General features: G+C 44.3%; 58 protein-coding genes (1 of these 58 cut by a window edge). 45 read left to right on the top strand and 13 right to left on the bottom strand.

The window, feature by feature from the left end:
• Together ACRN9H_RS15670 and ACRN9H_RS15665 are read left to right on the top strand one after the other, a co-directional pair.
• Nucleotides 1–172, top strand: partial view of a hypothetical protein gene (locus ACRN9H_RS15670; protein ID WP_432314969.1) — the 3' portion only. It extends 5 nt beyond the left edge of the window; only the last 172 of its 177 coding nucleotides appear in the window; the start codon falls outside the window, past its left edge; its stop codon occupies nucleotides 170–172.
• 28 nt (nucleotides 173–200) lie between these two features.
• The gene (locus tag ACRN9H_RS15665; protein WP_259216134.1) at nucleotides 201–476 is read left to right on the top strand and encodes a hypothetical protein; all 276 of its coding nucleotides are present in this window, start codon (nucleotides 201–203) and stop codon (nucleotides 474–476) included.
• A gap of 3 nt (nucleotides 477–479) precedes the next feature.
• Here the strand turns inward: ACRN9H_RS15665 and tnpA (ACRN9H_RS15660) are convergent, their stop codons facing one another.
• Nucleotides 480–896, bottom strand: a complete 417-nt coding sequence (gene tnpA / locus ACRN9H_RS15660; RefSeq protein ID WP_037426855.1) for an IS200/IS605 family transposase — start codon at nucleotides 894–896, stop codon at nucleotides 480–482.
• 45 nt (nucleotides 897–941) lie between these two features.
• Between tnpA (ACRN9H_RS15660) and ACRN9H_RS15655 the strand changes: the two genes are divergently transcribed.
• The 4 genes from ACRN9H_RS15655 (at nucleotide 942) to ACRN9H_RS15640 (ending at nucleotide 3702) form a co-directional block, all read left to right on the top strand.
• On the top strand, nucleotides 942–2147 hold the full coding sequence (locus tag ACRN9H_RS15655) for an RNA-guided endonuclease InsQ/TnpB family protein (RefSeq protein ID WP_086904945.1): 1206 nt from the start codon (nucleotides 942–944) through the stop codon (nucleotides 2145–2147).
• Nucleotides 2148–2350: 203 nt separating this feature from the next.
• Nucleotides 2351–2662: a helix-turn-helix domain-containing protein gene (locus ACRN9H_RS15650; RefSeq protein ID WP_140906700.1), complete on the top strand. Its 312-nt coding sequence runs from the start codon at nucleotides 2351–2353 to the stop codon at nucleotides 2660–2662.
• A 224-nt stretch (nucleotides 2663–2886) separates the two neighbouring features.
• On the top strand, nucleotides 2887–3144 hold the full coding sequence (locus tag ACRN9H_RS15645) for a hypothetical protein (protein ID WP_259216132.1): 258 nt from the start codon (nucleotides 2887–2889) through the stop codon (nucleotides 3142–3144).
• Nucleotides 3145–3507: 363 nt separating this feature from the next.
• Nucleotides 3508–3702: a hypothetical protein gene (locus ACRN9H_RS15640; RefSeq protein ID WP_432314967.1), complete on the top strand. Its 195-nt coding sequence runs from the start codon at nucleotides 3508–3510 to the stop codon at nucleotides 3700–3702.
• A gap of 121 nt (nucleotides 3703–3823) precedes the next feature.
• Here ACRN9H_RS15640 and ACRN9H_RS15635 read toward each other — a convergent pair whose 3' ends face one another.
• The 5 genes from ACRN9H_RS15635 to ACRN9H_RS15615 form a co-directional block, all read right to left on the bottom strand.
• A complete protein-coding gene (locus ACRN9H_RS15635) occupies nucleotides 3824–4075 on the bottom strand; it encodes a hypothetical protein (RefSeq protein WP_259216131.1) in 252 nt (83 codons plus the stop codon).
• A gap of 78 nt (nucleotides 4076–4153) precedes the next feature.
• The gene (locus tag ACRN9H_RS15630; protein WP_259216130.1) at nucleotides 4154–4555 is read right to left on the bottom strand and encodes a hypothetical protein; all 402 of its coding nucleotides are present in this window, start codon (nucleotides 4553–4555) and stop codon (nucleotides 4154–4156) included.
• A 150-nt stretch (nucleotides 4556–4705) separates the two neighbouring features.
• Nucleotides 4706–4993, bottom strand: coding sequence for a hypothetical protein (locus tag ACRN9H_RS15625; RefSeq protein WP_259216129.1), 288 nt, complete (start codon nucleotides 4991–4993; stop codon nucleotides 4706–4708).
• Between the two features lie 502 nt (nucleotides 4994–5495).
• Nucleotides 5496–6008 (bottom strand): single-stranded DNA-binding protein, encoded by a 513-nt coding sequence (locus ACRN9H_RS15620; RefSeq protein WP_432314965.1) that lies wholly within the window; start codon nucleotides 6006–6008, stop codon nucleotides 5496–5498.
• A 72-nt stretch (nucleotides 6009–6080) separates the two neighbouring features.
• The gene (locus ACRN9H_RS15615) at nucleotides 6081–6656 is read right to left on the bottom strand and encodes a hypothetical protein (RefSeq protein WP_259216127.1); all 576 of its coding nucleotides are present in this window, start codon (nucleotides 6654–6656) and stop codon (nucleotides 6081–6083) included.
• Nucleotides 6657–7308: 652 nt separating this feature from the next.
• On the opposite strand from ACRN9H_RS15615, the gene ACRN9H_RS15610 reads away from it, so the two are divergent.
• From ACRN9H_RS15610 to ACRN9H_RS15600, 3 genes are all read left to right on the top strand, one after another.
• Complete coding sequence (locus ACRN9H_RS15610; protein ID WP_259560892.1) at nucleotides 7309–8475, top strand: replication initiation protein; 1167 nt, start codon at nucleotides 7309–7311, stop codon at nucleotides 8473–8475.
• Nucleotides 8476–9369: 894 nt separating this feature from the next.
• Nucleotides 9370–10587: an AAA family ATPase gene (locus ACRN9H_RS15605; protein WP_259216125.1), complete on the top strand. Its 1218-nt coding sequence runs from the start codon at nucleotides 9370–9372 to the stop codon at nucleotides 10585–10587.
• Nucleotides 10577–11662, top strand: a complete 1086-nt coding sequence (locus ACRN9H_RS15600) for a hypothetical protein (protein WP_259216124.1) — start codon at nucleotides 10577–10579, stop codon at nucleotides 11660–11662. Before ACRN9H_RS15605 ends, ACRN9H_RS15600 begins: the two co-directional genes overlap by 11 nt.
• Nucleotides 11663–12076: 414 nt before the next feature.
• Here ACRN9H_RS15600 and ACRN9H_RS15595 read toward each other — a convergent pair whose 3' ends face one another.
• On the bottom strand, nucleotides 12077–12424 hold the full coding sequence (locus ACRN9H_RS15595) for a hypothetical protein (protein WP_259216123.1): 348 nt from the start codon (nucleotides 12422–12424) through the stop codon (nucleotides 12077–12079).
• Between the two features lie 14 nt (nucleotides 12425–12438).
• A complete protein-coding gene (locus tag ACRN9H_RS15590; RefSeq protein ID WP_259216122.1) occupies nucleotides 12439–13701 on the bottom strand; it encodes a PD-(D/E)XK nuclease-like domain-containing protein in 1263 nt (420 codons plus the stop codon).
• A gap of 278 nt (nucleotides 13702–13979) precedes the next feature.
• Between ACRN9H_RS15590 and ACRN9H_RS15585 the strand changes: the two genes are divergently transcribed.
• Genes ACRN9H_RS15585 through ACRN9H_RS15575 form a run of 3 tightly spaced genes read left to right on the top strand, consistent with a single transcriptional unit; the run spans nucleotide 13980 to nucleotide 18241 of the window.
• Entirely contained in the window at nucleotides 13980–14807 is an 828-nt protein-coding gene (locus ACRN9H_RS15585) for a hypothetical protein (protein ID WP_259216120.1), read from the top strand.
• Nucleotides 14807–15544 (top strand): TraV family lipoprotein, encoded by a 738-nt coding sequence (locus ACRN9H_RS15580; protein WP_259216118.1) that lies wholly within the window; start codon nucleotides 14807–14809, stop codon nucleotides 15542–15544. The genes ACRN9H_RS15585 and ACRN9H_RS15580 overlap by 1 nt, the downstream gene beginning before the upstream one ends.
• 12 nt (nucleotides 15545–15556) lie before the next feature.
• Nucleotides 15557–18241: a TraC family protein gene (locus ACRN9H_RS15575; RefSeq protein WP_259216117.1), complete on the top strand. Its 2685-nt coding sequence runs from the start codon at nucleotides 15557–15559 to the stop codon at nucleotides 18239–18241.
• A gap of 30 nt (nucleotides 18242–18271) precedes the next feature.
• On the opposite strand, the gene ACRN9H_RS15570 is transcribed toward ACRN9H_RS15575, so the two are convergent.
• Nucleotides 18272–18994 (bottom strand): HDOD domain-containing protein, encoded by a 723-nt coding sequence (locus ACRN9H_RS15570; protein WP_259216116.1) that lies wholly within the window; start codon nucleotides 18992–18994, stop codon nucleotides 18272–18274.
• Nucleotides 18995–19139: 145 nt separating this feature from the next.
• Between ACRN9H_RS15570 and ACRN9H_RS15565 the strand changes: the two genes are divergently transcribed.
• The 6 genes from ACRN9H_RS15565 (at nucleotide 19140) to ACRN9H_RS15540 (ending at nucleotide 28129) form a co-directional block, all read left to right on the top strand.
• On the top strand, nucleotides 19140–19631 hold the full coding sequence (locus ACRN9H_RS15565) for a hypothetical protein (protein WP_259216115.1): 492 nt from the start codon (nucleotides 19140–19142) through the stop codon (nucleotides 19629–19631).
• A gap of 68 nt (nucleotides 19632–19699) precedes the next feature.
• Nucleotides 19700–21694: a helicase-related protein gene (locus ACRN9H_RS15560; protein WP_259563911.1), complete on the top strand. Its 1995-nt coding sequence runs from the start codon at nucleotides 19700–19702 to the stop codon at nucleotides 21692–21694.
• 55 nt (nucleotides 21695–21749) lie between these two features.
• Entirely contained in the window at nucleotides 21750–22655 is a 906-nt protein-coding gene (locus ACRN9H_RS15555; protein ID WP_259563910.1) for a thioredoxin fold domain-containing protein, read from the top strand.
• A 185-nt stretch (nucleotides 22656–22840) separates the two neighbouring features.
• Entirely contained in the window at nucleotides 22841–27085 is a 4245-nt protein-coding gene (locus ACRN9H_RS15550) for an Ig-like domain-containing protein (RefSeq protein ID WP_263201692.1), read from the top strand.
• Between the two features lie 133 nt (nucleotides 27086–27218).
• Complete coding sequence (gene parS, locus ACRN9H_RS15545; protein ID WP_050991311.1) at nucleotides 27219–27680, top strand: type II RES/Xre toxin-antitoxin system antitoxin; 462 nt, start codon at nucleotides 27219–27221, stop codon at nucleotides 27678–27680.
• Nucleotides 27677–28129: an RES family NAD+ phosphorylase gene (locus ACRN9H_RS15540; protein WP_037426858.1), complete on the top strand. Its 453-nt coding sequence runs from the start codon at nucleotides 27677–27679 to the stop codon at nucleotides 28127–28129. Before parS ends, ACRN9H_RS15540 begins: the two co-directional genes overlap by 4 nt.
• 140 nt (nucleotides 28130–28269) lie before the next feature.
• On the opposite strand, the gene ACRN9H_RS15535 is transcribed toward ACRN9H_RS15540, so the two are convergent.
• Complete coding sequence (locus ACRN9H_RS15535; RefSeq protein WP_083848303.1) at nucleotides 28270–28695, bottom strand: hypothetical protein; 426 nt, start codon at nucleotides 28693–28695, stop codon at nucleotides 28270–28272.
• A gap of 74 nt (nucleotides 28696–28769) precedes the next feature.
• Between ACRN9H_RS15535 and ACRN9H_RS15530 the strand changes: the two genes are divergently transcribed.
• Genes ACRN9H_RS15530 through traN form a run of 4 tightly spaced genes read left to right on the top strand, consistent with a single transcriptional unit; the run spans nucleotide 28770 to nucleotide 35998 of the window.
• Nucleotides 28770–29276, top strand: coding sequence for a S26 family signal peptidase (locus tag ACRN9H_RS15530; protein ID WP_037426844.1), 507 nt, complete (start codon nucleotides 28770–28772; stop codon nucleotides 29274–29276).
• 37 nt (nucleotides 29277–29313) lie between these two features.
• Entirely contained in the window at nucleotides 29314–30552 is a 1239-nt protein-coding gene (locus tag ACRN9H_RS15525) for a TrbC family F-type conjugative pilus assembly protein (protein ID WP_239642740.1), read from the top strand.
• Nucleotides 30549–31700 (top strand): TraU family protein, encoded by a 1152-nt coding sequence (locus ACRN9H_RS15520; protein WP_050991310.1) that lies wholly within the window; start codon nucleotides 30549–30551, stop codon nucleotides 31698–31700. Before ACRN9H_RS15525 ends, ACRN9H_RS15520 begins: the two co-directional genes overlap by 4 nt.
• 2 nt (nucleotides 31701–31702) lie before the next feature.
• A complete protein-coding gene (gene traN / locus ACRN9H_RS15515; RefSeq protein ID WP_432314963.1) occupies nucleotides 31703–35998 on the top strand; it encodes a conjugal transfer protein TraN in 4296 nt (1431 codons plus the stop codon).
• Nucleotides 35999–36046: 48 nt separating this feature from the next.
• On the opposite strand, the gene ACRN9H_RS15510 is transcribed toward traN, so the two are convergent.
• Nucleotides 36047–36886 (bottom strand): hypothetical protein, encoded by an 840-nt coding sequence (locus ACRN9H_RS15510; protein WP_263201690.1) that lies wholly within the window; start codon nucleotides 36884–36886, stop codon nucleotides 36047–36049.
• Nucleotides 36887–37036: 150 nt separating this feature from the next.
• On the opposite strand from ACRN9H_RS15510, the gene ACRN9H_RS15505 reads away from it, so the two are divergent.
• The 3 genes from ACRN9H_RS15505 (at nucleotide 37037) to ACRN9H_RS15495 (ending at nucleotide 40160) form a co-directional block, all read left to right on the top strand.
• Nucleotides 37037–38836, top strand: a complete 1800-nt coding sequence (locus tag ACRN9H_RS15505) for an ATP-dependent helicase (protein WP_263148820.1) — start codon at nucleotides 37037–37039, stop codon at nucleotides 38834–38836.
• Between the two features lie 516 nt (nucleotides 38837–39352).
• Entirely contained in the window at nucleotides 39353–39724 is a 372-nt protein-coding gene (locus tag ACRN9H_RS15500) for a hypothetical protein (RefSeq protein WP_037426830.1), read from the top strand.
• A 313-nt stretch (nucleotides 39725–40037) separates the two neighbouring features.
• The gene (locus tag ACRN9H_RS15495; protein WP_432314961.1) at nucleotides 40038–40160 is read left to right on the top strand and encodes a hypothetical protein; all 123 of its coding nucleotides are present in this window, start codon (nucleotides 40038–40040) and stop codon (nucleotides 40158–40160) included.
• Here the strand turns inward: ACRN9H_RS15495 and tnpA (ACRN9H_RS15490) are convergent.
• Entirely contained in the window at nucleotides 40157–40570 is a 414-nt protein-coding gene (gene tnpA, locus ACRN9H_RS15490; RefSeq protein ID WP_036932744.1) for an IS200/IS605 family transposase, read from the bottom strand. The two genes, ACRN9H_RS15495 and tnpA (ACRN9H_RS15490), sit on opposite strands and share 4 nt — an antisense overlap.
• A 24-nt stretch (nucleotides 40571–40594) precedes the next feature.
• On the opposite strand from tnpA (ACRN9H_RS15490), the gene ACRN9H_RS15485 reads away from it, so the two are divergent.
• The 17 genes from ACRN9H_RS15485 to ACRN9H_RS15405 all read left to right on the top strand — a co-directional run bounded on the left by ACRN9H_RS15485 (nucleotide 40595) and on the right by ACRN9H_RS15405 (nucleotide 55024).
• Nucleotides 40595–41809: an RNA-guided endonuclease InsQ/TnpB family protein gene (locus tag ACRN9H_RS15485; RefSeq protein ID WP_014610911.1), complete on the top strand. Its 1215-nt coding sequence runs from the start codon at nucleotides 40595–40597 to the stop codon at nucleotides 41807–41809.
• A 9-nt stretch (nucleotides 41810–41818) separates the two neighbouring features.
• A complete protein-coding gene (locus ACRN9H_RS15480) occupies nucleotides 41819–42034 on the top strand; it encodes a hypothetical protein (RefSeq protein WP_259216101.1) in 216 nt (71 codons plus the stop codon).
• Between the two features lie 344 nt (nucleotides 42035–42378).
• Nucleotides 42379–42774, top strand: coding sequence for a hypothetical protein (locus tag ACRN9H_RS15475; protein ID WP_259216100.1), 396 nt, complete (start codon nucleotides 42379–42381; stop codon nucleotides 42772–42774).
• A 178-nt stretch (nucleotides 42775–42952) separates the two neighbouring features.
• Nucleotides 42953–44020 (top strand): DUF3150 domain-containing protein, encoded by a 1068-nt coding sequence (locus tag ACRN9H_RS15470; protein WP_259216099.1) that lies wholly within the window; start codon nucleotides 42953–42955, stop codon nucleotides 44018–44020.
• A 96-nt stretch (nucleotides 44021–44116) separates the two neighbouring features.
• Entirely contained in the window at nucleotides 44117–45091 is a 975-nt protein-coding gene (locus tag ACRN9H_RS15465) for an AAA family ATPase (protein WP_011711538.1), read from the top strand.
• Nucleotides 45092–45173: 82 nt separating this feature from the next.
• Nucleotides 45174–46913 carry a hypothetical protein gene (locus tag ACRN9H_RS15460; RefSeq protein WP_432314959.1) on the top strand — a complete coding sequence of 580 codons (1740 nt, stop codon included), beginning with the start codon at nucleotides 45174–45176 and terminating at the stop codon, nucleotides 46911–46913.
• A gap of 189 nt (nucleotides 46914–47102) precedes the next feature.
• Nucleotides 47103–48122 carry a toprim domain-containing protein gene (locus tag ACRN9H_RS15455; RefSeq protein WP_224022287.1) on the top strand — a complete coding sequence of 340 codons (1020 nt, stop codon included), beginning with the start codon at nucleotides 47103–47105 and terminating at the stop codon, nucleotides 48120–48122.
• Nucleotides 48123–48267: 145 nt separating this feature from the next.
• Nucleotides 48268–48570, top strand: a complete 303-nt coding sequence (locus ACRN9H_RS15450) for a hypothetical protein (RefSeq protein ID WP_140907539.1) — start codon at nucleotides 48268–48270, stop codon at nucleotides 48568–48570.
• Nucleotides 48571–48897: 327 nt separating this feature from the next.
• On the top strand, nucleotides 48898–49329 hold the full coding sequence (locus ACRN9H_RS15445; RefSeq protein WP_088212894.1) for a hypothetical protein: 432 nt from the start codon (nucleotides 48898–48900) through the stop codon (nucleotides 49327–49329).
• Nucleotides 49330–49835: 506 nt separating this feature from the next.
• Nucleotides 49836–50201 carry a hypothetical protein gene (locus ACRN9H_RS15440; protein ID WP_011711534.1) on the top strand — a complete coding sequence of 122 codons (366 nt, stop codon included), beginning with the start codon at nucleotides 49836–49838 and terminating at the stop codon, nucleotides 50199–50201.
• 111 nt (nucleotides 50202–50312) lie between these two features.
• Nucleotides 50313–50747, top strand: coding sequence for a hypothetical protein (locus ACRN9H_RS15435; RefSeq protein WP_011711533.1), 435 nt, complete (start codon nucleotides 50313–50315; stop codon nucleotides 50745–50747).
• A gap of 121 nt (nucleotides 50748–50868) precedes the next feature.
• Nucleotides 50869–51156, top strand: coding sequence for a hypothetical protein (locus ACRN9H_RS15430; RefSeq protein ID WP_140907540.1), 288 nt, complete (start codon nucleotides 50869–50871; stop codon nucleotides 51154–51156).
• Between the two features lie 128 nt (nucleotides 51157–51284).
• Entirely contained in the window at nucleotides 51285–52658 is a 1374-nt protein-coding gene (locus ACRN9H_RS15425; RefSeq protein ID WP_432314956.1) for a DNA cytosine methyltransferase, read from the top strand.
• Between the two features lie 101 nt (nucleotides 52659–52759).
• Nucleotides 52760–53188, top strand: a complete 429-nt coding sequence (locus ACRN9H_RS15420; RefSeq protein ID WP_432314954.1) for a hypothetical protein — start codon at nucleotides 52760–52762, stop codon at nucleotides 53186–53188.
• Nucleotides 53189–53700: 512 nt separating this feature from the next.
• Nucleotides 53701–53925 (top strand): 2Fe-2S iron-sulfur cluster-binding protein, encoded by a 225-nt coding sequence (locus ACRN9H_RS15415; RefSeq protein WP_037429954.1) that lies wholly within the window; start codon nucleotides 53701–53703, stop codon nucleotides 53923–53925.
• Between the two features lie 69 nt (nucleotides 53926–53994).
• Nucleotides 53995–54432 carry a hypothetical protein gene (locus ACRN9H_RS15410; protein ID WP_037429953.1) on the top strand — a complete coding sequence of 146 codons (438 nt, stop codon included), beginning with the start codon at nucleotides 53995–53997 and terminating at the stop codon, nucleotides 54430–54432.
• A gap of 91 nt (nucleotides 54433–54523) precedes the next feature.
• On the top strand, nucleotides 54524–55024 hold the full coding sequence (locus tag ACRN9H_RS15405; protein WP_226060185.1) for a hypothetical protein: 501 nt from the start codon (nucleotides 54524–54526) through the stop codon (nucleotides 55022–55024).
• 65 nt (nucleotides 55025–55089) lie between these two features.
• Here the strand turns inward: ACRN9H_RS15405 and ACRN9H_RS15400 are convergent, their stop codons facing one another.
• Complete coding sequence (locus ACRN9H_RS15400; protein WP_432314953.1) at nucleotides 55090–55743, bottom strand: hypothetical protein; 654 nt, start codon at nucleotides 55741–55743, stop codon at nucleotides 55090–55092.
• Nucleotides 55744–56031: 288 nt separating this feature from the next.
• Between ACRN9H_RS15400 and ACRN9H_RS15395 the strand changes: the two genes are divergently transcribed.
• Genes ACRN9H_RS15395 through ACRN9H_RS15385 form a run of 3 tightly spaced genes read left to right on the top strand, consistent with a single transcriptional unit; the run spans nucleotide 56032 to nucleotide 57238 of the window.
• Nucleotides 56032–56646 (top strand): hypothetical protein, encoded by a 615-nt coding sequence (locus tag ACRN9H_RS15395; protein ID WP_259216092.1) that lies wholly within the window; start codon nucleotides 56032–56034, stop codon nucleotides 56644–56646.
• Nucleotides 56643–57107, top strand: coding sequence for a metal-dependent hydrolase (locus ACRN9H_RS15390; protein ID WP_037429945.1), 465 nt, complete (start codon nucleotides 56643–56645; stop codon nucleotides 57105–57107). The genes ACRN9H_RS15395 and ACRN9H_RS15390 overlap by 4 nt, the downstream gene beginning before the upstream one ends.
• A gap of 2 nt (nucleotides 57108–57109) precedes the next feature.
• Nucleotides 57110–57238, top strand: a complete 129-nt coding sequence (locus tag ACRN9H_RS15385; protein ID WP_432314951.1) for a hypothetical protein — start codon at nucleotides 57110–57112, stop codon at nucleotides 57236–57238.
• The last annotated feature ends 114 nt before the right edge of the window (nucleotides 57239–57352 follow it).

Genomic DNA, 57352 nt, shown 5'->3' with positions numbered 1-57352 from the left:
GACTGTATTGTCAGTGCGTGACGACGCTGAAAGCCGTGGTGATCTGCCATCTCTTCTCCATAAGGATATGGTACATAGCTGGTATCATAGGGATAGCGGCCATGACGATGATTTACCAGAGCTGGCGTGTGATTGGCGTACCGCGTTAGTCACCAAACCAGCTCGGTTCTAAGTTAAACGATGACAGAGATAGGCCAGAGATGAAAATCAGTAAGTTAGTTGAACATCAGTACCGTGCTAAGCCAAAACAGCTGGCGTTAAAACCGATCCTTCACCTCGTCTGCGTCTTAGAAGAAATCCTAGGAAATGCCAGTGCTGAGCAACTGCTGGCTATTATCAAAGACCATCAACAGCTAGTTGCGTTGCGTAAGCAATGCGCCACTCCGCACCACAACACGCTTGACGTTTATCGGATAGTGCGGAAAACCTCGCCGTTCAGGGCGAGGATGAATAGCGCAACGGCGAAGCCGTTCTGAGGGCTACGCCGGAGTTTGTTGCTGCTCAATATACTGCCGGATGATCTCAATTGGCGCACCACCACAGCTCCCCGCAAAATAACTGGGCGACCAGAGCGCACCTCCCCAGAGTTTCTTTTTGATCGAAGGGTAATTCTTTTTTCGGATCATCCGGCTGGATACACCTTTGAGACTGTTAACCAGATTCGACACGGCCACCTTCGGCGGGTAATTCACCAACAAATGCACATGGTCGTCTTCACCGTCGAACTCAACCAGCTCTGATTCAAAATCAAGACAGACCTTTTCAAAAAAGATTTTTAGATCATCCAGCACTTCTTTGGTAAAGACATTTCGTCGGTATTTTGTTACAAAGACCAAATGAACGTGCATTTTAAAAACACAATGCCTGCCATGCCTTAAATCGCTTTCAATTTCCATAGACCAATCTATAATTGAGTTGTATTGACACAGTATGAGCAAGCCATGCAACGACTGCAAGCCTACAAATTCGAACTGATTGTCACTGGAGAGCAGCAGCGCCAGATGCGCCGCTTCTCCGGTGCTTGTCGGTTTGTCTATAACAAGGCGCTGGCGTTGCAAAAAGAACGACATGAGCAGGGTGAAAAGAAACTATCGGCCTTTGAACTGAATAATCTGTTACCACAATGGAAAGCAGAGCCAGAAACAAAATGGCTGTCTGATTCACCTTCTCAAACGCTGCAACAGTCGCTGAAAGATTTAGATCGGGCGTACAAAAATTTCTTTGCCAAACGAGCAGACTTCCCGCGCTTCAAAAAGAAGGGTCAGTCAGATAGCTTTCGCTATCCACAAGGGGTGAAACTGGAGCAAGGCAATAATCGACTCTTCCTGCCCAAGCTCGGCTGGCTGCGTTACCGCAACAGTCGGACGGTGGAAGGTGAGATTAAAAACGTCACGGTCAGTCAGGTTTGTGGTAAGTGGTATGTATCGATCCAGACCGAGCGGGAAGTTGAAATTGCCGTGCATCAGGGCGATGCCATCGGCATTGACATGGGCATTGCCCGCTTTGCCACCCTGTCCGATGGCCGTTTCTACGCCCCGCTCAACAGTTTCAAACGGCACGAAACCGCTTTGCGCAAGGCGCAGCAGGCCATGAGCCGCAAGGTAAAATTCAGCAATAACTGGAAAAAGGCCAAAGCCAAAGTTCAGCGCATTCATTCCAATATCGGCAACAGCCGCCGTGACTACCTGCATAAAATATCAAACGACATTAGCAAAAACCACGCGATAGTCTGTATTGAAGATTTGCAGGTCAAAAACATGTCAAAATCAGCGGCAGGAACCGCCGAGCAACAGGGTAGGAATGTTAGGGCGAAGTCAGGCCTGAATAAAGCCATTCTTGATCAAGGCTGGTTTGAGTTCCGTCGCCAGCTCGATTACAAGCTGGCATGGAATGGCGGCCACCTGATCGCCGTTCCACCGAAAAACACCAGCCGGACGTGTCCGTGCTGTGGTCACATATCGAAGGATAACCGCGCCACGCAAGCTCGGTTTGCCTGTGTGGAATGTGGCTTTGAAGAAAACGCCGATGTCGTCGGCGCGATCAATGTATTAAGGGCGGGACACGCCCGATTAGCCTGTGAAGTGAGTGGTGCAACAATGCCGCCAGCAGCAGGAACCCACCGAAGCGAGTCCGGCGTTCGCGCCTAACCGCAGTAGGAATCCTCGTCGTTTACGGCGAGGAGGATGTCAATTCATAGACGGATGGCGAAAAAGCGATATCCCCAAAAGTGGAAAGGAAATACCTGACAAGCTATTAGAGATGTACAAGCTAATCGGGAACACGTTCCGTAGTTTCTCTGAGGATGATATTGCGAATAACATCTTAAGTGGTGAGTTAAGAGAGGTTCGAAATGACTGATGAACGCTTAGATAGAATGCACAAACTGGCTCAGCGTTTAGCTAAAAATGGCACGATGGATCAGCTAACCATGCGAAAAATCGATGCACTCGCGCTCAGCGCAAAGCTAGATGAAATGACAGCAGAGCGAATAAAGCATATTAGGGAGCGTGAGCACATTAGCCAAGGTGTCCTCGCTACGATTCTGAATATGAGCAATGAGAGCATTCAAAAATGGGAACAGGGAAAGTCTAAGCCACAGGGTGCCGCGTTAAGATTGCTTAACATGATTGATAAGAATGGCATTGAGTGTGTGCTTTCTTAAGAGACACAAGCCGCAGACGGAGCCGATGGTTCCGTTTTTTGCTTCTACCGTTCAAATTCCTGCAAATCTGCACCAAGCTAAATCACACCTAACAGCATGAATGTAAAGTGTTAACTTAAATATTTTCAGCTTAATTCCACCGAATCAAAGTTTGAATTTAGCCCTCCCTTACTTAAAATAATGTGACATAATTTACTATTAAATACCCCTACGAGAATTTGCGCATGGTTCAATCAAATCAACAGATAGAAACGATTTTAGCCGCATGGCTTAGCGTGGGGAATGAGTTCAATCCTCATAATAAATTGTATCGGCATCCTGAGTTTATCTTTAGAAAAGCCGGAGAGTGGAATGGATGGAATGATTTTTTTGGTCTGAGCCCCGATGCAGACACTTATGAGGAAAATGATCGAATAAATGAGTTAGAGAATCAGGCTTGGGAGTTATACAAAGAACGCTTTCATCAAGTGCGCCTTCCTTAATATATGTCCCCTGGGAGCGTTGCCGGGAACAACACATCTCCCATGTAAAGGCCTAACAGAGTTACGGACCTGGGGGAATCATGTCCCGGAGCTGAAGAAGTCCCGGACTAAAACACTCACATCTATGTCAGTGCTTAACACACATCTCAACGTCGCTTCATATCTATCCGGGCATTGGCCAAAATCAACAATTCCCATGTAATCGCCTAACAGAGTTGTCAGCCTGGGGGGAAAGCGTGTCCCGGAGCTGTCGTACTTGAGCCATCAGAAAAACATCAATCCCCGTTTGAGAGATTCCCTAGAAATTTGTGTCGTTTTGAATCTGTGAGAAGCTGCTAGAAACTCAAAGCAGGAGCGTACAAGATGACGATGAATATCCTAGGGACAGTAACAACGAGCGAAGGTGGCAGCACTCAATGCCTTAATCAATCCGGCAAGTGGGACTGTAGTTCTCTCTTTAATTGCTGTGATTGCGGCGTAAGCGACGGCGGCGCGGGTTGCGGTTGTCAATACTGTTTTAGCTGCAATGCTTGTGATCATTGCCTACAAGAAGAATGAATCGCTATGAGACCACTGTGTTATTCGGCAATAAGGGCGCGATTAAGCGCCTTTTTCCATGCTTAATGGCAATAAAAACCCGCACTAAGCGGGTATTAATTAGAAGGGACGCTCTTAGCCATTAGAGGTTTTCACGCGCCCAGTCGTAGGCTTGGCGATGATTGTCTAACGAGACTAGGCTGACTGCCAGCTCAACAAAGCCAGCCGCTCGAAGTGCTTCACATTGTTCAAGGTATTTGTCCATTTCGCTTGCGGCAGCAAGAAACGCATCCTCAATTTTTTCGTAGTCTGAAGAAGTGCAGTTGCTAACATCTGACTCGTCAGTGATTTCTTTAACAAACGCTTCTCTTGGGTCTACTGATTGAGTTTCCATCTATTTTTCCTCATTGGGTTATCTACTGTGAATAGGCTACCAATGATTGAATTTCTGGCAAATTTCAGATCTGGTGGATTAGACCTTCGGGAAAATATAGGTGCGTTCTATCTCGAAGCAGTGCAACGGTACTTTGTTAGCGCCGTACTCAGAATTAAAGTTGACCGTGGCTTCAAAATACCTGACGCGGGATACCCCAGCCTGCTTGTAAAAGTAATCAGCGGTTTGAGAGCGGTCATCGTTGTAGCCGCTCAACAAACTAAACTCTCGATGGATCCCCCCAAAAGCCTTCACGAAGGGATAGTACAATCTTGAGCGACTGCCATCATCAAAATCAGACTGATAACCGAGCTGTTTACCTACAGGCGAAGTCTCAGAGCAATCCAATTGGGTAAAGGATTTTTTCTGTTCTATTCCACCGTCTGCGTAAACACAGAGTGAACACGCTAGAGCTACTGAACACAAAAATCTGACTTTCATTTTAACCTTCCTTTTATCCACAATTTTTGTGAATAACGCTTGGATATGCTTAATACAAAATTAGGTTTCATCTGTTTCATCAGCAATTTAACACAAAATCCCCAGATAGAATCAAATCTATAGGGGCTAAATTACATCTTAGGCAGCTTCTTAGGTGCCTTGATGAAACAGAATATAGGCTGCGCCATTATCAATGGCCTCTAGGACCGCACCCCTGATTTCCTGCGGCACATCATCTATTGATACATCACCATCTTCATCGGAAATGCAGCAGGTGTTCACAACGAACTCCCAAATGCCGCAGTTATCCGCGTCATGGTTCTTGCGATGCGTATACGTCGCGATTTCTTCAATCCATGCCCAGACAGGCGTTTGCTCTGGCGTATCGTATTCAACGTATTCAGCCACATTGATGTCAGCAATATTCAGTATTTCCACTACCCTTTCCTCTCAGAATTATCGAGCCATTTGACTCATGCTCATTAACTCATATTGGGAAATTCACGCAAAAATTCGGGGTTCCCAGGCACGAATCAACTTACTCTGTTAACCTATTACTTTAATATTTTTTCGGTCACCATATATGGTTGTAAATTACGCACAAAAAACCGCTCATTGGGAGCGGAAACTCACTTGCGTGGATTGCGCCTGCAAGAGAGACTGTGATGGCCAGTGATAACATCTTGTATTTCACAGAAACATCCTTATATAGCACTATTGAAAAATTTAAGATTAATGTTTGCGGATAACATCGATTTCTTTCGAGCAAGCATAAATTCGCTTTGCCTTTCTCCCGAATCCATTAAACCCATATTTGAAAATATTTTGGCTCCGACTTATTGGGATCGGCCAGTTAAAGGCATGGCGCCGCAGGCTTTATGAGCCCCAGTGGACAGAACAAAAGCCGCTAAAAAGCGGCCATTTGAATAATCCCTACGAGTTATCGACGATAGTTATAATTCTGTTTCTGTGTATTTTGTGGGTAACCGCCCTGTGGTTGAGGCTGGTAACCGCCCTGTTGCTGTTGCTGTTGCTGTGGAGCATTTTGCTGGTAACCTTGCTGCTGCGGGGCATTTTGCTGGTAACCAGAGCTTTGGCCAGCACTGTCCTTTTGTGAGCTACCTAAAAGCTGTACCTGACCATCAAAGTCCACGACTACCTCTGTTGTGTAACGGTCTTGGCCGTTAGCATCTTTATATTTACGAGTCTTTTGCTTGCCTTCAATATAGACCTGACGGCCTTTACCACCGTATTGATTAATAATCTCTGCCAGCTTGCCCCAGACAACAATCTTGTGCCAATCGGTCACCTCTTGCTGAATACCCGCTTGGTCTTTCCAAGTGTCACTCGTGGCCACACTGAAATTTGCTACGCTTGAACCACTAGGAAGTGTTTTAAAATCAATATCCTGACCGATATTACCAACGATGATAACTTTATTAACTGAACCCATTTAGCTCTCTCCAAAGAAGTAATTAACGAGCATATTAAAACACAGACTCATAATCGCACAAATTTTGTATATTTAAATATTACTTGCCACCAGTTCCACACAAAACGGTGATACCGCCCTACCTACTCGCTTAGAAATCGCTTTCATTAGCAGAGTAATCTGCACGTATGCGGCAATTAGCTTGCTACGGCTCGGATCTTCTAGTCGTATCCAAAGAGAATGAAATGGATCGTTTACGTTGTTGCTTAGACAACCGTTGGCCAGCTGTAACAGATAACCCTGCACGTCCAGCCCAGTACCGGACTTCAATGACGAATACGATTTCACAGTTAATGGCTGACGATCACCAGCATGGATACACAAGCGGAAATCCTGCTTGTCGTGAGTAAGCACTGCATCGGCACCATAGAAACTAAATGCTTTACCAATTGGGTCGAGATTGCCGCTCGAAATCTCTGAATAGACAGCGTGAACAAACAACGCCTTTTGAGCGGGAGTAATATCCGGCGTTGGCTGCTCGCAAACTCTGGCACCGTGGTTAATTAACGTGTCAAACAATGAAAGCAGACTGTGTAAGGCGTTAACTTCGTTATCGGGCCACAACGAAGACAGTAAATCGGTTAACTGACTAGAGCTGGATAGTTTCATGAATGCCTCGCAATCAGGGAAAGATGGCCCGATATTCGCACCTGAATCAATTCACGCAAATTTGCTATCCCCTCCCCTGCCACGATTCACCGCAGAATTTCAATATAAATACCGTGTGACCACCAGAGTTTACTCGTCTACTCATAGATTTTTCTCGTCTGCTCTGGAGTGGCTTTCACAGTTTGATGCTAGAAATCAATACTGATACACAAATATATAGATCAAAATCTATCTGTTCCAGAAAATTACATTTAAAATCAGCAACTAACGCAAATTACAAATCATTTTTCCTCCTTGAAAAAATCTGAATCAAAAACTTAACAAAATTGCGCAAAAAAAATACAGATTTTTAATTGAAAGATCCTGTTGTTCAGCATGGAAAATAAATATATATAGAACAGCAGCTTACACTTGAATGACGAATTTTAATCACATTTTAAGACGAGTAAACTATATGGATTACACGAATAAAATATTGGTGTATTACGAGTAAAATATTGTGCAAACACGAAAACAATATTGAGAAACACGAATAAAATATAGGAGTCAACTTGTAAAAATTGGTAGGACACGAAAAAAATATGGAGTAAACACGAAAAAAATATGGAATAGCTATTTGGTGACCGTTATATTGATGCTACGGGAGGATGCCATGACAGATAAAACAAACAACACGCAGATTCAAAATGGTTCAGATGGGGTAACAACAACATCGAAAAAGGTCAAAACTGACAAATTTGATGTTCATCCTGAAGCGCAGCTGCCTCAGACTTATAGAAAGAACCACAATTTAATCTACAGTCGCATTTCAATGACGACTCATGAGCAAAATCTACTAGCTCTATTTCTGATCCAGATGCAAAAGACAGAATGGAAAGAAGATACCCAGCTCGAAATTTCTATCCCAGCTTCAAGATTGGCTGATTGGCTGGAAGTCGAATCCAAGAGCCTAGCTGCAACAATTAAACCTGTGGCACTTCGGCTTCAGAAACGAACTGTTCTAGCAGAGCACCCAACAACTCATGAATTTGAATCATCCGTGCTTTTTCCTACAGTGAAATACGCTCGAGGAAAGTTAACAATGGTTCCAAACTATGATTTGAGAGATTTCTTCCACGATGCTTCTAAGGGTTATGCTTCGGTCAACGTAGCAAGATTCCTACGACTGCGAGGTAAATACTCTAAACCGATGTATGACCTATTATCTCGGTTCAAAACACCTGACAAGCAGTTGTATAAAACAGACGTTATAACGCTCAAAGGTGTTTTCGGGTTAGTTGACGACAAAGATAACTATCTTCCAGGCAAGAAAACGATGAAGGACACATCGGTGTTCGTTAATCAGGCACTTGTAAAGTCGATTGAAGAAATAGAAGAAGCCTGTGGTGACGAATTGATGTTTTTCAACACAGATGCGTCGGGCAAAAAACGTCATGGCATTATCGAAAATAAAACTGGCAACAAAATCACGAGCATCGAGTTCGAGTACCTTTGGATAGATCAATTCATTAAATTGCATCCAATGGATCTCGAGGCGGCAGCGGAAGTCGCAATGAATGCAGAAAATCGCCTCCGTTTGAAGAAAGAAAAGATTACACAGGAAGAGACCGAGCAGCTGGCCGTCGCATACTACGTACTTTCAACACACTATGAAAAATACAGACCCCGCTGTAGAGAGTTATTTTACGATATCTACAAACACTACCGAAAAATTTCAATTGAAAAAGCGGAAAACTATACAGAATCGGAACGGCCCAAACTAAAGAGTTCAGCCCTCGATAAATTAGACTTCTTGTTAAACGTCGAAACCGACAAATAACTCCTCCCCTATCACTCCCTAGATCTATTCCAGTAGTTTACTCAATTGCGAGTAAACTACTGGGTTGCACACGAATAAAATACACAGAAAGTCACGAGTAAACTGCTGGTATATACACTAGCAAACTACATGAGTATTTAGTCAAAAATCTTAAAACCTATGTATCAAGGACTTACATTGAAAATATTACGAGTAAACTACATGTCTCGACACGTATAAACTCTATGAGTCACACGAATAAACTAATTGTTTAAGTACAAAGTTTATTCAATTTAGGGAGTCAACCCTATTTTTAGTACAATAAATAAGCTAATTTTTAGGTTGTGGATAAGTACACTAATAAACTCTATGGGTAACACGAGTAAAATCAGGGTATTACACGAGTAGACTCAAGTTTGATCACGAATTAGATCTGGGTGTAAAGCGAGTTAGATCTGGGTAATCGACGAGTTAGATCTAGGAGTAAAGCGAAAAAACTATTTAAAAAACTATCTTAAGTTGCTGAAAAATTAAGGTAATACTTTCCTTATAGATCTTTATATCTTTCATAGTTCTTAATAAAAAGATCATATTTTTTTATAATCCCAAGCAAATAGATCGTTTATTTGATCTTCTTAAGATCAAAAGCATCAACCCCCTCATTAAGACCTGAACCAATGCACTAATGGGCATTACGATCATTTTAGACAATATCACTAAAAAACCCCCTACTAATCATAATGAAAATCTCTCTGGGATTATTCAGTGGATTTATCTCATGCAGTCAAAAACTAGCTACAAGGTGCGGAAAATAACTCACTCAATATGAGGTGTGTATTTTTACGCACTTACTATTGAAATCCACACCTTTTAGCAGTAGTCTTATACGCAATTGATAAATGGAGTTAAATTTCGATGAATGATCACTTCAGAGACAAAATGCAAATCACTGCTGACAGAGCACGTAAAATGCTCAATACAATGTCAGACTCTATTTCTAAGCACAAAATCGAATTTGGTTTAGACACCTTTCACCAGCGTTACTCAAAAGGCGCATTAGCCAACTTGAGAGGCCTTACACGTAAAATCGTGGAAAAGTCGATTAATGAGATGGAAGCTGCCGGTTACAAATTCGATAAAAAACTAAACGGTAGTGTTGAGGTTTATGATCTCACTGTTGAACAGGTAATCGATATTTACAAGCATCGTGGACACAAAGCGTTAAGAGAAAAATTTGAACGCGGCTATGTAGTATTCCTTTGTAACCTCAAAGGCGGTGTAAGTAAGACAGTTTCTACAGTGAACATTGCCCAAGCGTTACGTTGCCACTCTGAAATGATCCAGCATGACTTAAAAGTGTTAGTGCTGGACATTGATCCTCAAAGCTCAGCCAGTATGTTCATGAGCCATAAAAACTCTATTGGCACTATTGATAACACAGTTGTACAAGCGGTGTTTCAAGACCTGACCCGTGAAGAGCTATTAGATGAGTTTGTCATACCTACTCAAGTTCCAGGTGTAGACATCATACCTTCAAGCATCGCAGATGCGTTTATTGCTTCACAATGGGAAGCTCTATGCGTTCAGCGTTTTGGTTCGGATATTAATCCGTTTGAGGCTTTATCTCGCAACGTGTGTGAAAAGCTGATCAACGATTACGATTTTATCTTTATCGACTGCGGCCCACACTTAGACTCACTTTTAAAAAGCGCATTGTGTGCAGCTGACGTCTTAGTTACTCCGTTACCACCATCAACTGTCGATTTGCATTCAACATTGCAATATGTGACTCGTATTCCTGAAATGCTAGATCATTTAGAAGCAGAAGGCGCAGCAACAAATCTAAAAGGCCATTTGGCATTTATGTCTAAGTATTCGCAGAGCGAACAGGATATTAACAGCTCAATGATTGCTAACGCTGTTTTTGCTGAAGACATGATGATGGCTAGCATTCCTGAATTATCTGCTTTCAAGCGTTGTGCAGAAACATTTGATACCGTTGTGTCAGTACATCCTGGTAGCTACACAGGGGACTCAAAAGCCCTTAAAAAAGCTAGAGAGTCACTAGACCAATTTACCTTGGCGCTATTCCAACACATTTCAAGAATTAGAGGATCAGAATATGGTTTCTAATCCTAAAGAAGCACGTAAACGCGTACCCTTCGGAAGATCCTTAATTGACTCTGCTGGTTTAAATAGCCAATTACATCCAGAATCTGCTGAGTCTGCACTCGTTGCTAATACTGATGTACGGAACGAATCAGCCGCTGCAATTAAAATTAAATTGTCCAGTGGTCGTACTCTTACATTCACTCGTAAGCACTTAACGGCAGAAGAACTCAAAACAAAGTCTTTTGTACACCCATTTAACCCGCGTCCCGCTGCCGATGTAACTCCAAATTCATTGCTGCTCATCCGTGAAACAATAGCAAAAGTGCAATTTTCAGATGCATTGGCAACACGAGATTCTACTGGCTATCACTTGTTTGATGGTCAGCGCCGCCGCATGGCAGCAATCTTAGAGGGTTCCGGTCTAAATGTGCTGTTTACTGATTTTGAGCTCACGGAAGAAGAAGTTCACGAAATCGTTAAATACGTCCAAACCTCAGAAAAGTACAGTTACCGAGATGCTGGTTTTCAGATGAAAAAAGCACTCGCTAAAAACGAGATTGAGATTGCTAACAATGACGAAAAAGAAAAGCCTCAAAAACTCTCCCTAAGAGATCTAGCTGTTCAATTCGACGTTTCTTATTCGTATGTAACGAGAGCGCTGAAGGCCACAGAAATTCCAGATGAAATTATTGAGTTGTTCCCCTGCCCTTCTGCTTTAAGTTCGACACAGATTATGGCTCTTTATGACATTACTCAAAAGCATCAACTTTCCGTTTTATTGAACGAGCATTTACTATCGGCAATAGAAAACATTCGCATAGATGCAAATGAAAGCGGAACATCGGTAGCGGGATTATTCGATGTTGATGGCCTGAAAAACAGTCAGATACTGAAGGTGTTTGAAGATTTCGATAAGCAATTAAAACCCAAGAAGTTGGCAAATGATAAAATTGCAGAGGGTAATGACCGCAATCGTTGGGCTAGATTATCTACTCAAAACCGAAAGACAAAGGTGGAAGTGACAAGGTTGTCGGAGCAAGAGATTGAGAAGCTAAAACAATTCTTAATTGATTTAGTAGAAGCTAAAAACCAGTAGTAAAAAGAAACTGACAGGCCGACCGCCAAGCCTGACCTGTCATGCACCAACAAACATACTTATTCGGAGTATTTATGTCAGCAGAAGTGATGTTAACACTAGCCACGGCCTTAAACAACGCGATTACCAATAAACAACCATTCAGACTTCCTGCAATGAAGTTCTATGAACTGGCGGAACTTAATCGTTGTTGCGCGAAATTGAGACAGAGGGCCCATTAAGAAAATGAAGCCAGCAGTGATGCTGGTTTTTTTGAGTGATTCGGTGGAATCAAGCGTTAAAATATTGGATATATATTTTAAATACAACAACTTAAGAGATTTTTAGTTTGGTGCGTTTTTTAGATAGAACCTAAATATCTGCACCAAGCAGCCTAGCGCGTAAGGTGTTGATAGTAATATGTATTTTAATTTTTTATATCAGTGATTCCACCGAATCAAGCCCGAGTTTTCTGCCCAGCCCTGGTATAGTGTTAAGCTCTAACTGATTTCGTTCCGCCCAGTCCCGCAATATTTCAATCAATGCTGGATTGTTTAGCTTAAACGCTGCTGCATAAGCCTCCCCTTTTAGCACAAACCCGTTTGCTCCGGCATCTAGTATCGCCTTAGCAATCTCAGGCTGATTTGAAGTAATTGCCGCACGCAGCAAAACACCATTCCTAAAGTTCAATAGATTACCCGTGAGCCCTGCTGAGATGTACTTGGCCACCAAGTGAGGTTTTTTATCGTAAATGGCCTTAAGTGCTTTGAGTTGCAGATTCATGTTCCTTCTCCTCCCTATCGAGTTGCAGCCAGAGAAGATTTACGTCTTGCCAATTTGATAACAGACTTGCCTTGTTCGGTGTAGCCTCGGTACTCGTTTTTCTTAATGCTATTTTTCATATTCTCAAGAATTATTGGCAGATCTTGCTCAGCGATAGTCCAATCATCATCGTGAAGCTCAAACACTTCACAAATTGCACAATCTCCCGTTTCTACGGTAATGAGTGGGAATAGACGCTCTGCATACTCGGTTTCTTTCAAATGTGGCTTAATCACTTTTAAGTAAAACACAGCTTGCAAATCGTAGCGTAAGTCTGCGAACTGGTAGGCAGCTAATGCTGGGTTAGCACTGCGCGTGGTTTTCAAATCGCAAGGAACAATGAATTTTTTTACGGCAGTTAACCAATCCACTTTACACTTAAGCATCAATCCGGTCTCAGGATCTCTTGTAAAGAATGCGACCTCCGCCATACCGTTTTTACGATTTAAAAATTTGTTCGCGTGAGCGTTGCGTTCAATGGCTTGATTGAGTCCGATAACACTATCAAACATCTCCTTTGACACTGGCAGCTTAAGCGCCTTAAGCGCGATGTGTTGATTATCCTGAAGTAATTTAATGATTGCAGCACAGGTCACCGTAGACTGAAGTTCGGTATCGCATAACGCAAAACACTCGTCACCAATATTCGCTTTTATCCACTCCAATTGACGAGACTCGAACGGTTTTTGCGGAGCGTTGGCTTGCTCAAGACGTTTGATTAATTCGGCAATGGTGCCGCTGGTTGTTAGTTTGTTGGCTGTGCAGGCATCTTTAAGCTCGGTTAATGATTTTGGATCATCTGGGAATTGCTCTGAGTCGAGCAGAGCAAATCTGCGAGCATTAAATACATCGGCTCCCTCTAGTGTTAATTCATGGCTTAGAACACCGGACTCGCGGGATTTAGCGCTGAAATTTTTACCTTTACCGTTGATATACGCTTGTTCGTATTTCATTGGGCTATCTGCATAGCACTTAACCTGACTTGAGCTAATGGCATCTAATGAGTGATACACATCGTTTGGAATATCTGAGTAAACACCTTCGATAAGTTCACCGGTGTCAGATAAGAATTGTGCTTTGCCGTCCACATAACCAGGCTTGACTAAATGCGTCAGGCTTGCGGGGATGATGCTTGAGGTTTGCTGGCTGGTGATGGTAACCGTGCTCACGCTGGCAGGATCAAAAAATGCGTTCATAGCAGAATTTAACGCATCTAAATCAAAATCAAATGAACTCATGATACTCACTCCAAAAATCTAAATCTTCAATTGCAACCATCATTACACGGCTTCCAAATGAGGCAAATTTTTAGAAATGGAGCAAAAAAATGCCCGCAAGAGCGGGCTATTGGAGTGAGCTTTTAGCTAATAGCTATAAGTTCTAGTTGTTTTAATAATGACTGCATCATACCAATCAAATTTTATTGCGCAAGAAATTCACGAAAAATGACTTGAAAATTGACTTGTGGATGCAAAACTGCTGAAATGCACAACACACTTTTTGGATTGTAAGCGCTATGAGTATCAAGAAAAGGATAACCAAAATTGCGTTAGCAGTATCGCTTGGTTTGTGTCATCCGCTGGCTATGGCCAACAGTGGCTTAGATGCTTTGTTAGAGGCTAACAAATCAGCTAAGCAGTCACAAACACAACCAGAGAAAATGCCGGAAGGAGAGGGTAAGGAGCTTATCAAGAATGCTTTCTCGATGTTAAACGACATCGTATGGTCTCAAGCGCTTCCCGTGAAAGGTATGGTGATGATGGTCTCTCGAGATGGTACTCAAGTGCTCGCCTCCACGGATGGAAGGATTCTCGTTAAAGGCGGCGAGGTATTCGATGGCTGGAACCGTTCACCTATAGCAACTGAAGCCAACGCAAAGGCGGCATGGCTTGCCAAGATTGATAAGGTCTTAGGGGTTTCTGTGAAGGATATGGCTGCATATTACATTGGTGATTTAGCAAAAACAGAGCCCGATCTAGTTGTATTTGTAGATCCTTTATCGAAGTTAAACGCTGACCTATTTAACAAGCTCCTTTCGATTAAAGGTAAGCAAATCGCGTTACTGCTTACCCCAATAGTGAATGGTAAAGAGGCTGCGATCAGAGCTAGGGAGCTGTGGTGCGCCAAAGACCAAAGTGAATCCCTACGATTGCTAGTTAACAGTGATTTCACCACAGCCCCAGAAACCCTCGAAAACTGCGACATTAAAAAGCTATCCACCACGATTGGGGTTACTCAATTTCTACAGATCCGTCGTTTACCCTATTTCGTTAACGGACACGGACTGCACAACGTCGGATTACCCGATTCATTAACTGATTTCATTTCCCAAACGGAGAAATAATGATTACTCGAGCATTAAAATTAGGCATGGTCGCAGTTAGTTTGGCAACTCTTTTTGGATGTCAGTCGATGTTCGAAACGGGTGAAGAACCTACGGTTTGTGTGAACACTCAAAACAGCGGATTACCCTGTACCACCACTAGAGAAATTCTGAAACTGGCTGATACACCAGGCGGCATTGAGGCAGAAAAAGCGCGGCGAGCAGCTGCAAGCGATGAAGATTGCCCTGACTGTAACGTACCTAAGAAGTCAGTGGCTACCTCCGGCGCAATGGCCAATCAATCCGGCTATGGCTTGGACGCTAACGGCCAACCAATTACCCTGAATGACGTCAGTAATGCTTACATGTTTAGGGCTGATAACAACCGTGCATTACCCGCACCAGAGCCTATCGCTGTTCGACAGGCGCCCAAAATGCTTCGTGTTGCATTTGCTCCATGGCAAGACGACAAAGGCCGTTTACAGAACGTCGGTTATGTCTATACCGAAATTGAAACCCGTAAATACACCTATGGCCGTGAAGCATTCAACATGCCTGCTCAAATCACTCCGCTTTATATTCGTCAGCAATCCATTGAAGAAGAGCGAAGGGGTAACCCAAGCGAAATTAACGGAGTTGGCATTAAGACAGGTAAACCTGGGCGTAATAATTTCAATGCTGATCTAGAAGCGGCAAAGGCCACTTTGGACCAAGCGCCAAAAGCAGTTCAAGAAGCGTTACGCGCTAACGGCAATTAACACGGGTGCGAAATGACAACTGTAAATAACTGGAAAAATAGTCAAGGCATTGAGAAATATTCCTCAATCATCCCAATCTTAGATGAATTTGTGAGTGAGGAAGGGGAGCATCTTGGTTACATCTTAGAAGGGGGTTACCTTGGCGTAACGTGGCTATGTCCACCGTCAGGTGGTTATGGTGCAAATACGATTTCCACGCTGGATTCGATTTTCAAAAAAGTCTATCCAGAAGGGACTGTGCTGCAATTCTCGCTAGTGGCTTCAGACGACTTAGTAACAGTGTTAGACAATTACCGACATTGCCGTGGCAAGCGTAATCGGTTCGATACGGTCATTGATAATGACAATATGACCGAATACATGGTTGATTATTATAAAGCGCTTGCTGATACCTCAATCCCTTCGCGAGATATGGAAGGTGTACCGCTTCGCAACTTCGAGGTATGGGCCTCAATCAAGGTGCCTATCAAGAAAGCCATGCCGACTACAGAGGAAGTCGAAGATTTTGTAGATATGGCTAACAACCATGAAGCGTCATTACAACAAATCTTTGGTGTAGCGACCAAAATGCAACCTGAGATCCTAATTAACCGATTGCAGATGATCCACAACCCATCCCCGAATGCAGTTTGGCGCCGTGGAATTAAAGTAGATGGTAGACAAGGCTGTTACCGTTCTACTCAGCCCATCCGTGCGCAGTTGCTTGAACCTGGCACTGAGGTCAAAGTCGATGGTTCTGATTATATGGCGATTAAAGCGGAAGATGGTTCTACACGATTTATTCAAAGTGTGAGCATTAAAGAGTTCCCAGATTCCATTTACCAAGGCACGTTACATTTAATGACTGGCGATTGGTTGAAAGGGGATGATGGCGCTATTCCCGGCAATTTCATGATCAACCTTGTTGTTGAAATGAGCCCTAAGAAAGTCGCTAAGGATTACTCCAAGCGCCGCCTAATGGCCAAACAGATAGGTGAAGGTCCGTGGGCTCGTTGGATTTCGTCTTTGAAATACGGCCTGCAAGATTTTGAATACTACGAGCATTATCTAGAGCGAGAAAAGGCTCAGCATTGCCGCTTTCATTTAAACTTTCAAATGTGGGGACCGACTTTAAAGTCAGTTAAGAACTGCACTAAAAAACTAATCACGCGCATGGAAGGCTTTAGTTGGTCAGCTGGCGTGGATAGCTTGATTGGCCGTTTCACTTGGCTAAATGGTCTGCCAATGTGTACCTCAAGTGAAGTCAGTAGTTTCATTGAACGCTTTGACTTTCTCCCTAGTAACTTGGTCAAGTTCTTCGTTCCTATGGTGGCATCGTGGCCAGGAAACGCAGTGCGACACCCTGTGCTGACATACATTGCCCGTGATGGTCAGTTAATCACCTTTGACCCATTAAAGTCAGACTCCAATTACAACATCTTTATAACCGCAACCTCTGGCGCTGGGAAGTCGGTCTCTGCTAACTATTTGATTGAAGGTCTACTTTCAACCGGAGAAAACCGTTATCCAGATGCACTTGGTAATATCCACGGTGATCCTGATGGTGGCCGCGTATTCATCATCGACTCAGGTCGCTCATACGTTAAAACAACAGAGTTGTACGCAGGACAGTTCGTAGAGGTTATTCCGGACAACCGCTTTGCGTTTAACCTATGTCCTTTTAAGAGTATCGACGAATCTCAAAAAGATACTGATGAAGGCGTTGTAGATAGTGACGCTAACAACTATTTAGGCGCTCAAGGTGAAATGCTGTTGAACATCCTGAAGTTGATGGCTTTCCCACTTGGAGACTGTAACAGCTATCAATACTCTGCAATGTCAGTATTGCTCATGCAACTGTGGAACGAGAAGGGTAGGGAAACCAGTATTGACGATTTCGCTGATGCTTGTGCTAAACATCCCCGAGAAGAAGTTCAACAAATCAGCGACCAATTGACTCCTTGGTGTTACTTACGCGGTGGCCAAAACAGTTGGATGTTCAACCCTAGCAAGCCGCCCATTCAGTTTGAGAAGGATTTAGTGGTGTTAGAGCTAGACGGACTTAACGGTTCAGACCAGCTCAAAGCGGTGTGTATCATGCTGTGTATTCAACGTATTCAGCAGGAAATGTTTAGGCATGATCAACTGCATATTGTGAAAGCCTTTATTCTCGATGAAGCGTGGGAGTTCTTAAAGGAAAACAAGGGTGTAGATGAGCAGACCCGTCAGGTTCTTCAAACTCTGGCAAAATTCCTCGAATCTGGTTGGCGTCGTTTCCGTAAGTACAACAGCCTGGGTGTGTGTATTTCGCAATCGATGAAGGATGCCAACGAGTCGCCTGCGGGTATCGCGATGGCCAGTAACTCGGCTCACTTATTCTACCTCATGCAAAACGGTGAGGAACTGGCCCGACTCAATAAAGAGGGTAAGTTCATTGAGCAGGATTACCTTTTACTGAGGAATATCAAGACGGTTAGGCCGTTTTTCAGTGAAGTTCTGTTATGCAGTGGCGGCACAAAATCTGTAGGCAGGCTATATCTGCCAAGGGCTAAAGCACTGACTTACTCTACCGCTCCAGACGAGAAAAAACAGATTGAAATCATGATGAAAGACAAGGGGGTCGATATGTTTACCGCTTGCCAGATGATTGCTGAAAGGGAAGGAAAAGATCTAGTCGGGACATGGCGACGTCGATTCGACGCCAAAAATGAATCTTAGGCCTGCTGCTCGCAGGCCTCGCGTTCTTACTTAAAAGAATTGATTAGCGTTGATACTGGAAACAACTTCTTCAAGCTGTCTCTCAGGGAGGCTCGAATCTACCCCAGGGAAGGGGGATAACAGATGTTTATGGGCAACAGCGGAAATCGCTAATGTGATACTCGAATGTTCATTGGCAAGATACAGCTCTATTGCTTGCAGTGTTTCTTCGGGGAATGACCAGTGTCGAATGAACACAGGAAGTAGTTCTTGGTTGAGTGCTGTGCATTCACCAATTGTGACATTAATACCCATGTGATCAGCGTAACCAGCTACCAGCATAGCTCCACCGAATAACGCAATGCCTGTGATATACGAACTGGGTTTGCGCTGAATGTAGTCGAGTGCGATGGCGGTGTCGATTGAATAGTTTATGAGTTGAGTACTGACGTCATAAGCGGAGCTAGGCAACAGTTGTCTTAGCATGTAGGTAATGATCAGATTGACACTTCTGAGCGTTCCTAGTTTGGTGATTGCACGTTTTAAATCATCAAAGTTTTTAATGACGGGTAATGCAGCTGAATTGGCTACACGAAGGAACAACGCAGCGAGAGCAGCATCATTACCAACAAGTCGGTAAAGTTCATTAATGGGATCGTCGTGCTTCAAAATTTCCCTGATCTCCGGTACGGGGACATTTTTGATAAGTAAATCAAACTGAGCGCTTTGGGTTGCGTCAGTTATTGATTTAGCCGATATGGTGTAGTTAGCCATAAATCATCCATTAATTAACCGCTTAGACGCTTAGACGCTTAGACTGAAGAGTATCATGAAACACCTGTTGAGTGTAATCGTACATCAGTATCTATGCCGTACAAAAAAATTAATTAGTATAAACTACTTTAACTATGGGGGTCGCATGTTGAGAAATATAAATTGTATGGTGTTAGGTTTGATGTTGGCTGTTTTTTATTCGTTCACGGCGCCAGCATTCGCATCACCCGCGCCTAATGAGGCTGAAAGCTGTGCTGTTGCTATGGCCCAGTTTCGCTATTACGCACATGGTTATGAGACTGGGGCTAAATGGATCCCAGGCAGTTTAGAGGCACCTAAGTACGCTGAAAGCGAAGTCAATCCAGAAGGGGTGATTATTGATTATTATATTGCTAAAGAGTACACCGAGGGTAGCAATCAGATCCCTGTTGAAATTACTCGTCGATTAATTCACACGGCATATAACAACTATCAATCGGGTCATAGCGCATCGTTTGGGAGCTACTGGACGTTGGCCTCGTGTATGGGGGTTATTAATAAGCCAATCGAGTTCCTAGGACGCTGTGACGAAAGAGAAGCGCAGCCGACGAAAAGGGGATTCCAAGAATTCGTGCAGTGTGCTAGTCCCAACAGCTAATTCTCAAAATTTGCCTCAATCAAGAAGCGTGATCTAATGGAGACATAGAACACGAATCGGATTGGGGCATGACAGACACGTCTTTAGAGCAATTATCCAAGTTTGGCATAACTGAGTTATGGCAAGTTGGACTTGTAATGCCTCTGCAATACAAAGATTTACGCCTTGTTCAATATGACTTGAATCCCTATCAAGGCTTCTCTGGGATGACGCTTTTCGGCGGTCATATTCACTCCGTATCTGACATCAAGTTAGGACGCACTAAAAAACGCAGTCCCTTCATCATTGTTGAGCTGACAGACCAACAGGGGTTCCGACTGAAAACCTTCGTTTACGACACAGCTGAAAACCTAAAATCGTTGAGCAACGGGCTCGCGATGGCTAATCAGCATCACCCTATCTATGTCTATGGCTTACCGGAATATCAAAACCAACAACTGATTTTAAAAAATCAGGAGTTTATTGCCCCCGATGATTTAGGGCGGTTGCATGTGTGCTATGAACTGGCCAAGGGAAGGAGCAAAGCGGAACCCAAGGTAATCGATTTCCTCAGCCGCTTACTGTCAGAACGTGATGTTATCAAGGAGTGTGCTGACAAGATTAGAGAGCTGCTTTCAGCTACCGCTGTAAGTAACAAACGACTAAAGCAATTTCTGGGTGCAGCCCCGAGTGACAACATCGAGCAGATGTTACAGGAGATCCATTTCCCCGATTGTGTTCAACGAGGTTACGCACGGATTCGGCAAGTTAGTAAGTTAGCAGCAGTCCTCATTGGTGCAGAGGCAAAGAAATTGGCGTCACAGTGGGGAGTAAAGCGTGTCCCGTTGCAGTTTGAGTCAGAGGCGATAGATAACCGCATTAAATCGTTACCATTCCAAATGACCGAGGAACAAAAATCCGCGGCATTAAGTATGGTCGCGCAAATGACCACGGCAGTATCTCAACACATGATGTTAATTGGTGACGTTGGCACCGGAAAAAGCTGTGTGATTGGCACCTGTGCCGCCTCAGTTGTGGATGCTGGTGGGCGAGTGGCCATTATGCTGCCTACTTCGAATTTAGCGCGTCAGTTACATCGAGAGTTCTCTGAGTATTACCCTGACATCAGCCCGACGTTAGTCATTGAAGGGGAGATCATTGAAGAGATTTCCCAATGTCGAATGTTGATTGGTACAACGGCGATTATACACAAACAGTGGCCATTCACATTTGATCTGGCCGTCGTGGATGAGCAGCACAAGTTTTCAGTAGAACAGCGTGAGCTTTTTTGCGCTGACGGGGCGCATTTACTGGAATCGACAGCAACCCCAGTACCGCGAACAGCGGCTTTGCTGAAACATGGAGTGCTGAAGGTATACGAGCTAAAGCATTGCTTCGTAGATAAGCGTATTGAGAGTCGTTTGTTAGAGCATTACGCAGGTCGAGACTTGGCAATAAGAGCGTTAAAAACGCTTCAAAGCGGCCAAAAGTTATTGATCGTTTGCGCCCTTAAAGATGAAAGCAAGTGTGAGGCATTTGCGGATATTCAGAATGCGACAGAGGCATACGAGAAATGGTGCCGATTCATCCATAGTAATCGTCACGTCCTGCCGGATGGTAGCGGGGTAGTTCTGGCGCATGGAGGGCTAACAAACGAAGAAAATGCTGCGGCAATCGATGCGCTCAATACGGGTGATGCAAACGTGCTGGTAGCGACGACATTAGTTGAAACTGGGCTGACGATTAAAGGGTTAACCCACTGCATTGTGATGAATCCAGACAGGCTAGGTCTCGTCCAACTCCATCAGCTTAGAGGGCGCTTAGCAAGGCACGGAGGGGTAGGGTACTTTGATTTACTGTTACCCCTTGAAATAAGCCCAAAATCAAAGGATAGGCTTGAATTAATTTCTCAAATTTCACATGGCGTGACGCTAGCGATTGAGGACATGAAACTGAGAGGATTTGGCGATTTAACCAAATCAGGTCGCTCGCAAACGGGAGTTAATCAGCGATATTTGTTCGGTTACAAAATCAATCTTGATGATTTAAACGATGCAATTGAGTTGATTGATACCTCAAGTTAGGTCAGAATCAACACAATTTTATTAACTCAAGAGCTTTATGGTTTATGGGTAAGGTATGAAACTACAATCGTTAAGTAAAAAATCGTTCATCGCATTTATTGTTATCTTGGCTCTTGCCCTTCTCGTTTGGGTAGTGAGCCAGTTCAACAGCTATAAAACATCACTACCAACGGGTGTCGCCAAAGATGGCCCTCCGGCCCTAGCAACTTTGTTAAGCAGTAACGCCAATAACAAAGTGATCCAGAAATGGAGTGTCACCGACGGTTCGCAAAATATCACGGGTTGGCTGGTGGATCTGAGTGGTCAAAAACAAATTTATTGGAGCACGGGCGACTTTGTTATTGCTGGTGGTCTGGTGGATGCGAATGGCGTCAACTTAACGGAGCAGTGGGCGACGACGCTGGGCATCTCCGAAGCCGATAGGAATCAGCCACAACAAGCAGGTCGAGCACAACGCGCACCTGTTGCTCAGCAAACTTACACTGAGCAGGATTGGCAAAGTCTCACTGCGGCGAAATACATTCAACTGGGCTATGAACAAGCGTCAGCTGAGAAAGCGATTTATGTATTCTTTGAACCCTTCTGTAGTGCTTGCAGTAGCTTACTCGCACGTTTGAAACCCGAGATTGAAAGCAAACAGTTGGATGTGCGCTTGGTGCCGTTAGCGTGGATCAGCGCCAACTCTGTCCCAGCAATCCAAGCCATGATTGATGGCGGTAAGGAGGCGGTGTGGAAGCACGAAGAGGCGAAGCAAACTAAAGCTGCTTATGCCACTGCAACACCAACCCCAGAAACTAAGATGGCCATCATCCAAAACTCTGAGCTCATGGGTACACTGGGCATCCAAGGTACGCCAACGCTGTTTTATCGCAATGGTGGTGAAATGGTCAAAGTTGTGAATAACTTTGCCGCAATCTCCCAAGCCATAAACTCGCTACAACTCTCCGCATCAGTCAATTAATTTCCCATCTCCATAAGGAGATCCCAATATGGGATCTCCTTGGTATCATAAACTCATTTGATTAATTTAATGTGCATTTATTCATCGCAAAATTCCCGTTAATTGCTTAAAAAATGGGTAAATAAATATATCCATTTATATAATTCTGATAACCTATGTAATCATAAAAAAATGTTGGATTCAGAATGAGCGACTTAATTTTCAGTAAATCCGCCATAGCGCTACTTATACTAGCGCAATCGGCGTGGTCATTTAACGCTTTAGCTGTATCCGGTGTAACCATCACTGGTGAACTGTCTGCAAAAATGCCCGAAATCGTCTTGACCCCACCTTCAGGAGTGGTGGCTAACGTCCAGCAGGTGCAAATCAAACCAACTCAAGGAACCGGTGCGGGTTGTAGCTTAACGACGGATGTAGCGGCGGCAAAAGCCTTTACGCAGTCCCAAGGTAACATGCTCTGTTTACTGGAGTGGAGCTTGCCATCAGGGTTAAGCACTTACAGCGATGGTATTCAGGGTTACTTTAATAACTCTGGCAATAACATCATCGGGTATACCGTAAGTATTTATTCTGGCAGTGGCAGTGAAAAAGTGCTGGTTGAAACAGGCTCGATGACTGTGGAAGCGGCGCAAGCTATTTCCCCAAACATCGTTGAAATCGTAAGTGACTTAACCACTGGTATCCAGTTAGGCTCGGACGTAACCAGCAACAGCAAGGGAAACATCCTCAAAACCGTCCAAGTTAAGACCGATTCAAGGCCATATACCCAAGTAGTTAATGCGCCGAGTCTCGGGGCGTGTACCATCCCGATTGGCAGCACATCATGTACCATGTCCACAGCTGGCACGACTATTGTCACCGACACAAGCAGTTCGACGGGCTCAACCAACTACAGCATGAGCGTGGATTCGGATAATGGTTATTTCAAAACCATCAATGGCCAATATCAGTCGCAATACAATCTCGCGTGGGACTTCAGGACCGCGACACTCGACGATTATATGATGCAAGCGGTGGCCTCGGGTAACGAGGTGCCAATCACTAAAACATTTACAGACGGCACGACACTAACTATCGAGAACGAAAAAGCGCTATTAACAGTAGCTACCCCTCACGCGGGTAAATCCGGTACGTGGTGGCATCCACAGGCGACTATTACGTTAAAACCAGATCCACAGTATTCAATCAAACAACCAAGCTATAACCTGGCAGGAAATGACATTCTCTCTACCGATGTTATTACCTTACCTACGGGAGAACTTAAGCTGAGCCCTAAGCTCGTTGAGCAGCATTCCGATGTATGGGCATTCGAGTTTAACCTGTCTTCGCTTCCAGATGGCGTTTACATCCCATACGCGACGTTGACGGACGCTTACAGCAACACCTGGGAAGGTGTCGTAGGTGAGTCCAGTAACATCGATAGAAATCCTCCAACTATCAGGATTTACAACACTAACGGCGGCATTGTTAACGCTGCCGACCCTATTTATTTCTTTGATGATATTCTCGTTGCGGCTGTTGATTCCATGTCTGGTGGGGGGAAGGTGATTGCTGCGTCAGTGGATGGCCAATCAGTTCTTGGAGATGGTATTGATGAAGGGATTGAGTATTTAAAAATGCTCAAAACTCCAGATACTCCATTAGAGCCCAATACTGATAAATTACTATCTGTGGTAGTCCAGGATAATGCTGGTAACACATCAGTACAGGAAGTCTCAATTCGATATATGCCAGTAAAATGGCAGATAGATGACAGAAGCCAGACCTATCGAAGAGGTGTTCAAGCGGTCTCTATGCCACTCAAAAACACCGAGGGGGTTGGTTGTCGCATGTATGCGTCAGCTGAGCAGGCACGTAAAGCTGGTGGTCAGTTAAATTATCGCTGTTTTATTGAATGGCTACAATTCCCTGATGGCACAGGCTCTCAATGGTCTAACTCTCAGCAAGTGCTCGCGGGTACGTTCCAAAAAGCGACCAGTACATCCTCACTTAACGAGGCTAAGTACAAGGTTTGGATGATCAACCGAAAAAACTCAGAAGCGCTCAGCTTTGTGGGTTCGCAAGCATTTAAAGTGACTGAGCCGGAGCCGCCAGTAGTAACTGTTGCTAAATACCGTGAATTTAAACCTGACATTTTTACGACGACAGTTGATGGTGGGGTGATTACCACCACGTCAGCTGAGTTTATTAACGGTGATTTAACTTTTTCAATCACTAGCAGTGATGGCACTCAGGTGTTATACCCTTACACACAATCAGGCTCAGCTCAGTCTAAAAAGCGAATTGGTAAAGTTTTAAGTGTGGGGGCATCTGCCTTGTGGACCACAAGAGATATTGAGCTAAAAGCTCAGTACACTGGGGACAAAACCGCGTTAGGCACTAAGAAGGTTAAAGTTCTGACTGTGCCAGCTAATACTATTGTAGCGAAGCTAGAAACCCCCGAGGTACTTCAAAACACTCAGTCTACGATCACTGCTAAAGTGAGTATTGGCTCTCTGGACTTCTTAACTCGAAAAATGACTTACGATAAAGAGACTATGGGTGATTGGTCTGCGGTCATTGCATTGGAGTCGCGAAACAAAGAAGGTACTAGCTATCAAAACCTAACAGAGCCATTAAAGCTTAACAGTGAAGGTGTGGCATCTGCGGAAATCCCATTCAAGGACTTTTCTATCGGCAGTTCTCGCTTAGTGGCTCTGGTGACTGTGGACAGTAAACTGGCTGATTACCAAAAAACGATTAAGAGTAATTCTGCATTTTTCCAGATTTATAAAGGTGAGGCTATTGACGGAGATATCCAGATAAAGCGCATGGCGGGTAAAGCGCCATTCGCGGCTCAACTGCTATACGTACCTAATACACTAAATGACCGTCGTGCTAAAGGCGACGTGACTTGGGAAATGTCGAAAGATAGTGGCGGTACGTGGGAAGAAATTGCCACTAACAAAGACTTTGTTCAACTCCTATTATCAACAAAAGGGATCTACCAATTTAGAGCGCAGATTGCGAACAAATACAGTGGAATTAGAACAACCACTGATTTTCAAGAGGTGTTGGTGTACGAGCAACCTGATCTGAAGATTGAAGGGGTTAGTGCATTGCATAGTGGGGAAACTGGTGAGTACAAACTTCTGGATAATGACGAATCTATCGACTTGACTTCAACGGAGGTCCAATGGTCTTTAGATGGTGTGAACTGGGTTAATGGTGATGATAGTTTTACATTAACAATGGACAACGATACTCGCTACAACGTTTATGCACGCGCTGCTTACGTGAATACTGAGCTGGCTGGTGATGCTAGATTCTCGAAGGCTACTAAGATTGTACGTGCTGCACGATTACAACCTGTGAGAATGTCGTTGCCAGTAATCAAAGCGATGGAAGAAGGTGTACCCTACACACTAGATGTGACAACTACCTTAGCTGATACTGCCGCAGGTACTCCAATCATTACTGAATGGACTTTGCCGGACGGTACTAAAACTCTATCACCATCTATTACTTACACCCCAACAGCGGCAGATGTCACTAATAAGCTGGTTACACTACAAGTCAGAGCATGGGCAGAGGGGTATCAGGCTGAGACTGAAAACCTGAAACGGTTAACGCCTGCTGCATGGAGATATACTTTCCCATCTTTTGAGATCATCAGCAAAACGAACAGTAGTTATGCCCCAACTTCTGGTTCAATGTTGATTAACACACCGACAGATCTCCCTCCTTACTATTCAGGAGTGACTTTCTCAGTAGAATGGAAAATCCCTGAGACATTTGAAGTGGTTCGTAAGTCAGATAAGCAAGTGGTTTTCAATGTGACGGAAGCGGGAACCGAGAATGTTCAAGCTACGGTCACCGATAACAGAGGAAACGCTAAGGTGGTTTCAAGCTATATTGGCACCAACCAAGCGCCGGAGCCCCAGTTGAGCATTGAGCCACGTTATAGCAACACTATGATGCGCGAGCCATTAACCGTGATAGCAAACTTGTCAGGCAAAATGGGACATCCATTAGACAGAATCAACACGGTTAGTTGGTATCTAGATGGCAAGCTGGTGGAGCCTACCAATCTGAGGGTGATGGTAAGTGGTGTTGAAGCGGGTGTTCACAAACTAAAAGCGGTTATGACATCCGTATTCAACATCCAACGGGAGTACGAAATGGAAATCCCCGTTGCCAAAAACGTAGAACCCAAATGTAACGTGAAGGAAAGCAATTATTCCAACATTCTCCGACTCGATCTGATATGTACTGACGAAGATGGTAAGATGGCGAAATACGAGTGGAACATTAACGGTGAAGTATCACCCTACATTGGATCTTATATTTACGTAAGTAAGTCAACTGGTTATAGTGCTGTGATTATCGCTAGAGGCGTGGATGACTCTGGCGCTTACTCAAATTCTATTGAGAAACATTACACATATTAAACCGTTCAAATAAAGAATCCCGCAAGTGCGGGATTTTTTATAAATGCTAATTTCATGTGAGACATTAAAATTTGTCAAATGAGACGTATAGTGCGATAATTAATCATAATTTTGGAATGCAGGAGTCATTGATATGGCTGTTCAACAATTACGTGAGTTCAGATTAAAACCTAAAGCACATCAATCTATCTGGGCTAAAGTGGGGTTGCCTGCTGGCGAAGGCCCTGTGCTAAGTGACGCAATAAATCATGGGTTTAGTATTGATGTTGTGAATCGCTTTGCCGAAGCCGTTTCCATGCCCGTTACGAACCTTGTTCAGTATGCCGGTTTAAGCCGGGCAACCTTCGCCCGTCGGGTAAAGGATAAAGAACATCGACTGAAACCTAGTGAAAGCGAAGCGTTTGCAAGGATGATACGAATGTATGAAGCAGCAACTTTGATGCTTGGTGGAAACAAGGCTGATGCTATTCAATGGCTCAATGAACCCGCAATTGGATTGAACGGTAAAAGACCAATTGAGTTAATGGGCTCTGAGTCGGGCACATTAGATGTCATTCGTCTAATTAATAGATTAATGCACGGAGTTTACATGTGAAGCTCTATCGCATTGTATCAAAGCAGTACGTGGATTCTGCATGGAATGGACAAGGGGCTGCAATGTATGGGGGGCGCTGGAACTCATTGGGAGTACCGATGGTGTATACCTCTCCTACACTATCTCTAGCAATCCTAGAAGTCTTAGTGCATCTCAATTCACCCCGAAGATTCGATAACTTCGTCACGCTTGAACTGGAATTGCCCGAAAGTGAATTGATGATGTTGCCACAAAGCGAATTGGCCGAGGGGTGGCGATACAACGACATAATGTCCAGAGGGCTTGGAGATTCGTTTATAGAGTCTGAATCGGCGGCTGGACTGATGGTGCCCTCGTTTATTGTGCCCTTGGAGCACAATGTGTTGGTCAACCCTTCCAATCCAGTTGTAATTGAGTCGGTTAAGAATGCCGTTGATTTAAAATATCAAATCGATCCAAGACTAATTTAAGTTGTTGATTAGCTAGCATAGACAACTCGGTTAAGCGGGTTCTCATTTTATTTATGACAAGTAAAATCTAACCCAAACCAAAAAAAACCGAGGTGGTTGAGGCCTCGGTTAAATGGGTCTAAACGGAAGATGGTTGTTCACTATTGAGCTAGTTTGCTTAATGAATCGATCGAAATATCGGATATTGAATCATTAGCAGCATTTGCGGTTGCAACTTCAATTTGCATAAAGTAGCTAAGAACATAGGTATCATTAGGGCTGCTGGTGCTGTTGAATAAACTAAATGTGGGGTCTAAATAGTAGTCGCCACGCTTTAACCATCGATGATCTAGCGCGATTAAATTATCACCTATCGCGACAATCACGATCCCTTGCACTATAAGTTCAGCATTCAATATGCTCTGAGTTCTACAGCAATTCACAAAACTCTTCCCACATTCTACGTGTGCGGAAATGCGGTCCAACTCTTCAATTGTAAGACCTGTAATATTCACTGGGATCAGTGTTGTCGGGTCAATTCCTAGTTGATTCAAAATTAGCTCTAAGTCATTCACAGTAGATTTCATCGCCGCTCTCGTTGTTGCTGAACTGCATTCCGTCTAGTAATATACATGAACTGTATACTAATGGAAATGTGTAGATGATCAAATTCGACAAGGCTCACTGGCGTCACACGTATTTACTTCCATTTTGTATTGCTGCCGTCATTACAGCTGCTACTACGTGGTTTAGTCATAGCTATAAACTGATATTGGTACTCAACAGCGATAAATGCATTCCAGGTTCAGTATTCGTGGTAGACACACGACAAAAACACGTTAATAGCGGCGAGCTGGTGATGTTCATGTCTCCTCAAACCGACATTCTTCCGTCAGGGATCAACATCATAAAGTTAGTGGCAGGTGTCGAAGGAGACCTCGTAGAAATAGGGAGGTTTAGTGTGACCAACAAAAAACACAGGTTCCCAGCACCTATCGACAATGCGGCGAATGCGCTGAATATCGATGTACAAAAGCTCATTGGTACTCGGACTGTAGAGAATGGCGGGATCTTTGTGTTAGGCACAGAACCTGGCAGTTATGACAGTCGTTTCTTTGGTTCAATCAAAACTCAGCAGGTGATTGGTCGTGCTTACCTCATTATCTAATAGACAGTTTCTTGTTAGCTTGTTTGTGGCGGTAACGATGTCTGCCATTTATTTCGATGCAATGGCTACAGACGATAACCAGCAGTTTATTCTGGATGCAAAACGACAGATGGATGAAGTCCGTAGCCAAATCGAGGCTATGAGGCAGAACAATACCCAGCAGCCCCAAGGTGGCCTCCCCGCTGCTTGGGGGCAGCAATCTTACATTTCACAAGCACAAATGCTCACCCAGCAGGCCGATGCGATCAGGCATCAAGTGCTGCCAAAGCCAGAACCTGTCACGCCTGTTGTGCAGCAAGAGATAGCCGCAAACGGAGAGGTATTCATTTTCGCTTCATTCGGTATGCCAGCATACACGCTGAAATCAGCGCTGAGAGCAGCATCTCAAAGCCAAGTTAAAACAACAGTCGTATTTAGAGGCCTGAAAGATGAATCTGAAAGTCTGCGTGATGCCTCCAACGCCATTCATAGAGTGATAGATGAAGCAGATTTAGATGTGACTCCAAGAGTTATCATAGACCCTCGTTTGTTTAATACCTATGCAGTCGAAGTAGCGCCAACAATGGTGTATCGCAACGGTGGCAAAGTGGTTACCGCGACAGGGCTACAGTCATTAGAAGATTTCGTTAAGCAGTCCGAAGGCTTGTTGCAAAGCGGCTCGCTCGGGAAGTTGTCAGACACTTACGACATTACTGAGATGGACATGCTCGAACTTATCCAACAGAAGCTCAAAAAAGTAGATTGGGAAGAGAAAAAGCACGAGGCCGTTAGCCGATTCGTTAACCGTAAAGAGGTTCAGTTGACAGAGAGCCTTAAAGACGAGGATGTGCGTTACAAAATTGACCCGCGTGTTCGCTTTACCCAAGACCAAACAACGCCGGATGGCCAGTATTTTGCCAAGGCCGGTGATGTTGTAGATCCTACAGCATTACTCCAAATGGAAACCCGCTTATTCATGATTGACCCAACCAGTGAACGTCAGCTGGCGTGGATGAATGATGTACTTTCCGTGACTGAGCACAAGCAAGTTTACGTGCTGCTATCTGCGCTGCCGGCCGGTAGCGATTTAACCGAATTTAACCGGTTGCAGACAAAACTAGGCCGTCGCTTGTACTTGATGCAACCGACGATGGTGTCTCGTTTTCAGCTTGAGCATTTACCCGCATTGGTTGATTTGTTTAAGGGAGAAATCCGCGTCACTGAGATTGGTCAACGAACTCTGAGTAATGCGGGATTACCGACACTATTAGTAGCTCCAAATGGCGGTGCCAAATGATGAAGAAGTTCGCAAAAGTAGCTGTTTTTCTGGCTTCCATGATGTCCGTAAATGTGAGTGCGAACAGTAAGCCGGACTCGGTTTGCCCCGATGCTGGCTATTTCTCAAACCTGATTAACTCTTTTTGCTGGTCATGTACGCTACCTTTTAACCTCGCCGGATTCTCGGACAATGTGCCTAAAGGGGCTAATTCGAGTCGTTTATGCTCATGCTCGGATGCTCTGGGTGTGCCGGAGCTTGGGGTATCTCTGGGTTACTGGTCACCTGATCATTTAGTTGAAGTCTCTGCAACGCCATGGTGCAGTCCAACGCTGGGTGGAACCTTGCTACAAAATGACATGACGATGCGGGGGAGGGCATCCAACCCAGAAACTCAATCTGCCGAAACGGTATCGTTCTTACATTACAACTACATCATCAATCCGGTTTTCAAGATGTTAGGTCTTTTCTTGTTGCCTGAGTGCGACACATCCCCTGGTTACTTTGACCTCGATATTGCGTACATGTCAATCCTCGATGTCACCTACGAAAACTCGGCGCTATCATTTCTGTTCACTCCTGACGCAATTCCGATTGCGAATCCAGTTGGCCGCGCCATTTGTGTTGCCGATGGGATGATCACTGCTAGTAGCGGCAGTGCTAACGAGGCACTGTGGTTCTGCGCTGGTTTAGATGGTCCCTTGTATCCATTAACCGGCTTTATTGGGGCCGACAATGATTTTATCCGCAATACTCAGTTAATCACGACTCGTTCACTTGCTGCGCTACATCGCAGGGGGTTAGCGCGAAAAACTTACGGTAAAGAGGCGATGTGTAACGCCGAGTACAGTCCAATGATCCCTAAGGCGCAGTACAAAATTTCTATGATGTATCCGTCTCCTGAAGCTAATCCTGCAGCAGCATCAGCTGTGAAACCCACGAAGGCTTTTAATATTGAGGATCTACAAAATCCTGAAACTGGCAATTACGACAACAGCGAAGATAAAAATAAATCAACCCTAGATGGTTCATGGGATGAATGTTGTCACCCTCTCGGTTGGCCTACGATTTGGTGGGGTTCAGGTAGAAAGTCTCCTGGTAATGGAAAAGACCAACACGCGGTTTATTCAATTTTCAGATACACCGATTGCTGTGTGAGGGTTCAATAACAATGGAAGATAAACTGGTTACGTGGTGGGAAAAGGCAATCTCTTACGGAATAGGAAGCATTTACTTATTCAATATTTTAACTATGAGTTTTCTGGCGCTATTTCTCACAAGTAGCCCTGCATTTGCAGATCTCCCATTGCCAGTATCTCTTCAGTATTCCTGCCCAACAGGGTGGAGCTATTCAAATGGCACTTGTGTTAAGTACACCTATGCAGCGCCAGTAGTGACATGCCCTACAGCTGGTTATTCCGTCACCACTGTTGATGGCTTACAAACATGCGCCAAAAATGAGTCCCGGACAACGATTAACAGTTGCCCCACTGGGACTAACTGGCTCGATATCCAGCAATCGTGGAATTATCAAGACCCACTGTATCCCAATTATTGCTCTGCAAGGCAAAGCGCATCCTCATTAGCGAATTGCCCCAGTGGGTACACGACATATAGCAATGGGATCTGTTTTAAGCTACAAACTCCATTGGGAAAAACGTGTCCAAATGAGGGCGGAGCCTCTGAAAAGGTTGAGCAAATCTGTCCCCAGACCTATGTAGACCTCGGACTCTGTAAAAAAGACGAGACAGTCACTGTGTCACTGCCTGACCAAAGCTGGCAAAAGCAGAATGAATCTACTTGTAAGCGCACTCTTTACGAAGGTACGGTCTCCACCTGTCCAACGGGTTACACCCCTGCCGGTGATGACAACTGTGTGAAAGTGCAAACAACCCCGTCTACGGTAAGTTGTCCGTCCGGCTATTACCAAGATGGCGGTCAGTGTTCACCTGGGACGGCCCCGAGCTGCCCAGCAGGAACGTCGTATAAGAATGGCTCATGCGTGAGCACGTCAGGTACAGTAACCAGCTGCCCAGCAGGAAAAGAGTTAGATCCCTACAGCAATACCTGTATTACGGCGAAGGGAAACTTATCAGATCCTGATTACTTTATGCAGATGGGCCGCGATTTTGGCAAATCCGCGGTAGGCGCCATTGAGCTGCCAGGAGGTACAACTAACAATATTAAGCTTAATTACCGGAATGTTGGTCAAACAGATATGACCACATCTAATATGACCAATGCTGATATGCTCGGGCTTGACTCCAATAACGGTTACAACGTATCTGCAACAGGTACTTATCAGGACGAAAAGGCGCAACAAAAATCGATTAAAGAGGCCGTTGAGCGAAACACGGCTTATGGAAAGTCAGAGCCCGTTGTTGGGGCAAATCAAGATGAAACGAATGATGCGCAAGATCATAGTGCCAATGCTTATCTAACCTTGCTTGATGCTCAAAACAAGAACCCGCCACACACTATTGGAAAGGATGCTTCATTCCTTAAATCTGGATCACAGGAACAGCAAAACATTCTTAATGGTAGTGGAGGACAATTTTTCGGAGATTGTTCGACTGATACTGTCACCAAAACTACTATCGATGACTCACTGGTTAAAAATACGATTCAAGAATGCTTCAAGCCAAACAGAAACAATCTTTCAAGCTGTAATAGAGAACGAATCTTAACGCCACCTAACGAGAATAAAATTTTTGGAAGTGGGTTTGGCTATTGCGGTAAGCGCTGTATTTCAATAATTTTGGGTGATGAAACTAATAATGCTCTGCCGGACAATGAAGACGGTACGTGTAAAGTTTATCGCAATGCAACATCGTTCAGATTGCTTGACGGAATAAACATTGTTTCCGCGACTATCGGAAAATCGAGGTACGACGATTATTTTAAATTGTCAGTTAACGACACAATTCTGAATCAATCTTCGACGTTCCCACTCGATGGGCAGTCTTGTTCCGATGTGGGTAATACCATCGCCGCGACCCCCATTGATGTGACTGTGCCGTTTCAAAAAGCATTGGCAAAGAATCGCACACTGACTGTCGAGCAGATGCTATCCGTAAAACATCTGGGGGAAGGATATACCAGTATCACTCTCAATTTTGATCAGGATTTGCTTGCTAACTGGGTTGAGGACATTGTTGAGTCGCCTGAAGGATGCGAGGCTTCGTTGTCAACGCCTGACAGTTTTTGTACGGCTTCTGATTGGAAATGCGATGCTCGGTTAGATTCAGAGTTAATCAACAACGGTGGTGTTCTGAATCTATCGGATATTGAAGGAGCTCCGGGTGTTCAGGCAGTTTCCGGGGCAAATGACGTAGTATTAATGGTTATGCGTAGGGATTTTGAACCAAGTTTGGCAAATGGGACTAATTCAAACTGCGGTAACATAGTTGGCACCACTGACTCCGAGGGCGATAATAAAAACGATGACGGTCTATGGGTGTGTAAAGAAGGCATCGGATTCCAAACCCACAGTATCTATAGTGGCCCAGGAATGTACGGGACAGAGTTTGTAAACGTCTTACCCAAGAGGAACAAATGGTCTGTCTTCGCTGTAAAAATTAACAATGGTCTGACATCTCGGTTTTACAATGAAAATGGTCAGATATTTAACGCTAAGCAGATGTATGGTGGAAGCTTTGACTCATTAAAGCAGCGTCGAATTATCATTGGTCGAGGGAATACCTCACAGGATTGGACCAAACGTGCGAATGCGCCACTCTATCTGGCTCATTGGGAAGTGCTTCGTGATATTACCTCGGATCAACAAGTGCTCGACGCACTAGAAAAAACCAAGGATATGTTTGCACTGGTCAACTTAGACCCCTTATATGAGGGTGATGATGGTCTTACCCCTTGCATGTACGCACATATGGAAGATTATGTGTGTGATCCTCTCAAGGGAAATCGATTACCGCTTAATGGTGGTTCAGTTGGTTATTCTGACATTCGCACAATGGGTGACCAATGTACCCAGTACACTTCAGATGAAAAGTGCAGTATTGAATCCTCTACGTGTGCGGAAGGTTGGCTAGATTCAGCAACGAATACCTGTTTTGGTTGGGATGTCACGTATCGCTGCGAAAGCGGTTCGGTCATAACTAAAACCGAAACCGTGGAGAATAATACTTGTTTCACTGATGCATCTTGCGTTGATGGAAATTGCGAGACAAAAGCTAAAGAGACCAATACAGACTTTGTTCAAACCGCGGCGATGTATGCGGCGATTAACGAGTTAGATAACGGATCATCATGTACTGACCCAACTAATCCTGATACCTGCCAAGTGTTCGTCGGCAGTGTTGAGCAATGTAGTTGGGATCAACTCAAGGTAAATGACTGCTGCTCCACCAAAGGCACCGATACCACATCCAACTTATTTAAACTGTCATTAATGACCTTTAAAGCTGGGCAAAACGCAGTGTCCAGTGAGAACGCGTGGGTGAATGAGTATTTAGGCGGGGAATATGCCAAAAAAGGCTGGAGCATGGTAAAAAGTGGTTGGAATGATGCCGTCGATTGGGTATCTGACTCAACTAAACCAGCGACGGAGGCTGCAAAAGGTGCATGGGATTATCTAGGTAAATCCTTTTCGTCTGAAGCTACTGCTACAGCAGGTAATGCGACAACTACCGTATCAGGAGAAGCTGGATCCGTTGTTACTGACTTTTTTACGGATTTGGCTACCTCAATCGATACGGTAAAAACTCAAATCTACCAGTGGGTTTATGATGTCATGCCGCAGGCGATGCAGGAAGCTATAGTTTCTGGGGCTGAAGCGCTAGGGGTTGAAGTAGCCAAAGAGCAATCAGGTGCTTTAGCAGAAGGTGCTGGCGCACAGGCTATGGAAGGTGTTGTAAGTAACCTCATAGCAGCGCTTTCTTTCGTGATGATGCTTTACACCATTTATAACATGCTCAAATTGCTTTATACGATTCTAACGGCATGTGACGAGGAAGAGCTGAAAATGGGGACCGAGCTGAAAGAGCGCAAGTGCTTCTTTGTCCGCAAGGTCCCTTGTAAAAAGACATTAGGGATATGTACTGATAAGGCGCACAACGAGTATTGCTGTTTCAAGAGTACCTTAGCTCGAATTATCATGGAGCAGGTGATAGTTCAACTTGGCCATAATCCAGTGTCATGGCATGACAACGAAATGTGTCGTGGATTAACCCTAGACGAATTATCGAATATCGACCTAGGAAAAGTAGACTTCAGCGAGTGGGTGGGGTTAATGACTGAATCTGGTATGTTCCCTGAGCCTGACATGGAAAAAACGGGTGAAGATGCCATAGTTAACCACGATGCGCGAGACAGCGCCGATGACAGGATTAAAAATCAGTTAGGGGTGGATACTGGTGTAAAAGTTAGAGAAGCGTTTGAAAACGCTTCCCCTGCTACTAACCTAGATTGTTCTGGTTTCCCAAGACCACCATCTTGCCCAATCTAAAGTGACAAAACCCCGCAAGTATTTTGTTAAATGGTTGCGGGGATAAGATTACATTTTGACGAAGAAGCGCTGAGTTTTGGTATTAACGTCAATGATATATGGATAATCAGTCAATGATTTATCAACAGACTCACAGGTTTTGCGTGAATTAGGTGCCTTTGGTGGCATATAAAAGTAGGATGGATATTCAAAGGTCTGAGCTAATAACTTGCTGCTCTCAACTTGGTAACAAGAACCAATGCCTAACTTTAAAATCGCATAACTACCGCTTCCATCACCAATATTCAGCAATGATTTCAATTCAGCCCCACTAAGCAAGGTAGTTGTAGAAATGCTCAATGCCGCAAATTTACCTTTGAATTGGGGTAATGGTAAATCTGAATAATTCGAATCAACCAGCACTACAGTTCTGCCATCAACTCCAGCTGTGAGTTCAAATTTCTGACCATCTGGCAAGTAGGCTTTGATTAAGTCACCTTTTGCTTGTTCCATCTGTTCTGCTGGCACAATTTGATAAAACATAAATGTTGGTAAAGGTGGGATCTCCCCTGAACCTAAGAAAAATAGACCCGCATTTAATAGGCCACCAGATAGGCCGGAACCAGAAATCACACCTAAGCCAGCTGCGCCAGCTGCCGCGTTCATTGCGACAACCGAGCCGCTAGAACCGTTAATTTTCTCCCATTCAGCATCAGAAACAATTTTGTCTTTGATGTTTCCATGCCCCCCATGACCCAACTTGAAAACTTTAAATGCAAAAGAATCATCAGATTTAATATCGAGTTGAGAGACTGTTTTAGGTGCTGATTTGTCAGTTGGTGTTGACGCGCAACCAGAGAACAATGCGGTGCAAGCAAGAACAGCGGCAAGTGAGTAGGTCTTTTTCATGGTGAACTCCTGATAGAATTACCAACAATGTTAACACAGGCTTAATACTTGGCAAATTTCTTGAAATATAATATGAGTGGTTAAAGGTTGATTGTTTTGCCTGTGAAAATTATCATTCGGACAACACATAAATTTAATGGTGAAGTTTAAATGGGCTCAACAAAAGATCAGGGGTTAGTCATCGAGCGTGACGACAATACCCTTGTTTGTGCATTACCTGGAAGCGGCAAAACCTATGTTTTGGTAGAGCTGACTAAGCGTTTACTGTCCAGAGATGGCGCCTATTCTGTCCATTTACTCACCTTCACGGATGCGGCTCGTGTTGAGCTCACTGAGCGAATGCTTCACGCCCTTACCCCACGAGCTATGGAACGGGTAACTATCAGTACCTTTCATTCAACTGCGTTAGCGATGACTCGCGGCAAACTTAATCGCCGGTTATTAATGGCCAATGAGTTAATGCTGTTCGTTAAGTCGGTGCTCAATGAAGCTGACCATTTAGACCTCATTGATAAGTTCAGATTTAAGGTGCCGGACGTTGTTAGGCTGTTTGATGAAATGGGCCGAAGCCAAGATCTGTCAAAAGAGTATAGTGACACAGAAGTTGCTTTGTACGAGCTTTACAAAGATATGCTTATTAAGCAGGGCAAGACGGATTTTAACGTCGTATGCCAACTGTCCGTGAGCTGGCTGGCGCAAAGGGAAATCCCCCCTGTGTCGGCTACGCATATTCTGGTAGACGAATTTCAAGATACCGATGCACTGCAATACATGTGGCTACGAGAACACGCGCTGCTTGGTAAAAAGCTGGTGGTCGTTGGTGATGACGATCAAGCTATCTACTCGTTCAGGGGTGGTCAAGGATACGACAATATGGTGGCCTTTCAGTCAGAGTTTAACGCAGATGCTTACGTGCTGAGAGACTGCTTTAGATGCTCAAAGGAAATCCTGAATCGAGCGGGGATGCTGATTAAGTTCAATAACCCCGATAGGATTGATAAGCCGATGAATGCGGTTAGGGAAGAGCAAGGGACTGTCAAAATCATTAAGTCTGGCACGATGGATAACCAGCTTAACAGGATTTTAGATGCGGTGAGCAAAGAGCCTCATACGTGGGCAGTAATTGCGAGGAACAATGCCATCCTTGACCGCGTTGAAACGGTTATTCAGGGTCATGGCATTGAGTACAATCGACGCGGCGGTAAGTCGTTTTTTGATGGCGTTGCACCCTACAGCTTGATTCAAATTGCCTCTGTGATTTCAGGCAAACATGATGACCATACCCTACATCGGGCTTTGGCGGCTTTGTCAGTGCCAGAGGCGGAAACGGCAAGAATTATAGGTTTATGCCGGACGGCGAAAACGACCTTTGGCGGCCTTAAACATGCGGAGATTGGTCATCATGCTGACCTGCAAAAGTTCCACTCATTAGCTGAAGGCTGGCATGACATACCAGCAGGGCGTGAGGATGCGAAGCGAACCTACATGCAATCTATCGTTAAATTGTTAGTCATACACCTCGATAAGCGCGACCAAAAACATGCTCAAGTCGTCGGTGATGTCATTGCTGGACGTCACTGGGAGAGCCTGGGCGAAAGTATTGCGCAACTGAAGTCTTCGTTAGACAGCAAAAAGCGCAAAGACCAATCAGAAGAGGCCGCACCTAAGCTGTCATTGATCACTATGCACTCTTCAAAAGGTTTGCAGTTCGACAACGTGTGGATAGTGGGGAGCGACACAGGAACCATCCCGAGCAAAGAGGCGTTAGCAGGGGGTAAGATAGCGGAAGAACGTCGATTAATGTATGTGGCCATGACTCGCGCTATCTCGTCGCTCACTATGAGTTACACCAGTGAGCCCAGTGAGTTTCTGTACGAGGTTAACAATGAAAGGGTTGTAGAGCTGGAGTCTGGATATGAAGACGATGACGACGATTTTGACGCCGCATAAGGTGGAAAAGTCTAATTGTTGTAACACCGATAAACACAGATTGACAAGCTTACGAAATTAAAATAATGTGTAAGCAGGCGGATGACCTTCGCCTTTCTAAGTGTTCTACTTTTCAGTAGGCATTCTTTTCAGGGCCATGATGTACACACCTGTTCATGGCTTTCGTATCGGTGGCTTTAGCTATTTCTGATTTACCTCCAGTTTCACTAGGAAATAACGATTTCCTAGTGCAATTGCGCAACCGAACCTCCCACCTAAACGTCTGGCTCGCTGAATATCAGCTTTCCATTTCTTTACGAAAAATCTATCACTGAAAAATTCAGTTAGATAGATTCGGCGTTTAGTTCAAAAGGTGTTGCTACGCAGCAACCAAAAGTCTCCGTTAGCCTCGGACTCAGACTCAATTCAGATTAGCGACCTGAAACCAGATGTTTAGATTTTCTAAATATCTTCCCTTGTGGGTGAATATTCCCCCACAGGGATTGTTCACCCAATTTTTAATTATTGGAGTGAACTATGAATAGTATTTTTTCGGCCGAGAGTGTTCTGCATCAGATCACCCTTAATCAAAAAATCACACTTTGTGACGCTGAAGGCGAGATTCAAACTGCTTCAGCTCAGATTGCCTTGCTTAACGATTCTCCGTTTCGTGATGTCAATTCAAAAATTCAAAAAAACGCCAAATTCCATGCTGATTTAGCTGGTGAGTTGTGTGGGACCCTTTATTTATCTGCGGCTGAATCTTTGAAATCAGAGATGGTTGCGACATTTAAAGAACTAATGAATCGACTCCCTTTAGAGCTTCAAGACAGTTTTACGTATGCCTTGCTTGACTCTGGCGCACGTACACGCTTGGCCAAACGGAATCTATTCAACTTGTTACATTGATTAACAAACCTACCTTTTTGGGGTGATGAATTGCCCTAAAAGGCGTTCTCACCCCTTTTCTTTTTTATTTTATTAAAACTGGAGTGAGACTATGGACGCTATCGTATTTGCGGCAATCTTTATGGGTTTTATGACTATCTATCTGTTTTTAGTTAGACCTGTATTAGAGAGATTGGGCCTAGTTTGGTAATGCCAAATTAACCACTGTAAATCGACATCACTTAAGCGTCCTCTAGGACTGTTTATGGGGTGTCACTAATGCTCTTTCGCAATAGACAGCACTAGCGACACTCTATAAACAGGAATTTTACTTATGTCTACACTATCTGCGATTTTCTACCCAATAGCGCCAAGTGCTCCATCTAAATCTAATGAGCCAAAGCGAGTTAATTTAGGTGGTGGTGAAAGGCGCACCACCACGAAGTGGTGGCTTTAATCAAATCCTTCCTGCTGAGCTAAATATTGCTTCACGATTTCAAGTGGCGCACCTCCGCAACTAACCAGACAATAACTTCTGCTGTAAAAAACTGGCTTCCAGTAAAACTCACCCAAGTGTTCGGAAAACTCCTTTCGCACAAGTCTTGATGTAGCAGTTTTTAAACTGTTCACCATTTTACTTGGTTGCATCTTGGGATTAGCAGAAATTAAAAGGTGAAGGTGATCTGGCTCACCATTGCACTCCAAAAGCTCACAATCCCAAGATTTTAACAACCTTTTGTACTGAGATTCTAAGTACGCGGCAACCTCTGGCGTGATACAGCGATGACGATATTTAGTTACAAGAACTAAATGATAGTGAATATTATAAACGCTGTGATACAGCGTGTTTAGGGCTTGTTTTTTCATAACAACTAAATATAATTAGTTGTTATGAAAAAAGCAATCCGTAAAGTTACATATAAAATGAAACCATCAGTTTCTCAAGAAGAATCGCTGATGGATTTGTTTGTCCACCATCACCAGTTGTACAACTGGGCTTTACGTGATCGCATCGAAACATATCGTGATTCTAATTACAGTCTTAACTTTCACGAACAGTGCAAAATCAACACTCTGTGGCGTAATAATCGTAAAGCGCATGGCATTTTCAATGCTAATGCTCAGAGTGAGCAAGTCACATTAAAACGTGTTGCACTGGCTTTTGACGGTTTTTTTAGACGGCTCAAAAAAGGTGATAAGAAAGCTGGATTCCCACGTTTTAAACCATTTCAACGCTTTAAAGGTTGGGGCTACAAGGCTCATGGTGATGGTTGGAAGCTCAACCTGAAAGAAAAAAAGCATGGTGCTGTTTATTTGGCTGATGTTGGTATCGTTAAGATCCGAGGTAAAGCTAGAAACACAGGAGGCAAGCCGAAAACTGCCGAAATCATCCGAAAGAATGGTGAGTGGTTCATTTCAGTTTCAATGGAGTATGACACCATTGAGAGAAACTGTGGCACTAAAGCTGTTGGCTTGGATTGGGGTGTTTCTCATTACTTTTCGACTATCGATCAGGATGGTAATTTTGAGCAAGTCGAAAACCCCCGTTACCTCAGAAACAGCAAAGAGCGATTAACCTCTTTACAACGTGACCTCGCGTTAGCGAAAAAAGGCACTCGCACCCAGCGAAAATTAAAGCATCAAATTGCCAAACTCCACCAGAAAATCGCCCGTCAAAGACTCGATTTTACTCATAAAGAAACTGCAAAATTAGTTGAAGTGGCGGCATTGATCGCCACCGAAAAACTCACCGTTAAGAACATGACTCGCAGTGCCAAAGGTACTGTCGAGAAAAACGGAAAAATGGTGAAACAAAAGGCTGGTCTGAATCGGGAAATTCTGAACACCGCGCCAGCCATGACTCTTAATTTGCTGCGATACAAAGCGGAAGAAGCTAGTAGCGAATTTGTTGAGGTACCAACAAAGCAAGTTAAGCCAAGTCAAACCTGTCCAGACTGCGGAGCTAAGAAGAAGAAATCCTTAGCAGACCGCTGGCACTCATGCGAATGTGGTTGTGAGAAGCCCCGTGATGTAGCCAGTGCGCAAGTTAACTTAAACTGGGCGTTAGGTATTCAGGCTGGGAACCAGCCTAAAAAGGTAGCTTAGGCTTTCTTTTTGAAACTCCTTCAAAACGCGCAGCGTTTAGTGGGAGTTGTTCATTCTGATCTGAATGTGCTCGTTACCGCGTCTGAAAAATGTGTTGCTATTACATCAAGCAAGGTTGGTTTTGATGTGAGCAGCAGTGATCATGGCGAACTGGCTGAGCGTTTATCCGTTTGGGCAAAATCTCAAAACATTCTGTCACCAGAGGAAACTCTAGGTGTTATCTAACCGGCTAGTAAGACCGTCTTACGGACGTGTCAGCCAATCAGTGCCGGTGCTGATTGGCACAACTAACCAAAGTGGGTTTTTTCAAGCCTATTTTGCTTAGTACCACTCCATGCTTCCTCACAACAACTCCCAATTAAGCGCTGAACATCAGTATTCCAATCGCCTACGCGAAACTGGAATTTAATTGCCGAGTTGTTGTTTGGTTGTGGTGCGTCTACTAGAGCATCTAGTTTGACCATCACAATCTCCCGAAAGGGCGCTTTGATGCTGCGTTAAGCATTTTTTCCCTTGTGGGTTCTGCCCACTAAAGGGCCGTACCCGCAACTTATTTATTTGGAGTGGGTATGGCTAAAAAATATCAAACCCGCGAGAAATCGTTGGGTGAATTAGGCATTCATGAATCTGTTGATTGGAGCGCTGAACAATGTCGCGCTTTTTGGGACGGAATCATTTCTGCAAATCTGGAGTTACTGAGAGATTCGGTGACTGAAGCGGAAGACATTCTTGACTGGGTGTTTTCAGAGCAGTTTCTAGTTGCTTGTCGTTATGCTGGTTTAGATTGTGATTTAATGAGGGATGGTGTCTTAGACGTCGTTGACCCAGTTGAAATCGTCAATGCCAGAATAAAGCTCAACAACGAAACTTGGTCTAAAAAACGCACTAAGCAGCAATCGCAATTGCGAAATGGCGAAGGCGTTTGGCAGACTATTTCTTGGGGCGAATCATTGGCACTATTTTGAGTCAGTATCGCTCCAGCATATCCAATTGCATCAGTAGAATCCGAGCCATAAAACGCCAACGGAGTTTGACTGCTGCAGCTGGTGAACAAATCAATTTATTAACCCTTGGGGTGAGTTTTGTCCCCCCGGGGCAGACTCACCCTTTTTTTATGCCTAACGGGCATATTTGGAGTGAGTCATGAAATTTAATACCGCAGGTAACATCGCTGCACGTCAGGCCAAAATTGCTTCATTGCAAGGCCAAAAAGGTCTCCATCTGTCTTTAGATTTCTCGTCCTTTTCGGGCAAGAAGTCAGAGAAATCATCAAAGGTATTTGATGATCAAGGTGGGGACGTGTCAGAAGTCACAGAGAAGCCTCGTAAGTTCTTGGTTGATAAATCAGCCCTTAAATTCGTCAGTAAATATTACATGAGAGCTAAGCGACTCATGGATACTGCTGGCATTCCTGTTTGGGGTGGGTGGTTAGTCCCTGAGAGTGAGTTCGATACCTTAAAAATTCGCTTTGAAGCAATTCAGCGTGCTTTTAATGAGGAAGCAGAAGCCTTCGTGAAAGATTACGAAGAGCTGCTGGATAACCAGTGTGCGGCACATCCTGAAGCGGCAAGATTCATTCGCCGTGATGCGCCTACTGTCAGTGACGTGGAATCACGCTTCTATATGAGCATGAGCCCACCAATGTCTATCGTTATCGGTTCTATGTCCGATGATGAATCGGCTGCTGCTGATACTCACTTGGATAAAAAGCTGCTTCAAGAATTTGCGGATTTGTCAGAGGATGTGTTGAATAAGATTGGTCGCGGCGACGTGATTGGTCAAAGGGCAATTTCATTCCTTGCTGATATGGAAGCAAAGGCGGCGAACTTCAGTTTTCTTTCTGATACTTGGGTCGGACTTGCGGCATGTCTCAATGAGATGCGCAACTCGTTCCCTAAGAATGGGCAACTGGATAGCAAATCGTTAGGTTTGTTACGGCTGTTACTAACGTCATTAAGCAACAAAACCGCGCTTGAAACTCTGTTAACGTCATACGACGAACTAGGCTTGGAAGCGATGGTTGAGCCTGAAATTGTTAACGAGCCTATGGCTGAGATTGATGAAGATGTCGCTCAGTTGCTACATGCGTTACGCGGATCCACAGAAGACAGTGGTGAAACGGAAGTTACAACGGCAAAAGTGACTGAAGAAGTGGAGCACTCGGAATTAAGTGCCGAGTTAGATGCCGCTTTTGCTGCGTTTTTTAATTAATTTTTAAACCCTTGGGGGTGAGTTTTGTCCCCATGGGGCAGACTCACCCTTTTATTTTAATGCCTTACGGGCATTTCTAAAATTTTGGAGTGAGTTATGTCTATTAAAGCTAAACAAGTATCCGGTGCAACAGTATTCCCATTATGCCCAACTTTAAGCGGTAAAATGGTCGCTGTTTTTGAAGGTATGGCTAACGTGCCAAAAGTGAACCCCAAGTACAGACCAAACGAGCGTAATTTGCTCATTGCGCTGACTTGGATGTTCGGAAAGAGCCGTAACATGTCACTGGCTTGTTATGGCGAAACAGGTACGGGTAAAACGGAGTTTGTCGCGTTTCTTGCGGCTTCTCTTGGCTTATCTCTGCACCGAGTATCCGTGAGTGAAACCATGCGCCCCGAAACGCTGAAGGGCAACATTGGTATCAAAAATGGTGAAACCGTTTTTGAAGAGAGCGTGGTGGTCAAAGCGTATCGCGAAGGCGGTATTCTGTTGCTGGACGAGCTGGATAAAGGCTCATTCGACCTGCTAGCTAGTCTTCACCCAATCCTCGAGGGCAAACCTCTTGCGATTGAGAAAACTGGCGAGGTGGTAAATCCTCACCCGCTCTTTAGAGTAATTGCAACGTGTCAGACCCCAGGTATAGCCGACATGTCTGGCCGTTACGGTTCGATTTCATCCGATATGGACGAGGCGGTTAAACGTCGCTTCCTTTGGATTGGCTTTGAATATCCAGCAATTTCTGTGGATACAGATATTCTCGGTGATATGACTAAGCTGTCTTATCGTATTCGTCTTGCGATGGCGAAATTTGCCAAAACGGTACGTGATGCGATGAACACCGATGCTGTCAACGGCAATTCTCAGCACTGCATTCAATCAGCACTATCAACTCGTGTTTTAGTTGATTGGGCGGTAATGTGGGAGTTGTTGCCTGACTTCACGATGCAGGAGGTGTTTGAGATTGTGTTTACAGCCGCTTCAACTCCTGAAGAGCGTCTAGCGCTTAATGAGTTGGGCAAGCTGCATTTAGCTGAAATGTTTACGCAATCGCTAACAGCTGCGAATGCTTAATTTAACCCTTGGGGGTGAGTACGCCCCCAAGGGCTTTCTCACCCCATTTTTTTGTACCTTACGGGTGCAATTGGAGTGAGAAATGAAAAGAAATACTGAACAAGCGTCATTCTCGATGCTGTCGAATGCGTTAACTCGCAAAGGCGTTAACGTCACGATTGCTGGTGGCAGTTCTTACACCAACGGTAAAAGAATTGTCATTGGGGTTGGCCCGTGGGATCAGATGGTTTGCTCGTTACTTCACGAGTCGGCCCATCTCAATCACACCAACTTCAGTGCAATCGGAAACGTCATGCAGCAGACCAGTACAGCGTTGAAAAACGCAATCAACGTGCTTGAGGACATAAGAATCGACTTGCGCAATATCAGGGAATTTCCTGGCGCAATACAGTCTTATCAATCAAGCCGAAGAATATTGGTAGACATCATTACCAAGCGTGAGTTTACAAACTGTCTCGACGACATTTTGTATTACGTACTTCTAGTCGGAAACCTTGAAAACGGGATTACTGCGATCAAACCAGCATTAGCTGGATTTGATTGGGTAACACTGGAGCTTGATAAGTTGTGTTTGAAATACGCACAGCTTGCACAAACGGCGAAAGACACCTTAGAAGTGCGTGAGTTGGCAGAAAACCTTCTGTTAGAGCTTGCGGCAATGCAACAGGCTAATCAGCAAGAAGCTGAAGCTGAAGGTGAAGCTGAAGGTGAAGCTGAAGGTGAAGCTGAAGGTGAAGCTGAAGGTGAAGCTGAAGGTGAAGCTGAAGGTGATGCTGAAGGTGATGCTGAAGGTGATGCTGAAGGTGATGCTGAAGGTGATGCTGAAGGTGATGCTGAAGGTGACGCTGAAGGTGACGCTGAAGGTGATGCTGAAGGTGATGCTGAAGGTGACGCTGAAGGTGACGCTGAAGGTAAAAGCAACGGCAATACTAGCGGGAAGGCTCTTAGCAATAGCAAAGGGTTCAATGAAATCGATTTGGAGCAATCCTTCGAGGACTTGGACGTTGGCAAACTGTTAGAGGCTCACCGATATCAGCAAGATATGAGTAACTATTCTCGTGTTCCTGAACCAATCAAAGTCGTTCCTTACACAGTGCAGGAGTTGCTGCGTGGTAATCCAAGCAATGTTTTCCCTGCGGCAAATCTGCAGGTGAATGGCGCTGTCGCCAATGCTGTTAAGGTCATGTTCCGACAACGAAACATGAAATTATCCGGCGTGACGCAGTTTGGGGAGTTAGACGAGGATCGGTTGGTCGATGCTTTTCTGGGGAATCCTGGCGCTAAAAATATCCGTCGTGATATTGCGGCAAACCTTTCAGTTGGTGTGTTGCTTGATGCTTCAGGTTCTATGGGGTATCCGTGGGACGACACACACCGCTCTTATGTAGCAACAAAGGCGGCAATGGCAATGACACAGGCTCTTGAAAAACAGAGTGGTGTTTTGACGTCATTATCGTTGTTTGGTGATTTTTATCTGGAGCTAAAAGGTTTTGCTCTGAAGAAGACACCTTCGGTTTTGCCATATGTAGAGCTCGGCGGCACAAGTACTGGAAGTGCGATGATGGAAATGGGCAGCAAGCTCATTTTACAGTCATCGCAAAAAAAGGTGATGTTTGTGATTACCGATGGTCAACCGGACGTTCCGCAGGAAGTGGTTGGTTCTCTCGATTGGTTAGCTCAGCATGGCGTTGTGGTTTTGCCTGTCATCATTGGTCAGGTGGACGTAAGGTTTACTGGTTTTAAAGACCTTAAAGTAGCCTGTATCGACCACGTCAACGAGTTACCGAAACAGTTAATGCAGTTGCTTAAGCAACACATTTAACACTTTAAATCCCTAGAGGGGCGTACTTCCCCTCTAGGGAGAAGTGCGCCATTTAGCGCATGAATACGCAGTTTGATTGCTTCCCTGCAATCGCTCTCTCTGTGTGTTCGTCCTAGATTTCCCTCGGGGGATCTTTGATGCGTTCTCTAGTTAGTGGGTATCAAAGATCCCCTGAGTAAAGGAGCATTTATGGACGCAATACAAAAAATCCAAGCTATTCGGTCTAGCGTTAATCCGTTAGATATTTACGGCAAAATTCCGGCGCTCAGCGAAGCGCTACGCAAGAAACCATCTCAAGTACCTGATCCTCGGACGGGGAGTGGGACAACCGTGTTTCGAATTGCATCCAATGGTTCAACTTACCTCAACGGGGTTGGTTACATGGATGTGATAGATACGGTGGCATACGTACTTGATCTACCGAAGATGAAGGCCTGCGATGAAATCAGTCGTTTGGCTAATCTGAAATTAGATTCTGAGTACGTGGCATCGGGTTCTAGCAAACCTGCCGAGTACACATTACCTCCTGAAGATGTTGCAAAACGAACCGAGTCATTACGCAAGGTGTGGTCAAAATCCGTTCTCGCAATGGAAGCTGATTATGTGAAGGCTTATCTGTCTAAACGCGGTTTAGATGTATCTGACTTACCCAATACACTGCGCGGTATTAAATCGTGTCTGAACGTCAGCAATGTCGATGGGAAATTGGTGAAAAGCTGGACTCCAGCGATGTTAGGCGTTTATTTCGATAAAGAAGGCAAGCCCCTGACATTGCACCGGATCTACCTGACACCCGAAGGTAATAAGGCCAATGTGGAAGACGTAAAAAAAATTATGTCGCCACCAGGTGATATAAGAGGTGGAGCTATCCGCCTTGATTATCATCCTGGGGAACACTTGGCTGTTGCTGAAGGCATTGAGACTGCTCTGGCAGTGCGAGAGATGTCCGGTTTACCGACGTGGGCGTGTTACAGCGATAGATTGTTAGAAGCTGTTCACATTCCATCGAGTGTAAAACGAGTCAGCATTTTTGCTGATAAAGACGTTTCTGGCGCAGGTCAGGCGGCAGCGGAAAATCTCAGGAAGCGGTTAGAATCGCATGGTGTTGAGGCTCGGGTATTTTTCCCCAAGCAAGCAATACCAGCGGGTTCGAAAGGCATTGATTGGCTTGATGAATACAATCAACTATCAAAACCGACAGCGGCTTGAGTCGTAAATGAATACCTTACAAAAGGTGTTCATTTTAAAGTGGATTAATAACAGTCTACTTTGAGATGAACACCTAAATACCACACACAGCGAGGGCGAAAGCCCTCAATGGGAAGCCCTCACTCTATAAACTAATGGAGTGAATATGAGTCAAAACGGCTTTCCAAACTGCCCAACGAACTACGTTGATGAAGTGAGCTTTTTCCTTGAGTTTCAGCCGAAACCGAGCAAGAAATCTACAGGAGAAGAAATCCACATCAACGGAAAAAACTACCTGCACCCCAGCGTGAAAAAGGAGGAATCCTGTAGCGTATGGCGGTTCATTGAGACAGACGGTGAGCGAATGATCACAAGCTCTCACACCGATTGCGGTGAAGTGCTTGGATACGTTCTTAGCCGGAAGTCACCCCCCGCAGGTATCACTATCAGGGTTCCCTTTGATAGTTAATTCCAAAGCCCTGCCAACGCGGGGCCGTTACCGAGTGGCCAACTTTGATGACTACTCGGTAACGGCCTCAGTGCTAACCGAGCAACCCTTCCAACCTTGTTTAAGACCGTCGTAAATCGACTACTTTAAATACAGTTGGATTTTGCATGACTAATGTACTTGATGATTCTTGTACTGCGGTCATGTATTGGCGAAAGCCCGTCGAACCTACGTTAAGGTCTAACAATGCTTTAAGTACCGCTTAAAGCAAAAACCCTTGAGGTGTGCATAGCCTCAAGGCCTGCGCACCATTTTACTTTTTTACTAATTAATTTTTAGGAGTGAGTTATGGGCGCAGGTCATTTTTGTCTAGCAAACGCAAGTACCGTACATATCGAATTACCATTTGATGAAGCTTGGGAACCTTGGGAGTTGCACGACGAGACTCAGTGGTTTATTGAGAACGTAAAAAAGACAGTTCAGTCTCTTTTACCGAAATCATTCACTGAGCCAACATTTAATGTTCGCACTAGAGATGGAGAAATTATCGCTGAAAACGGCTTTTATAAAGTGCTGTTAACCAGCTGGTGTAGCTACATCGCTATCAGCGTACAAATCAAAGAAGCGAATTGGTCAGAACCTTGGGAATTTAATCCTTTGGCTCTTTTCCATCATGCTTCTGCAAGTACAAAACTTTTCGATGAGTTAAGTGAGCAATATGAAGTCCGAATCGCGACAAGCGCTTGGACTTCTGGTGCTTACATTCGAGAAGCCGCATAAATATAAATCAACATAGATTAACCATCCCTAGGGAATTTTGCCCTAGGGCGGATTCCCTTTAATTAACTTTATAGGTATCCGCTATGAAAAAATTCATTTGTGATGGTGAGAACTCAGCAAGGGTGATTGATGCCACTTCACTGAAAATGGCTCAAGAATCTTTTGAGTTAGCTAATTATGTTTAGTTGTTCCACAGGAGAATATTCATGTTACAACAGAACGTGCTACGATGCTCAAGTAAACTTTTTATACGAGTATCTAACATGCCATCAATCACAATTCGATTTGATGATCGTGACACTCTTCTTGCTGAATTGGAGGCCAAAGCTTCTCAGCTCGGTATTACAACTGAGCAATTGGTTCTACGTTTCGTTTCAGCAGGAATGCAGAGTGACTGTTCGCCATCGATCGCAGGAGAGTCCATTGAGGATTTCTTCGCGAGAAATGGGGTATTCAGCAAACCATAATTCAATCAAATTATTTCCTACAACTAGGTCGAGGTTCCTATGAGTAACCCTACGGCCCTAGTTGGGGTCATTCTATTTGCCTGGTTCCCTTCGGATGAACATCCTAATCGGCCAGGCCCCAAATTCCGTCCTGTTTTAGTTGTTGATGCAGACCCGTCTGGTACACAGTTGCGCTTGGCTTACGGCACAAGTCAACGAGTGGACGAAAACCACCGGGGAGAGCTCACTTTTAGAAGTCACGAGATGGAAAAATTAGACAAAGATACAAAATTTTGCCTCGGAAGAACTCGCTGGGTTCCTGTGACACCGGAATACTTTGTCAAAGATGGCAAACAAGTGATCATCGGCACCATACCTAAAAATCGCGTTAGAGACCTCTATTTGCGAGTACAGGAAGTGCTGTAACCTTAACGAATTTGATTTTTAAACCCTTGGGGGTGAGTTTTGTCCCCATGGGGCAGACTCACCCTTTTATTTTAATGCCTTACGGGCATTTCTAAAATTTTGGAGTGAGTCATGCAATTACAGAAAATCAGTTTCAAAGAAGCAAAACAACTTGTGGCTTTGACGGCACCACATTTGGACGTATTGATAAACCAAAAGCGTCAAACAATCGTGCTGTTTTACAAGGGGATGGAAGACATCCTTTATGTAAAAGGGTCTCAAGTCATCGTTGTAGATGATATAGAAAACCTGACAGGTTTTGGATTAGTTAATTCAATCCAGAACCTGAACAACATCATAATGAGAGCAGACTTTGATGATTACATATCCCTTATGAATTGGGCATCTTCGGAGCATCTTCAAGATGCAGAGAAGGTGGTCAATCAAGACAGGATATTGGAGTTTCATCAGAATGCCTCCCGCACTGCATTATTAGCCGCTTCGATTTATGAAAATCTTAAATTGATTCAAGCCGAAATGCGTAAATTCGAAACAACAATGGTTTGACACCTTTCAAGCGAGCCCAGCGCCGCTTAGTGAAAGAGCCTTTGTAGTCGATATTTAACCCCCAAGGGTACACAAGTGCCTTTGGGCTGCGTGTACCTTTAATCAGTAGTGAGGACACGCTATGAGTAAATTAGAAGGTGGCAGTAAAAGCGAGATTATAGATCGTCGAGAGCAGCGTTTTTTTGCGATTCTCGATGCTTCTTTTTTAATAACTGGGCTTTTTGGATATGTACTGCTTTTTAATGCAACCAAAGAGGATTTAATCGTTTTAATTGGGGTCGTTAATTCGTATGTGCTATTGAATCAGCTTGTTAAGGCAAGTTTCAACTTCAATTACATCCTCAAAGTGGCAGTTATATCTATCGTCTTTAGCGCGATATACCGCTTTTTAGCTTCACTAGCAATTTAACCTAGACAGTTAATGCTGCCATTGCAGGTTAACATCAAAATTTAACCCTTGGGGTGAGTAATGTCCCCTAGGGCCATAGCTCACCCTTTTTTGTTTTATGCCTTACGGGCATTTATGGAGTGAGTCACATGGCAACAATCATTAATACTAAAATTGGAGATTCCAAAGGCCGCGCTCGCGTGTGGGTCGAGGGTTCCAAGCTATCACGAGAAGGGTGGGATGCAGGTCGAAATTACACTATTCACGCAAACGGAAATGAAATCCGCTTAGCGGCAGATGAACAGGGTAAGTACACCGTAAGCCGTCGCAGTAAAAACGGTAATATCACACCCATTATCGATTTAACCTGTAAAGCGATTACAGAGGTTTTTGAAGGCATTAGCAAACTCAGAGTGTTGATTAAAGCAGGGGTAATCATTATCTCAGCGCATCATCAATCTGAGCGGGTTAAGAGTCGGGAATCACGATTAATGTCACGCCTGCAAAATGGTGAGTCATTGAAAGTGGCCTCGTTATTCCATGGCGGTGGCGTGTTAGATAAGGCTGTCCATCATGGATTAGAGTCGGCGGGGATCTCCAGCAAAATAGCTGTCGCTGTTGAGCTAGAGTCCCAGTACCTCGATTCGAGCCTGACCAACAATCCAGAGTTGTGGGATAGCAGTTCTATTGTGATTGAGTCTCCGGTTCAAGATGTGAACTTGCAGCAATGCAATATGGAGGTCGATGTGCTAGTAGGAGGTATCCCTTGCGTCGGCGCATCAAAAAGCGGTCGAAGTAAACTGAAGCTCCAGTTCGCAGAATCTCACGATTCGGCAGGCGCTTTGTTCTTCTCGTTTCTTCAGTTCGCGCAAGTGTTAAATCCGGCGATTATCTTGATAGAAAATGTGGTCGAATACGCCAATACTTCATCAATGACAGTCATCAGGTCTGTGCTGGGTTCGTTGGGGTACAACCTCCACGAAACCACATTAGATGGTGGCCGCTGGGTTTTAGAACGTCGTAAACGCTTAGCCGTTGTCGCTGTGTCGTCGGGAATTGATATGTCAGAGTTTGACATCTATTCACTTATGCCTTCTCGCTTTCCAGAGCCCAATCTAGGGCATATTTTGGATGCGGTGCCGGACGACAGCGACAGGTACAAGCCGTTTGATTATCTGGCGGCGAAGGAAGAGCGCGATAAAGCGGCAGGTAAGGGGTTTGCTCGTCAGTTATTGACAGCAGATTCCGATGGCTGTGGTGTGATAGGCAAGGACTACGCGAAATGCCGTAGCACTGAGCCATTCATCATCAATCCCGTTGACTCCGCGTTATCAAGATTGTTCACACCGGTTGAGCATTGCCGCGTGAAGGGGATCCCCGTTGAAGTCATTCAGGGATTGTCTGACACACTGGCGCATCAAATCCTTGGGCAATCGGTGATATACCCTGCTTTTAAAGACTTGATGCAATCAGTAGGAACAACGCTTTTAACCAATACCGTTAATACTGCAGTTGCAGCTTAACATCAAAATTTAACCCTTGGGGGTGAGTTTGCCCCTCCGGGCCATAACTCCCCCTTTTTTTGTTTATGCCTTACGGGCATTTTTTAAATTTGGAGTGAGATATGGAAAATTTAGTAGTAGGTGCCTGGGAAACAAGCACTAAAAAAATCGTGGCCTATGCCACTTTACAGGGGATTGAAATTGACCGTCGCCCTAAGCTCTATGTTTATCACATTGGTTTATATGAGATAAAACAATCAGGCGACGTGAGACTTGCAGCTGTTGAGACCGTGAAACTCGAAGGGAACCTACTTCCGTTTGAGATTCAGGATGAACTAGAACTCATGAATTTGTGCTTCTGGGGCTTCCGTGTTGCGAAAGCAAAACCAACGTCATTGAAGTCAATTAGCCGTGATGACATCGGGCTTATTGAGTTCTGCTATGCAATGTCTTCGAAACCTCAAGCCATTCCATTGCCACTCACTGAAGAAGTTAGCTGGAACGGGATTGTGAGCTTCGGTCAAAACGCAGGGAGATTAGCACATGTTTAATAACTCTCATGCAAACAAGAAAACGTCATTGTTAAACATTAACGAACTGAATGAGTCGTTAAAAAGTATCGATGGCGACCTGTATTGGTTCAGAAAAACAGGTCAGAAATATATCTCAAGTAAGGAGATTGCTCAGAAACGATGGTTACGCCGACTCATTAAGAAGCGTATCCAAAAGGGCAGAGCAAAACCGGAGTTAAGTATGTATGGGTCTACGATGGTCAGAGATTTCTGGCCGTTCGGCGGCTCATTAAACTTTGAGTCCTCACTTAAGAGTGGATGGGAGCGGAAGTATTGCGACGAGTACCAAGGATTATGGGTTAACCCTCAATCTCTCATGTTATGCACTTACACCGAAGGGGACGTGGTTTACGTCAACGCCCCTGACGAGCTTACGTACCAATCGGAATACAACCGGCACATCTGTTTCATCAACGATCTTTAGTCACGATTAATAACTATCGGGTAAGACCTTACCCGACGGGTGTGGCTTACTTTAAAAGGAGCAAGTCATGCTTATATCAATTGAGTCAGATAATAACTCCACTCTTCTTTTGCAGCTTGAAGTTAAAGGTATTTCTGTTTTTACTGAATGCCGAAGCGGTTACTGCGGGGCTTGCAGCACCAAATTAGTTAATGGAGTTGTAAGCTATAAAGAAGAGCCAGTTAGCGTCAAAGCCGGTCATGTGCTTGTGTGTTGTGCAATAGCACATACTGACGTGACCTTAGAAGTTTAATTTCTATTACCCCTTGGGTGAGCAATCACCCTTGTGGGTTGCTCACTCTTAATCCATTCGGAGTGAGTTATGCAAGTAGATAAAGTTATTCGATTAACAGAGGAAGACGAAGGTGGTATGGGGATTGTTCGAATGTGCAATTATAACATCGTCAGTAGTCCTTCTCGCCGTCAAGTGCTTACTAAGCGATTTATGCGTAAAAAGCCAGTTACGATCCAAAACCTCGACAATGGGTTCTGGATCCTGCGCTATGCAATGGGTAATTCGGGAAATCTTTCACTAACGAAGAATCAGATAGCGATAGATTACGACGGGATTCAGCAGTTGGGATTAAAGCTGCATACTAATCCTGTCAATTTAAAGGTGACTGATTCGACGCAGTTAGAGATTTTCAAACATTTTTGGGATCATCAAGACTTAAACATTCGTATTTCTATGCGAATGGGCGCAATAGGTCTTGTTCTTGGCACCATAGGTTTTGCAATCTCGATAATCTCGATTTTTTAACTTAACAATGTAAAACGGTTACGCCGTTACAAAGACCCTAGGGTGAAACGACCCTAGGGCGTTCACCCATTTAAATTTTGGAGTGAGCACCATGAATTACGAATCAGAAATTAATACTGTTTTCGCTTCTATGACATCTGAATCGAATCGATTAAACCTGCCGATTGTCTATAAAGATGATTTAAAGGTCGATCTCGAAACGCTTACAAGGTTTGCTGACAAAGGTATCAAGCAGTTCTTGTGGCAGCTGCGCGAAGGCGGTTCGGTGTTAATCCCTGTGGGACTTGGCGTAAACCCTGTATATGTGAGCTTTTGGCACAATGCAGGTTACCCCACAAGCCCTTATTTAATCTCAATTGATGACGGGAAATCATCGATAGAACCGATCTCAATTGAAAAAATGCTTAATATTGTTCACCGGAAACCGCACGGTCAGTTGGAGGATATTATTAAGCGTGGATGCGATTTAAATATCTGGGGACTATGGAACACTCCCAGTTTTGAATCGTTTTCAGTGGCAGGTTGGCTCGATTATTTTCAGTATGCAGGCAATAAACTGATGGTGGATTTAATCAAGCAAGATCTGCACTAAAGTGTAAAACGACGTTGGAATGCTACGGCATCCCTTCGTCGTTTTTTTTTGGATTTTTTGGCTAGTTAATTTGAATAAACGGTCTTTAACGCGGCTCTTGCCATCGAAAACCAACCCGCAAAGGCGCTGGTGGCGGGTGACATTTTAAATGCACGATTGACCTTGAATAAGCGATTAAACGCGAGGCCTGCGCCGACTTCTGCCAACGACAAACTGCAGCGGTGGAATCGGTGGAGCACATCTTCTACTTCATCCACTGAAATAACCCCCGTTAACAGCAGATTGCTATTATCACTGTACACGGCGGCAAACCCTTCCAGTTCCGCATTGTGCGCAACGTGATATTGCTCAGGCTTGCTCATGGCATCAATGTTAGCTGTAGTGAACTCTTCCCCTTTGGAAATGGCTTTGACGCGGAATTCCCCAGCTTTATCCGATTTATACAACCGGTTGTAGCCTCGAGCAGTGAGTATTGGGTATGGCTCTGCAATGCCTGGTATTGAGACTAAGGCCAAGTCTGAATGGTGAGGGTGCAGGTTAATCTCTTCGTCAAATAGGAGCTTAATCAGTTGCTTTAAATGCTCTTTGTTGACCTGTTCTGGCGCGAGACCAATCAATCTTAAATGAACCTCCAAGAACACCAAACGACTCGGCGCACTGTTGCAGCCTAACTCCACTGCCAATTCGGAAAATAGTGGGTGAATCGTAATGCGCGACATGCATACCTCAAGATGTAAATTTGTTATGTGAACTTTATCTCACAGAAAATTTTTTTCGCAAATTTAGAAGCACTGACCAAGTTTTAACAAAAAATATCTACCCAATTTTTTGTTATCCTGTATTATTCTCGTTATTGGGTAGATATTTTTTTGATGCACGTCACCAAGTTTGTAAAAATAATATTATAACCAACTGATTTAACAAGATAATGCAGCAAAATTTGCCACGTTTTAGAACTGTGATGAAATGATTCTGGTCGTAAACTTTAACAAACAAGGAATTACTAGATGAAAACTCAACACAAATTAACAACCGTAGCATTATCTGTTTTAGCTCTGTCTGCTTGCAGCTCAAACCCTGTTTCTGATTATGTCGAAGCACAACAAGAGCTAGTAGAACAAAAAAATGAACAAATGAACGACGCTATTGAAGAGGCGCCTGAATGGTTCTTAAACCCTCCTGCTTCGAATGGTGATGGCGTTTACGCGACGGCAATGGGCCGTGCTGATAACTTGATGGCCGCTCGCAATATTGCGAACTTAAATGCGGAATACGCGATTGCTAAGACAGTATCGCAGGAAGTTTCTGGTCGTGAGCGTCAAAACACTGAAGTGCGCAATGGTCGCACTAATCAGTTGAATGATGAAACAATTGTTAAGCTAGTAAATCGTGCAAAAGTCGTTGGCTATAACCACGTTAACACCCAAGTTCGCGTCGATAACGGGCTGTACGTAGTGTATATGCTGTTACACCTGCCTTACGACAAGCTGGAGCGTATGATTGAACTAAACGAGCGCAGCTTTGACGAGCGCTCGCAAAAGGCCTATTCAGAAGTTGAAGCGTTAGTGAAACCTTCTCCGACTGTGGGAAATGTGACAGCTGCGGAAGTTGTGACCCAATGAGATATGCTGCTCATGTGGGCCTAGGAGTGGGTTGTTGGGGCGTTTACGCTGCTATCGTCAACTCCTATGCCCCTGAGACAGTAATCGGTGTTGTAGATGCGTGTTTGATGTTACCCGTGGTGGCGATAGCGTCGTTATTACCTGACATAGATCATCCTGAGTCGAAATTGGGAAGAAGGATTAAACCAATATCAACGATTCTTTCGCTCTTCTCACATCGTGGTATCACTCACTCATTGTGGGCTGTTGGGCTAATGGTCTGGCTTTTAGCCAGCCATCAAGCTGACTCTATCGCATCGCAAGCCCTAGTCATTGGCTATTTAAGTCATTTGCTTGGGGACGCGGTGACTCCGGCCGGAATTAGACCATTTTGGCCATTGGGTAGAGCGCAACGAATTGGGCTAAATCATGCAGTAGTAGCAAGTGTTGGTATTATTTTATTTTTAAGATGGATGTATTGAAGATGGGAAGTTCTGGTGCGCAAAACGTAGTGATGATGTTTAGAGCTCGCGAAGAGAAAACTCTCAGAGATTCAAGACTTTCTGAGATTGTTGATTCTGCGACGCCAAAAGATGTCAATGTAGTGGCATAGTGAATTTGGCCACCTAATAAGAAATGTTATGATCTCATTCATAGCGAATTTAGGTGACAAAATGAATAAAAGTAAACGTGCTCGATATAGCGCAGCGATTAAACTCGAAACTGC

Origin of the sequence: Shewanella sp. MF08487, from assembly GCF_050848685.1 — a bacterium.
Taxonomy (GTDB): domain Bacteria; phylum Pseudomonadota; class Gammaproteobacteria; order Enterobacterales; family Shewanellaceae; genus Shewanella; species Shewanella glacialipiscicola.
This window is presented reverse-complemented; position numbering and strand designations above follow the sequence as displayed.

Coding starts and splice junctions, on each gene's coding strand:
- ACRN9H_RS15665 (WP_259216134.1), top strand. CDS start 201: ATGAAAATCAGTAAGTTAGTTGAACATCAGTACCGTGCTAAGCCAAAA.
- tnpA (WP_037426855.1), bottom strand. CDS start 896: ATGGAAATTGAAAGCGATTTAAGGCATGGCAGGCATTGTGTTTTTAAA.
- ACRN9H_RS15655 (WP_086904945.1), top strand. CDS start 942: ATGCAACGACTGCAAGCCTACAAATTCGAACTGATTGTCACTGGAGAG.
- ACRN9H_RS15650 (WP_140906700.1), top strand. CDS start 2,351: ATGACTGATGAACGCTTAGATAGAATGCACAAACTGGCTCAGCGTTTA.
- ACRN9H_RS15645 (WP_259216132.1), top strand. CDS start 2,887: ATGGTTCAATCAAATCAACAGATAGAAACGATTTTAGCCGCATGGCTT.
- ACRN9H_RS15640 (WP_432314967.1), top strand. CDS start 3,508: ATGACGATGAATATCCTAGGGACAGTAACAACGAGCGAAGGTGGCAGC.
- ACRN9H_RS15635 (WP_259216131.1), bottom strand. CDS start 4,075: ATGGAAACTCAATCAGTAGACCCAAGAGAAGCGTTTGTTAAAGAAATC.
- ACRN9H_RS15630 (WP_259216130.1), bottom strand. CDS start 4,555: ATGAAAGTCAGATTTTTGTGTTCAGTAGCTCTAGCGTGTTCACTCTGT.
- ACRN9H_RS15620 (WP_432314965.1), bottom strand. CDS start 6,008: ATGGGTTCAGTTAATAAAGTTATCATCGTTGGTAATATCGGTCAGGAT.
- ACRN9H_RS15615 (WP_259216127.1), bottom strand. CDS start 6,656: ATGAAACTATCCAGCTCTAGTCAGTTAACCGATTTACTGTCTTCGTTG.
- ACRN9H_RS15610 (WP_259560892.1), top strand. CDS start 7,309: ATGACAGATAAAACAAACAACACGCAGATTCAAAATGGTTCAGATGGG.
- ACRN9H_RS15605 (WP_259216125.1), top strand. CDS start 9,370: ATGAATGATCACTTCAGAGACAAAATGCAAATCACTGCTGACAGAGCA.
- ACRN9H_RS15600 (WP_259216124.1), top strand. CDS start 10,577: ATGGTTTCTAATCCTAAAGAAGCACGTAAACGCGTACCCTTCGGAAGA.
- ACRN9H_RS15595 (WP_259216123.1), bottom strand. CDS start 12,424: ATGAATCTGCAACTCAAAGCACTTAAGGCCATTTACGATAAAAAACCT.
- ACRN9H_RS15590 (WP_259216122.1), bottom strand. CDS start 13,701: ATGAGTTCATTTGATTTTGATTTAGATGCGTTAAATTCTGCTATGAAC.
- ACRN9H_RS15585 (WP_259216120.1), top strand. CDS start 13,980: ATGAGTATCAAGAAAAGGATAACCAAAATTGCGTTAGCAGTATCGCTT.
- ACRN9H_RS15580 (WP_259216118.1), top strand. CDS start 14,807: ATGATTACTCGAGCATTAAAATTAGGCATGGTCGCAGTTAGTTTGGCA.
- ACRN9H_RS15575 (WP_259216117.1), top strand. CDS start 15,557: ATGACAACTGTAAATAACTGGAAAAATAGTCAAGGCATTGAGAAATAT.
- ACRN9H_RS15570 (WP_259216116.1), bottom strand. CDS start 18,994: ATGGCTAACTACACCATATCGGCTAAATCAATAACTGACGCAACCCAA.
- ACRN9H_RS15565 (WP_259216115.1), top strand. CDS start 19,140: ATGTTGAGAAATATAAATTGTATGGTGTTAGGTTTGATGTTGGCTGTT.
- ACRN9H_RS15560 (WP_259563911.1), top strand. CDS start 19,700: ATGACAGACACGTCTTTAGAGCAATTATCCAAGTTTGGCATAACTGAG.
- ACRN9H_RS15555 (WP_259563910.1), top strand. CDS start 21,750: ATGAAACTACAATCGTTAAGTAAAAAATCGTTCATCGCATTTATTGTT.
- ACRN9H_RS15550 (WP_263201692.1), top strand. CDS start 22,841: ATGAGCGACTTAATTTTCAGTAAATCCGCCATAGCGCTACTTATACTA.
- parS (WP_050991311.1), top strand. CDS start 27,219: ATGGCTGTTCAACAATTACGTGAGTTCAGATTAAAACCTAAAGCACAT.
- ACRN9H_RS15535 (WP_083848303.1), bottom strand. CDS start 28,695: ATGAAATCTACTGTGAATGACTTAGAGCTAATTTTGAATCAACTAGGA.
- ACRN9H_RS15530 (WP_037426844.1), top strand. CDS start 28,770: ATGATCAAATTCGACAAGGCTCACTGGCGTCACACGTATTTACTTCCA.
- ACRN9H_RS15525 (WP_239642740.1), top strand. CDS start 29,314: ATGTCTGCCATTTATTTCGATGCAATGGCTACAGACGATAACCAGCAG.
- ACRN9H_RS15520 (WP_050991310.1), top strand. CDS start 30,549: ATGATGAAGAAGTTCGCAAAAGTAGCTGTTTTTCTGGCTTCCATGATG.
- traN (WP_432314963.1), top strand. CDS start 31,703: ATGGAAGATAAACTGGTTACGTGGTGGGAAAAGGCAATCTCTTACGGA.
- ACRN9H_RS15510 (WP_263201690.1), bottom strand. CDS start 36,886: ATGAAAAAGACCTACTCACTTGCCGCTGTTCTTGCTTGCACCGCATTG.
- ACRN9H_RS15505 (WP_263148820.1), top strand. CDS start 37,037: ATGGGCTCAACAAAAGATCAGGGGTTAGTCATCGAGCGTGACGACAAT.
- ACRN9H_RS15500 (WP_037426830.1), top strand. CDS start 39,353: ATGAATAGTATTTTTTCGGCCGAGAGTGTTCTGCATCAGATCACCCTT.
- ACRN9H_RS15495 (WP_432314961.1), top strand. CDS start 40,038: ATGTCTACACTATCTGCGATTTTCTACCCAATAGCGCCAAGTGCTCCA.
- tnpA (WP_036932744.1), bottom strand. CDS start 40,570: ATGAAAAAACAAGCCCTAAACACGCTGTATCACAGCGTTTATAATATT.
- ACRN9H_RS15485 (WP_014610911.1), top strand. CDS start 40,595: ATGAAAAAAGCAATCCGTAAAGTTACATATAAAATGAAACCATCAGTT.
- ACRN9H_RS15475 (WP_259216100.1), top strand. CDS start 42,379: ATGGCTAAAAAATATCAAACCCGCGAGAAATCGTTGGGTGAATTAGGC.
- ACRN9H_RS15470 (WP_259216099.1), top strand. CDS start 42,953: ATGAAATTTAATACCGCAGGTAACATCGCTGCACGTCAGGCCAAAATT.
- ACRN9H_RS15465 (WP_011711538.1), top strand. CDS start 44,117: ATGTCTATTAAAGCTAAACAAGTATCCGGTGCAACAGTATTCCCATTA.
- ACRN9H_RS15460 (WP_432314959.1), top strand. CDS start 45,174: ATGAAAAGAAATACTGAACAAGCGTCATTCTCGATGCTGTCGAATGCG.
- ACRN9H_RS15455 (WP_224022287.1), top strand. CDS start 47,103: ATGGACGCAATACAAAAAATCCAAGCTATTCGGTCTAGCGTTAATCCG.
- ACRN9H_RS15450 (WP_140907539.1), top strand. CDS start 48,268: ATGAGTCAAAACGGCTTTCCAAACTGCCCAACGAACTACGTTGATGAA.
- ACRN9H_RS15445 (WP_088212894.1), top strand. CDS start 48,898: ATGGGCGCAGGTCATTTTTGTCTAGCAAACGCAAGTACCGTACATATC.
- ACRN9H_RS15440 (WP_011711534.1), top strand. CDS start 49,836: ATGAGTAACCCTACGGCCCTAGTTGGGGTCATTCTATTTGCCTGGTTC.
- ACRN9H_RS15435 (WP_011711533.1), top strand. CDS start 50,313: ATGCAATTACAGAAAATCAGTTTCAAAGAAGCAAAACAACTTGTGGCT.
- ACRN9H_RS15430 (WP_140907540.1), top strand. CDS start 50,869: ATGAGTAAATTAGAAGGTGGCAGTAAAAGCGAGATTATAGATCGTCGA.
- ACRN9H_RS15425 (WP_432314956.1), top strand. CDS start 51,285: ATGGCAACAATCATTAATACTAAAATTGGAGATTCCAAAGGCCGCGCT.
- ACRN9H_RS15420 (WP_432314954.1), top strand. CDS start 52,760: ATGGAAAATTTAGTAGTAGGTGCCTGGGAAACAAGCACTAAAAAAATC.
- ACRN9H_RS15415 (WP_037429954.1), top strand. CDS start 53,701: ATGCTTATATCAATTGAGTCAGATAATAACTCCACTCTTCTTTTGCAG.
- ACRN9H_RS15410 (WP_037429953.1), top strand. CDS start 53,995: ATGCAAGTAGATAAAGTTATTCGATTAACAGAGGAAGACGAAGGTGGT.
- ACRN9H_RS15405 (WP_226060185.1), top strand. CDS start 54,524: ATGAATTACGAATCAGAAATTAATACTGTTTTCGCTTCTATGACATCT.
- ACRN9H_RS15400 (WP_432314953.1), bottom strand. CDS start 55,743: ATGTCGCGCATTACGATTCACCCACTATTTTCCGAATTGGCAGTGGAG.
- ACRN9H_RS15395 (WP_259216092.1), top strand. CDS start 56,032: ATGAAAACTCAACACAAATTAACAACCGTAGCATTATCTGTTTTAGCT.
- ACRN9H_RS15390 (WP_037429945.1), top strand. CDS start 56,643: ATGAGATATGCTGCTCATGTGGGCCTAGGAGTGGGTTGTTGGGGCGTT.
- ACRN9H_RS15385 (WP_432314951.1), top strand. CDS start 57,110: ATGGGAAGTTCTGGTGCGCAAAACGTAGTGATGATGTTTAGAGCTCGC.